This is a genomic window from Corynebacterium sp. LK28 (assembly GCF_014335105.1).
Lineage (GTDB): Bacteria > Actinomycetota > Actinomycetes > Mycobacteriales > Mycobacteriaceae > Corynebacterium > Corynebacterium macclintockiae.
In genome coordinates this window covers 230,686-288,356 of record NZ_PDGZ01000009.1, presented here as the reverse complement: position 1 = coordinate 288,356, position 57,671 = coordinate 230,686, and the positions used below count along the sequence as shown (strand labels likewise).

Annotated in this window: 47 protein-coding genes and 2 tRNA genes (1 of these 49 running past the window's edge); 22 read left to right on the top strand and 27 right to left on the bottom strand. The window is 62.8% G+C overall.

The genetic code is table 11. The features are described from left to right. Positions 1-475: 475 nt before the first annotated feature. A complete protein-coding gene (gene aceA, locus CRD15_RS04675) occupies positions 476-1,771 on the top strand; it encodes an isocitrate lyase (RefSeq protein ID WP_034980003.1) in 1,296 nt (431 codons plus the stop codon). A 157-nt stretch (positions 1,772-1,928) separates the two neighbouring features. Here the strand turns inward: aceA and CRD15_RS04670 are convergent, their stop codons facing one another. The 3 genes from CRD15_RS04670 to CRD15_RS04660 all read right to left on the bottom strand — a co-directional run bounded on the left by CRD15_RS04670 (position 1,929) and on the right by CRD15_RS04660 (position 4,931). Next, on the bottom strand, positions 1,929-3,239 hold the full coding sequence (locus tag CRD15_RS04670) for an Ig-like domain-containing protein (protein WP_034980007.1): 1,311 nt from the start codon (positions 3,237-3,239) through the stop codon (positions 1,929-1,931). A gap of 32 nt (positions 3,240-3,271) precedes the next feature. Continuing rightward, a complete protein-coding gene (locus tag CRD15_RS04665; protein WP_034980010.1) occupies positions 3,272-4,063 on the bottom strand; it encodes a hypothetical protein in 792 nt (263 codons plus the stop codon). Positions 4,064-4,133: 70 nt separating this feature from the next. Next, positions 4,134-4,931, bottom strand: a complete 798-nt coding sequence (locus tag CRD15_RS04660) for a hypothetical protein (RefSeq protein WP_034993129.1) — start codon at positions 4,929-4,931, stop codon at positions 4,134-4,136. Between the two features lie 219 nt (positions 4,932-5,150). On the opposite strand from CRD15_RS04660, the gene ramB reads away from it, so the two are divergent. Further along, entirely contained in the window at positions 5,151-6,680 is a 1,530-nt protein-coding gene (ramB, locus tag CRD15_RS04655; RefSeq protein WP_051879557.1) for an acetate metabolism transcriptional regulator RamB, read from the top strand. Between the two features lie 51 nt (positions 6,681-6,731). On the opposite strand, the gene CRD15_RS04650 is transcribed toward ramB, so the two are convergent. Together CRD15_RS04650 and lpdA are read right to left on the bottom strand one after the other, a co-directional pair. Continuing rightward, positions 6,732-7,841, bottom strand: coding sequence for a hypothetical protein (locus CRD15_RS04650; protein ID WP_230580257.1), 1,110 nt, complete (start codon positions 7,839-7,841; stop codon positions 6,732-6,734). Between the two features lie 66 nt (positions 7,842-7,907). After that, positions 7,908-9,338: a dihydrolipoyl dehydrogenase gene (gene lpdA / locus CRD15_RS04645; protein ID WP_034968854.1), complete on the bottom strand. Its 1,431-nt coding sequence runs from the start codon at positions 9,336-9,338 to the stop codon at positions 7,908-7,910. A 367-nt stretch (positions 9,339-9,705) separates the two neighbouring features. On the opposite strand from lpdA, the gene CRD15_RS04640 reads away from it, so the two are divergent. The 3 genes from CRD15_RS04640 to CRD15_RS04630 all read left to right on the top strand — a co-directional run bounded on the left by CRD15_RS04640 (position 9,706) and on the right by CRD15_RS04630 (position 13,955). Further along, positions 9,706-10,935, top strand: a complete 1,230-nt coding sequence (locus tag CRD15_RS04640) for an alpha/beta hydrolase family protein (protein ID WP_187402026.1) — start codon at positions 9,706-9,708, stop codon at positions 10,933-10,935. A gap of 114 nt (positions 10,936-11,049) precedes the next feature. Next, positions 11,050-12,630 (top strand): M1 family metallopeptidase, encoded by a 1,581-nt coding sequence (locus CRD15_RS04635; RefSeq protein ID WP_187402025.1) that lies wholly within the window; start codon positions 11,050-11,052, stop codon positions 12,628-12,630. 29 nt (positions 12,631-12,659) lie between these two features. Then, a complete protein-coding gene (locus CRD15_RS04630; protein ID WP_187402024.1) occupies positions 12,660-13,955 on the top strand; it encodes a hypothetical protein in 1,296 nt (431 codons plus the stop codon). Here CRD15_RS04630 and CRD15_RS04625 read toward each other — a convergent pair. Next, positions 13,924-15,117: an MFS transporter gene (locus tag CRD15_RS04625; protein ID WP_370546802.1), complete on the bottom strand. Its 1,194-nt coding sequence runs from the start codon at positions 15,115-15,117 to the stop codon at positions 13,924-13,926. The genes CRD15_RS04630 and CRD15_RS04625 overlap by 32 nt on opposite strands. A gap of 309 nt (positions 15,118-15,426) precedes the next feature. Here CRD15_RS04625 and CRD15_RS04620 point away from each other — a divergent pair, with 309 nt between their 5' ends. Both CRD15_RS04620 and CRD15_RS04615 read left to right on the top strand, forming a co-directional pair. Next, positions 15,427-17,592, top strand: coding sequence for an acyl-CoA dehydrogenase family protein (locus tag CRD15_RS04620; RefSeq protein ID WP_187402022.1), 2,166 nt, complete (start codon positions 15,427-15,429; stop codon positions 17,590-17,592). A 159-nt stretch (positions 17,593-17,751) separates the two neighbouring features. Then, on the top strand, positions 17,752-19,110 hold the full coding sequence (locus tag CRD15_RS04615) for an amino acid permease (RefSeq protein WP_222866437.1): 1,359 nt from the start codon (positions 17,752-17,754) through the stop codon (positions 19,108-19,110). Between the two features lie 55 nt (positions 19,111-19,165). Here CRD15_RS04615 and CRD15_RS04610 read toward each other — a convergent pair whose 3' ends face one another. The 3 genes from CRD15_RS04610 to CRD15_RS04600 form a co-directional block, all read right to left on the bottom strand. Beyond that, positions 19,166-19,453: a hypothetical protein gene (locus CRD15_RS04610; RefSeq protein WP_034968833.1), complete on the bottom strand. Its 288-nt coding sequence runs from the start codon at positions 19,451-19,453 to the stop codon at positions 19,166-19,168. 138 nt (positions 19,454-19,591) lie between these two features. Continuing rightward, positions 19,592-19,667, bottom strand: a tRNA-Thr gene (locus tag CRD15_RS04605). Positions 19,668-19,750: 83 nt separating this feature from the next. Then, complete coding sequence (locus tag CRD15_RS04600; protein WP_034968830.1) at positions 19,751-20,986, bottom strand: DNA polymerase III subunit delta'; 1,236 nt, start codon at positions 20,984-20,986, stop codon at positions 19,751-19,753. 71 nt (positions 20,987-21,057) lie between these two features. Here CRD15_RS04600 and CRD15_RS04595 point away from each other — a divergent pair, with 71 nt between their 5' ends. Continuing rightward, positions 21,058-22,590: an adenylate/guanylate cyclase domain-containing protein gene (locus CRD15_RS04595; protein WP_034968825.1), complete on the top strand. Its 1,533-nt coding sequence runs from the start codon at positions 21,058-21,060 to the stop codon at positions 22,588-22,590. A gap of 29 nt (positions 22,591-22,619) precedes the next feature. On the opposite strand, the gene CRD15_RS04590 is transcribed toward CRD15_RS04595, so the two are convergent. From CRD15_RS04590 to CRD15_RS04580, 3 genes are all read right to left on the bottom strand, one after another. Further along, complete coding sequence (locus CRD15_RS04590) at positions 22,620-23,522, bottom strand: CoA transferase (RefSeq protein ID WP_187402021.1); 903 nt, start codon at positions 23,520-23,522, stop codon at positions 22,620-22,622. Between the two features lie 41 nt (positions 23,523-23,563). Beyond that, positions 23,564-26,569, bottom strand: coding sequence for a type I DNA topoisomerase (gene topA, locus CRD15_RS04585; RefSeq protein WP_187402020.1), 3,006 nt, complete (start codon positions 26,567-26,569; stop codon positions 23,564-23,566). 214 nt (positions 26,570-26,783) lie between these two features. Beyond that, complete coding sequence (locus CRD15_RS04580; RefSeq protein WP_005292238.1) at positions 26,784-26,987, bottom strand: cold-shock protein; 204 nt, start codon at positions 26,985-26,987, stop codon at positions 26,784-26,786. 266 nt (positions 26,988-27,253) lie between these two features. Between CRD15_RS04580 and CRD15_RS04575 the strand changes: the two genes are divergently transcribed. Together CRD15_RS04575 and CRD15_RS04570 are read left to right on the top strand one after the other, a co-directional pair. After that, positions 27,254-29,623 carry a DEAD/DEAH box helicase gene (locus CRD15_RS04575; RefSeq protein ID WP_187402043.1) on the top strand — a complete coding sequence of 790 codons (2,370 nt, stop codon included), beginning with the start codon at positions 27,254-27,256 and terminating at the stop codon, positions 29,621-29,623. Between the two features lie 76 nt (positions 29,624-29,699). Beyond that, a complete protein-coding gene (locus CRD15_RS04570; protein ID WP_187402019.1) occupies positions 29,700-31,073 on the top strand; it encodes a S9 family peptidase in 1,374 nt (457 codons plus the stop codon). A 12-nt stretch (positions 31,074-31,085) separates the two neighbouring features. Here CRD15_RS04570 and CRD15_RS04565 read toward each other — a convergent pair whose 3' ends face one another. The 6 genes from CRD15_RS04565 to CRD15_RS04540 all read right to left on the bottom strand — a co-directional run bounded on the left by CRD15_RS04565 (position 31,086) and on the right by CRD15_RS04540 (position 36,005). After that, positions 31,086-31,409 (bottom strand): Rv3654c family TadE-like protein, encoded by a 324-nt coding sequence (locus tag CRD15_RS04565; protein WP_070550920.1) that lies wholly within the window; start codon positions 31,407-31,409, stop codon positions 31,086-31,088. Positions 31,410-31,445: 36 nt separating this feature from the next. Next, the gene (locus CRD15_RS04560; protein ID WP_034971924.1) at positions 31,446-31,754 is read right to left on the bottom strand and encodes a hypothetical protein; all 309 of its coding nucleotides are present in this window, start codon (positions 31,752-31,754) and stop codon (positions 31,446-31,448) included. 106 nt (positions 31,755-31,860) lie between these two features. After that, positions 31,861-32,256, bottom strand: coding sequence for a DUF4244 domain-containing protein (locus tag CRD15_RS04555; RefSeq protein WP_255463734.1), 396 nt, complete (start codon positions 32,254-32,256; stop codon positions 31,861-31,863). A 127-nt stretch (positions 32,257-32,383) separates the two neighbouring features. Beyond that, positions 32,384-33,598, bottom strand: coding sequence for a type II secretion system F family protein (locus CRD15_RS04550; protein WP_237743962.1), 1,215 nt, complete (start codon positions 33,596-33,598; stop codon positions 32,384-32,386). Continuing rightward, complete coding sequence (locus CRD15_RS04545) at positions 33,585-34,790, bottom strand: TadA family conjugal transfer-associated ATPase (RefSeq protein ID WP_370546789.1); 1,206 nt, start codon at positions 34,788-34,790, stop codon at positions 33,585-33,587. Before CRD15_RS04545 ends, CRD15_RS04550 begins: the two co-directional genes overlap by 14 nt. A gap of 27 nt (positions 34,791-34,817) precedes the next feature. Continuing rightward, positions 34,818-36,005, bottom strand: a complete 1,188-nt coding sequence (locus tag CRD15_RS04540; RefSeq protein WP_187402018.1) for a hypothetical protein — start codon at positions 36,003-36,005, stop codon at positions 34,818-34,820. A gap of 154 nt (positions 36,006-36,159) precedes the next feature. Here CRD15_RS04540 and CRD15_RS04535 point away from each other — a divergent pair, with 154 nt between their 5' ends. Continuing rightward, complete coding sequence (locus CRD15_RS04535; protein WP_187402017.1) at positions 36,160-36,987, top strand: HAD family phosphatase; 828 nt, start codon at positions 36,160-36,162, stop codon at positions 36,985-36,987. A 13-nt stretch (positions 36,988-37,000) separates the two neighbouring features. Here CRD15_RS04535 and CRD15_RS04530 read toward each other — a convergent pair whose 3' ends face one another. Next, complete coding sequence (locus CRD15_RS04530) at positions 37,001-37,786, bottom strand: hypothetical protein (protein WP_034968786.1); 786 nt, start codon at positions 37,784-37,786, stop codon at positions 37,001-37,003. A gap of 93 nt (positions 37,787-37,879) precedes the next feature. Between CRD15_RS04530 and CRD15_RS04525 the strand changes: the two genes are divergently transcribed. After that, on the top strand, positions 37,880-38,389 hold the full coding sequence (locus tag CRD15_RS04525) for a phage holin family protein (protein ID WP_034968785.1): 510 nt from the start codon (positions 37,880-37,882) through the stop codon (positions 38,387-38,389). Between the two features lie 18 nt (positions 38,390-38,407). Beyond that, on the top strand, positions 38,408-39,331 hold the full coding sequence (locus CRD15_RS04520; RefSeq protein WP_187402016.1) for an alpha/beta fold hydrolase: 924 nt from the start codon (positions 38,408-38,410) through the stop codon (positions 39,329-39,331). A 6-nt stretch (positions 39,332-39,337) separates the two neighbouring features. On the opposite strand, the gene CRD15_RS04515 is transcribed toward CRD15_RS04520, so the two are convergent. From CRD15_RS04515 to nth, 4 genes are read right to left on the bottom strand one after another with little or no spacing between them, the layout of a single operon-like run. After that, entirely contained in the window at positions 39,338-40,555 is a 1,218-nt protein-coding gene (locus CRD15_RS04515) for a MarP family serine protease (RefSeq protein ID WP_034971934.1), read from the bottom strand. Next, on the bottom strand, positions 40,552-41,433 hold the full coding sequence (locus CRD15_RS04510) for a CoA pyrophosphatase (RefSeq protein WP_187402015.1): 882 nt from the start codon (positions 41,431-41,433) through the stop codon (positions 40,552-40,554). The genes CRD15_RS04515 and CRD15_RS04510 overlap by 4 nt, the downstream gene beginning before the upstream one ends. Next, positions 41,430-42,125, bottom strand: coding sequence for a TlpA disulfide reductase family protein (locus CRD15_RS04505; protein ID WP_043012393.1), 696 nt, complete (start codon positions 42,123-42,125; stop codon positions 41,430-41,432). The genes CRD15_RS04510 and CRD15_RS04505 overlap by 4 nt, the downstream gene beginning before the upstream one ends. Before the next feature lie 9 nt (positions 42,126-42,134). Continuing rightward, positions 42,135-42,959 (bottom strand): endonuclease III, encoded by an 825-nt coding sequence (nth, locus tag CRD15_RS04500; RefSeq protein WP_034980080.1) that lies wholly within the window; start codon positions 42,957-42,959, stop codon positions 42,135-42,137. A gap of 188 nt (positions 42,960-43,147) precedes the next feature. On the opposite strand from nth, the gene glxR reads away from it, so the two are divergent. Continuing rightward, the gene (gene glxR, locus CRD15_RS04495) at positions 43,148-43,831 is read left to right on the top strand and encodes a CRP-like cAMP-activated global transcriptional regulator GlxR (protein WP_034968775.1); all 684 of its coding nucleotides are present in this window, start codon (positions 43,148-43,150) and stop codon (positions 43,829-43,831) included. A gap of 47 nt (positions 43,832-43,878) precedes the next feature. On the opposite strand, the gene CRD15_RS04490 is transcribed toward glxR, so the two are convergent. From CRD15_RS04490 to CRD15_RS04475, 4 genes are read right to left on the bottom strand one after another with little or no spacing between them, the layout of a single operon-like run. Then, a complete protein-coding gene (locus CRD15_RS04490) occupies positions 43,879-44,709 on the bottom strand; it encodes an MBL fold metallo-hydrolase (RefSeq protein WP_034968773.1) in 831 nt (276 codons plus the stop codon). A gap of 28 nt (positions 44,710-44,737) precedes the next feature. Then, positions 44,738-45,205, bottom strand: a complete 468-nt coding sequence (locus CRD15_RS04485; RefSeq protein ID WP_070550909.1) for a RidA family protein — start codon at positions 45,203-45,205, stop codon at positions 44,738-44,740. 43 nt (positions 45,206-45,248) lie between these two features. Further along, entirely contained in the window at positions 45,249-45,407 is a 159-nt protein-coding gene (locus CRD15_RS04480; RefSeq protein WP_011274258.1) for a DUF4177 domain-containing protein, read from the bottom strand. A 41-nt stretch (positions 45,408-45,448) separates the two neighbouring features. Continuing rightward, a complete protein-coding gene (locus tag CRD15_RS04475) occupies positions 45,449-45,823 on the bottom strand; it encodes a WhiB family transcriptional regulator (protein WP_034980087.1) in 375 nt (124 codons plus the stop codon). Between the two features lie 451 nt (positions 45,824-46,274). Between CRD15_RS04475 and CRD15_RS04470 the strand changes: the two genes are divergently transcribed. The 8 genes from CRD15_RS04470 to CRD15_RS04435 form a co-directional block, all read left to right on the top strand. Next, positions 46,275-48,509 carry a transglycosylase domain-containing protein gene (locus CRD15_RS04470; RefSeq protein WP_370546785.1) on the top strand — a complete coding sequence of 745 codons (2,235 nt, stop codon included), beginning with the start codon at positions 46,275-46,277 and terminating at the stop codon, positions 48,507-48,509. Positions 48,510-48,695: 186 nt separating this feature from the next. Then, complete coding sequence (locus tag CRD15_RS04465; protein WP_187402042.1) at positions 48,696-49,625, top strand: metallophosphoesterase; 930 nt, start codon at positions 48,696-48,698, stop codon at positions 49,623-49,625. Between the two features lie 123 nt (positions 49,626-49,748). After that, positions 49,749-49,825, top strand: a tRNA-Pro gene (locus tag CRD15_RS04460). A gap of 369 nt (positions 49,826-50,194) precedes the next feature. Continuing rightward, positions 50,195-51,616 carry an MATE family efflux transporter gene (locus CRD15_RS04455; RefSeq protein ID WP_284804302.1) on the top strand — a complete coding sequence of 474 codons (1,422 nt, stop codon included), beginning with the start codon at positions 50,195-50,197 and terminating at the stop codon, positions 51,614-51,616. Between the two features lie 150 nt (positions 51,617-51,766). After that, positions 51,767-52,924 carry an ABC transporter substrate-binding protein gene (locus tag CRD15_RS04450; protein WP_187402013.1) on the top strand — a complete coding sequence of 386 codons (1,158 nt, stop codon included), beginning with the start codon at positions 51,767-51,769 and terminating at the stop codon, positions 52,922-52,924. Beyond that, the gene (locus tag CRD15_RS04445) at positions 52,921-54,048 is read left to right on the top strand and encodes an iron ABC transporter permease (protein ID WP_034993171.1); all 1,128 of its coding nucleotides are present in this window, start codon (positions 52,921-52,923) and stop codon (positions 54,046-54,048) included. Before CRD15_RS04450 ends, CRD15_RS04445 begins: the two co-directional genes overlap by 4 nt. A gap of 84 nt (positions 54,049-54,132) precedes the next feature. Next, positions 54,133-54,903 carry an ABC transporter ATP-binding protein gene (locus CRD15_RS04440; RefSeq protein WP_035007757.1) on the top strand — a complete coding sequence of 257 codons (771 nt, stop codon included), beginning with the start codon at positions 54,133-54,135 and terminating at the stop codon, positions 54,901-54,903. A 216-nt stretch (positions 54,904-55,119) separates the two neighbouring features. Next, positions 55,120-57,671, top strand: the 5' portion of a protein-coding gene (locus tag CRD15_RS04435) for a DUF4040 family protein (protein WP_370546783.1). The gene runs 670 nt beyond the window's last position; 2,552 of the gene's 3,222 nt are visible here — the first part of the coding sequence; it begins with the start codon at positions 55,120-55,122; its stop codon lies off the right edge, out of view.

The window sequence follows — 57,671 nt, the reverse complement described above, 5'->3', positions numbered from 1 at the left end:
TAAAGGTCTCTGTCCTCAAAGACTAGGTGAGTTCCCTCACGATCGGTATGGAGTTGGTCATAGATCGCACTTTTCCCACCCCCACCGACGGGGATTATCGGGCAGGCTTGTTCTTCTTTTTCTTTTTGACGCCACAAGTCAGCCCGTGGCGCACCACACCTATAAGTGCAGCAAGAGAGCCAGATCACGTTCATACCTTGAGGCGTCACTAAGAAACAGTGTGGATAAGATCTTCACAAGATTTACAAAAAGAGTGACCACCCCCACACATAAATATCCCCCTGACCGGCATTGACGCGGTTATTTGGGTTGGTACTCTCGTAGGCAGAGACACGGGACGCAGACTTCACCTGAACAGTGCCGAACAGCGTTGTTAAGGATTAGTAGTGTGCGGTTCAGTGTCCCCCCGCCAGGAACCCCCGGGCAGGGACCATGACATAACTCTCCCCTTAATTAGTAAGGAAGTGACCCCTACATGTCGAACGTCGGCAAGGCACGTACCGCTGAAGAAATCCAGAAGGACTGGGACGAGAACCCCCGCTGGGCTAACGTCGAGCGCGATTACACCGCAGAGCAGGTCGCTGAGCTGCAGGGCACCGTTGTTGAAGAGCACACCCTGGCACGCCGCGGCGCTGAGATCCTGTGGGAAGCAGTCAACAAGGATGACGACTCCTACATCAACGCCCTGGGCGCCCTGACCGGTAACCAGGCCGTTCAGCAGGTCCGCGCAGGCCTGAAGGCTGTTTACCTGTCCGGTTGGCAGGTTGCAGGTGACGCTAACCTGTCCGGCCACACCTACCCCGACCAGTCCCTGTACCCGGCGAACTCCGTTCCGTCCGTCGTTCAGCGCATCAACAACGCGCTGTCCCGCGCAGACGAGATCGCTCGCGTTGAGGGCGACACCTCCGTTGACAACTGGCTGGTTCCGATCGTTGCCGACGGCGAGGCTGGCTTCGGTGGCGCACTGAACGTTTACGAGCTGCAGAAGGCCATGATCAAGGCCGGCGCTGCAGGTACCCACTGGGAGGACCAGCTGGCCTCCGAGAAGAAGTGTGGCCACCTGGGCGGCAAGGTGCTGATCCCGACCCAGCAGCACATCCGTACCCTGAACTCCGCACGTCTGGCAGCTGACGTTGCCAACACCCCGACCCTGGTTGTTGCTCGTACCGACGCTGAGGCCGCTACCCTGCTGACCTCCGACGTTGACGATCGCGACAAGCCGTTCCTGACCGGCGGCCGCACCGCTGAGGGCTTCTACAACGTGCAGAACGGCATCGAGCCCTGCATCGCCCGTGCGAAGGCATACGCTCCGTACGCTGACCTGATCTGGATGGAGACCGGCACCCCGGACCTGGAGCTGGCTAAGAAGTTCGCTGAGGCTGTTCGCTCCGAGTTCCCGGATCAGCTGCTGGCTTACAACTGCTCCCCGTCCTTCAACTGGTCTGCACACCTGGACGACGACACCATCGCCAAGTTCCAGAACGAGCTGGGCGCAATGGGCTTCAAGTTCCAGTTCATCACCCTGGCAGGCTTCCACGCTCTGAACCACTCCATGTTCGACCTGGCTTACGGCTACGCCCGCAACCAGATGACCGCTTTCGTGGAGCTGCAGAACCGCGAGTTCGCTTCCGCCAAGGAGCGCGGCTTCACCGCTGTGAAGCACCAGCGCGAGGTCGGTGCAGGCTACTTCGACAAGATCGCCACCACCGTCGACCCGAACTCCTCCACCACCGCCCTGAAGGGCTCCACCGAGGAGGGCCAGTTCCACTAAGCCGCTTGCTTTCAAGCGCTAGGAACTAGCTGCGCGGGTCATTAGACCCGCACACCGCTAGAGCCCGGTCAGCACGAATGTGCTGGCCGGGCTCTTTGCTAACTAACTCTTTACTAACTAGGCGCTAGCCACCCTGCGGCGCTAGCACCATATGGCGCTAGCTACTGGAGGAAAGAGATCCGGTAGAACCGTTGGAGCCGCCACCGAAGAGCGCGGCGAGGCGCGCACCCAGGGACTTAAAGAACTCCACGATGCGCTCCCACACGGTCAGAGTCTTGCCCTCCACATCCACCGTCACGATTGCGGCCGGGGACTTCACCCCCTCCTGGCTGGCATTCACCGTGATCTGGTGCCCCTTGCCCGCCGGCAGGTAGCCCAGTTCGCAGGCGAAGGAGCCTTCGGCGTCCGCAGTTGCCACACATCGAGTATCCGCCGGACCCGTAACCTCTACGAACTGCCCCGCCGCAGCCTTGCCGCTGACACGAGCCACGTCCGTGCTCCGCAGCGGGGTGGGCTCGACGCGCACCTCGGTCGGCGCCTTCGGCAAAGCGGTGACGACGCGCGTCTTCGCCGGTGCGGAAGTCGCGCCCAGCAGGTTATCCACCGGGGCGAAGCGGGCGACGATCGACGCCTCCCCCGTGGCCTCCGGGGTCCAGTCACAGGTAGCCACGCCGTCCTCGTTGGCCTCCGCGGTGCAGAGAACCTGGCCGTTAGAAACGAACTCGACGTTGCGACCGGCCACAGTGGCTGCCTCACCGTTTGCCGGCGGCTGCGTAATCGCCAACTTGGCCTCCAGCTTCAGCGGCGCGGCCTTCTCTACAACTTCCGGCAGCGCGCTGAGCTCCAGGGAAGTCTGCGCCTTGGCGGCCTCCTGCACCTTGACAGCAGGGCCGCCGTTGAACTTGCTCGGTGCGTAGTCCTTCGAGGACTTCCCGAGCCAGCCCCTGTAGGTGTAGGCGAAACCGGACTCCAAAGGCTTTTCCGTAGAGCACTCTTCCGAGACCTCGTAGTCCAGCGTGAAGGTGTGCGGGTTCGTGGCGCTGAACTCCCAGTACCCCTTCGCCTCGGTAGAGGTGATCGTTGTGACGCCCGGCTCAGTGCTAACCGCGCTGTTCGGCAGCGGGATCGCCCCACCATCACCGATCTGCAAGGTGGCGGAACCCGGTACGTACTTCAGGCAGGCATCGACCTTATTCTGCCAGTTGTAGATACTGTCGGTGCTTCGCTTCGTCGTAAACGTCTGCGTGTAGGTGATCTTCTGTCCCACGGAAGGCTCGGTATTGCTGACAGTTCGGGTGTAGACCGACGACGAATCGGTGTACGACTCGGAGGCTGTTGCAGCCGAAGCGCTGGGTACCACTGCGGAAGCCAACACTGTTGCCACGGCCACGCCGGTAACGCCAGCGATAGAGCCCGTGCGGGCGATGCGGACGATGCTGTGCCGCTGCACGCGGCGAGAATTATTCATTTCTTTTCTTCTTCTCTCACGTCACACTGAAACTAGCTGGAAGACAGCACGCCACGGGACGAGCCCTGCATCGCAGAGGACCCCTTAGTGGAAGCCTTAGAGGACCCCTGGGCCGAACGGGAAGGCTTGACGGTGCCCTCCTCGTAGCCTGCGAATACGTAGGCTCCCTCGTTGTTGCCATCCTTAGTGCACATAATGAACGCCGCAGCGTCGAAGTCGGTGCGCGCGCCGGAACTCGGAGCTGGCAGTGCGGCCTTAACATCCACCGTGGACTGCGGGGCAACGGTGAACTTAGCGATCTGACCAGCGTGGCCCGCTACGCGGGCAGCGCTGTACTCGCCGGAAATGTCATTGCGATCCTTGTTGGCCTTACCCAGCAGCGAGCCCAGCCCCTGCAGCAGTCCGGCGGAAGAACCAAGGTTCAAAGTGCCCAGGTTGAGCTGGCCGATGAGCGGCAGCGAAGGGGTCTTCACATCTACATTCGGAGCAACGTAGTGCAGGTTGTTGCGGTAGTACTCGACCGACTTTGCAACCAGGTCGCTGGTAGTCACGTCTCCGGCAGACGTGTCCTTGCCCTGAACACCTGCACAGGTAAAGGCCGAATCAGTGTGGTTGGTTACGGTGCCGGTAATGGCGGTAGCGGTGGCGTCCGCAGCATTAACCTTGACGCTCAGATCCTGCTTGTCCGTAAAAACAACAACGCCAGTCGTATCCGCACCGGGAACAACATTGGCTGCGCTAGCGACCGCGCCATTAGACAGCGCCGCCACCACGGTGGTCGACAGCGCTACAGCCAGCAGGGACTTCGAAAATGTCTTTGACATGGGGAATTCCTCTCGAGGACGAATGAATCGAGGAGTAATGAAACTTGGAACTTTGGGGAAGCACTAAGCGCTAGCGGGAGGAAGAACCCAGCAGGCTAGACGGTGCGGAACCGGCCGGACGGGAAGATCCAGCGGTAGCGGGAGCCGGCTTGGTACCCGGCTGGTAACCGGCGAAGATGTAAGACTGCTTCGGGTCTGCGGTGACATCGGTGCAGTAGAGCAGGGCACCAGCGGCGAATTCGGTGCGCTCCCCGTTGCCCGGCGCGTTCAGCTTGACGGTGAACTCCTGGGTAGCGAGGGGCTCCAGATCAAAAGGAGCCAATTCTGCGGTGTGACCAGCCAATCGTGCCGAATCCCACTGGCGTGCCAGAGAGGCGCGGGTGGCAATGTCCTTGCCGAACAGGCGGCCCAGGCTGCCAGCGGGAACGTACTTCAGGAAAGGAGTCGTGGGAACTACGCCCAGGATGGGGGCAGCTACACCGTCCTTTGGGGAAAATGGCTGTTCGCGGTAGTAATTCACAGCCTGGGAGACGATGTCGGAGGTGGCTACCGCATTGGGCAGCTCGGCGGGCTTGGAATCCTTCGGTGCAGCGCCCGGGGCTGCGCAGCGGAACTTGTGGTCATAGGTGTTCTTTACCGTGACCTTGACGGTGCCGCTGGCGGCATCGGCTGCTTCTACGTCAACCTTGACGCGGGGACTATCAGTAACCACGACGGTGCCGTCGGCCGACGCGCCTGGCAGCTGGCTCACCAGGGTATCTGCAGAGGCAGGGGTCAGCGCCACAGTGCCGCAGGCTGCCACGGCGGCTACGCTAGCAACGCCGATGCGGGTTACTCGGCGGGAAATGGAAAGGGGGAAACGGATCATTCGGACGGGCTCTCTTTCAAGTCAGTCTTACTGCATCACACCGACGGATACAGTCGAGGACATATTACCCACACAAGGTCAAATACGCAGTGCTCAACAGGGGGGTAAAAGCGCCGATAAAACCCCCTTTTCGATATAAAGCATAAGAAAAGACAGTTATATCGCTAAATATATCCAGCAGACTTCCCTCTGAAAGCCATGAATATACTGATGGGCACCATGGGCAAACGGATTGAACACACACAGGGAACGGAGCACGCAGCCAGCCCTGCAGGCAATACAGAACGCAATGCAGAGCGCCCCTTCGTCGGCTCCCGCTTGCGCCAACTACGCAAAGAGCGCGGAATCTCCCAGGCTCGCCTGGCCGAAATCCTGGATCTTTCCGCCAGCTACGTCAACCAGATCGAACACGACGGGCGCCCACTGACCGTCGCCGTCCTCGAGCGCATCACCGCAGCCTTCGGCATCGACCCGACCTTCTTCGCCGATCAAGATTCCACCCGCCTTCTCGCGGAAATCCAGGACGTGACCCTGGACCCGGAAATCAGCCCCACCCCGGCGGACGTTACCGAACTGGCAGCGCTTGTGAAGAACCACCCGGACCTCGCCCGCGCCTTCGTGGATCTGCACTCCCGCTACCGCAACGTTTCGGACACCCTGTCGCTGCTCACAGAAGAACGCGTGCAGGGCTCCGCCATCCTCTCCATCACGCCCAAGGGCGAACTCTTCGGTCGCGCCTCCGGCCCCGAGGCGTTCTCCATGCCCCATGAGGAAGTCCGTGACTTTTTCTACGCCAGGCAGAACTACATCGATGTTCTAGATGTGGCGGCGGAAAAGTTGGCGTCCAGAATAAACATCGGGGCGAACCAGATACACCACACAGAACAGATCCTCGCCGAGCGCCTGCAACAAGTGCACAAGGTGGAGGTGATTTACTCGCGCGACCTGGGCGATACGCAGCATAAGTTCGACCCGAAGCGAAAGACCCTGCACGTGTCGGCGAAGATGCGCCCCGGGCAGATCGCGTTCCGGCTGGCGACGGAGCTGGCGTACCTGGAAGCCGGAACGACAATCGACTCGTTGGTGGAGCTGGGACACTTCCAATCCGAAGAAACCCGCGCGCTCGCCCGGCGCGGCCTGGCCAGCTACTATGCCGCCGCACTGTTGCTGCCCTACCGGCAGTTCCACAGCTCCGCGGAGGAATCGCGCTACGACCTAGAGTTCCTCATGCGCGAATACGGCGTGGGGTACGAGACGGTCTGCCACCGCCTGTCCACCCTGCAGCGCCCCAGCCTGCGCGGCGTGCCCTGGACCTTCGTGCGCGTGGATCGCGCGGGCAACATGTCCAAACGTCAGTCTGCGACGGGGCTGCACCTATCGAACTCCGGCGGCACGTGCCCGCTGTGGAATGTGTACGAGACGTTTAGCTACCCCGGCAAGATCATGCGCCAGATCGCGCAGATGCCCGACGGGCGGACGTACCTGTGGATCGCCCGCACAGTGAACCACCACCGCGCGGCGTGGGGGCAGCCGGGGAAGATGTTCGCCATCGGACTGGGCTGCGAGCTGCGGCACGCCGACCGCACAGTGTACTCGGACGGGCTGGATCTGAAGGACACGTCCGCGGCGGTGCCGATTGGCTCTGGCTGCCGATTGTGCCCGCGCGAGAACTGCCCGCAGCGCGCCTTCCCGCCGATCAACCGCACGGTGGAAATCGACCCGCACCGTTCGAGCGTGTCGCCGTATTAGTGCTGGTTCCTGCGGCGCTGGTTCCTATGGCGCTGGTTCCTGCAGTGGGCGCTAGTCACCGTCGAAGAGCCCGACGATCTGCCTGCGCTGCAGCTCACGGCGGTTGTATGTAGCTTCGCGCACCGATTCGTCGGTATCGAAGCTCGATCCGAGCGCCCCGCCGAGGGTACCTAGGGACGCCGCGAACCACGCCAACGTCAGATAATCCACCGGCGTGATGTCCGCATTGACCCGGCTTTCGAAGAAGGGAACCGGCACGACGGCGGCACTGACCAGCAGCATCGTGAGGTAAATCAGGATATAAACCCCAGTCGCGGAGATCAGCACCGTACCGGTGGTGGCCAAGTTATCCATCCGCGCACGCCACCATGCGGCACTATCCGCGGCGGGCTGGGCAGCGCCACCAGTGGCTACATTCACCGTAGTGGGTTCCGGGTTGCGGCTATACGCCCCGTTCCACAGGCCGTTTTTGTAGATCAGCCAGAAGGTCAACAGGGTGATCGACAGGATGGTGATCATGATCTGCCGCCAGGAGCTGATCAGGTAGGACATCTCCCACACCGAACCGTAGAAGATGCCGAAGCCACCGGTGGCCACGCCCGTGGCTAGGCAGCTGGACAGCACCCTTATGAGTTGCCCGGGGCGGTTGCCGCGGATCATTCCCAGCAGCAGGCGTAGGGTTCGGCCGCGACCTTCCAGCACGCGGGTCGTATCGGCTTCCACGTCGCCGCCTTCGATGTCGTCCACGCCTTTTTCGCGCTGGCCGGCTCCGGCGGGTTTGCCGCAGACCAGGCGCGATAGCTCCTGGCGCAGGCCCTCTTTGGCCCGCAGCAGTCCGAAGGCCGGCAGGCACAGCATGGTGGCCCTGCCGTGTTCGACGGTCTGGCTAATGACCGGTCGCCGGGTGGTGAGGGGCAGGTCAGTGACGTACACCAGCCGATCCCAGCCGTAATCGCGCAGAATACCGGGGGCGGAATCGGCCAGGCGGACGTTGCCGAACTCATCCATGGGCAGCGTTCCGGTGCGGAATTCGAGGATCGGCTTGTCCCCGGAAACGTGCTTCTGTGAGACCTCGTCTAGCTCCTTGAGCAGCGCTCGCACGCGCACCGCTGGCAGGCCGCGGTCTGCCAGCAGGCCAATCTTCTCAGGCAATCGTTGCACCAATCATGGCGGTGGGATGACGACGCACGCCCGGCTCCATCGAAAGGAGCCGGGCGCTACAACCTTTTACAGGTTGATCATGTGCCCGCCGGCGATGCCGTGGGCGGCTTCCTTCATGGCCTCCGACAGGGTCGGGTGCGTGTGGACGTTGCGGGAGATCTCTTCGGCCGTCAGGTCGAAGCGCTGCGCCAGGGTCAGCTCCGGCAGCAGCTCGGACACGTCCGGGCCGACCATGTGGGCGCCCAGCAGTTCGCCGTACTCTGCGTCTGCCACCAGCTTCACAAAGCCCACTGCGTGGCCTAGGCCCTGGGCCTTGCCGTTTGCGGTGTAGGGGAAGGTGGCGACCTTCACTTCGCGACCTTCTTCCTCTGCCTTCTTCTTGGCGGCTTCCTCGGTGTAGCCGAAGGATGCAACCTGCGGGGAGCAGAAGGTGGCGCGCGGCATCATCATGTAGTCGCCCAGCAGCTCGGTCTCTTCGCCGGCGATGATCTCGGCAGCGACCACGCCCTGTGCCTCGGCAACGTGGGCCAGCTGCAGCTTGGCGGTGACGTCACCAATGGCGTAGATGTGCGGAACACTGGTGCGCATCTCGTCGTCGATATCAATGGCGCCGCGCTCGGTCAGCTTCACGCCGGTGTTCTCCAGGCCATAGCCCTCCACGCGGGGTGCGAAGCCGATGGAGACCATCACGCGGTCGGCCTTCAGGGTCTCGCTCTTGGAGCCGTCGGCGGACTCGATGTCCACCTCCACGCCCTTGCCTTCGCCCAGGTCACGGACGGCGGTGGTCTTGTGGCCGGTCTTCAGGTTTACGCCCAGCTTCTTGTACTGCTTGGCGATTTCCTTGGACACATCCTTGTCCTCGTTCGGCAGAACGCGGTCCATGAATTCAACGACGGTGATGTCCACACCGAAGTTGGACAGCACGTAGGCGAACTCCATGCCGATGGCGCCTGCGCCGATGATGACCATGGAGTCCGGCTTGTTCTCGTCCAGGATCTGCTCTTCGTAGGAGACGATGTTGCCGCCCAACTCCACGCCCGGCAGGGACCTCACAACGGAGCCGGTGGCGATGATGCAGTTATCGAAGGTGATGGTCTTGCCTGCATCGTCACCGTCGGAGACCTCGATGGTCTTGTCGTCGACGAAGTTGCCGCGTCCGTGGATTTCCTGAATCTTGTTCTTCTTCATCAGGAAGTGGACACCCTTGACGATGTTGCCGGAGACCTTGCGGGAGCGCTGGTGCGCAACCTTGAAGTCCATCGAGATGTTGTCGCCGGTAATGCCGTAGGTCTTGGCTTCCTTGGTGATGGTGTGCGCAAGTTCGGCGTTGCGGATCAGCGCCTTCGAGGGGATGCAGCCCACGTTGAGGCATACGCCGCCCCAGTACTGCTTTTCGATAACGGCGGTCTTCAGACCCAACTGAGCGGCACGAATCGCCGCCACGTATCCGCCAGGGCCTGCTCCGAGTACTACTACGTCAAAATGTTCTTTAGCCACAAGTCCCAAGGGTACTTAATGTTCTTCGCTCGTGTTTGTCGGGCTTGGCTTTGTTCTCCTCGACACTCTTTATGACGCCTCACGCCCCAACCAGCGGTCACTCCAGAAAAACTTTTAACTTTAGTAACATTAGACCCACTAGCCATATTCATAACACCCCTGTTTGGGTTCCCCGCGGAAACTTTTCCCTCCTCGGGTTCCTATAACCGCACTAAATTGGGTAAACTCCCCCTTGCCTTAGAGATTCGCTGAGAATTCCTTGAGACTCCTCGGTGAAGCCTCCCCCGTTCACAATGATCACTCACGCCTCGGGCTCTTAAAATTCTGACCTTTCCCCAGGTGTGACTCCCACAGAAGGATCAACTTTATGAAGCGAAGCATCGTCCGCACTCTGGCCGCCGTCACGGCAGCGATCGCTCCCTTTGCCACCGTTTCTGCTGTCGCGCCAGCCGCCCAGGCCGCAAGCGTTTCTGCTGCACAGAAGGCCGACGGCATCGCTCCGGCAAAGATCAGCCTGAACACCGAGACCCAGGGACTGTCGGAGGACACCACCACCTGGCGCAGCATCATCAAGAGTTGGAACGACAAGGGCTTCGACAACATCCAGGAAGTTTCTGCCTACTCTCCTTCGATGAAGCGCCACATCCCGTTGGTCGTTATCCAGCCGAAGGACAAGGAAAAGCGCGATAACGCGCCGACCCTGTACATGTTGAACGGCGCAGACGGCGGCCAGGGCATCGCTAACTGGATCCGCCAGACCGACATCGTCACCTACTACGGCGGCAACAGCGATCCTTCCAAGGGCACCGTCAGCCCGGGCATCGGTGCGAACATCGTTATCCCGATGACCGGAGCGTATTCCTACTACACCGACTGGGTCACCGAGCCGGACACTTCGGAGATCAAGGGCCCGCAGAAGTGGGAGACGTTCCTTACCCGCGAGCTGCCACAGGCCATCGAGCCGGCTCTGAAGGCTAACGACAAGCGCGCTATCGCCGGCATGTCCATGACCGGCACAACCTCTCTGCTGTACGCCCAGCACCACCCGGGCTTCTACGACTCCGTCGGCTCCTTCTCCGGCTGCGCTGCAACCACCACCGGCCTGACCCCGAAGTTCATCGACCTGGTTCTGAACCGCGGCGGCACGGACTTCACCAAGATGTGGGGCCCAGTAGACGGTGAGGTTGCCCGCAACAACGATGCTCTGATCAACGCTGAGAAGCTGCGTGGCCAGAAGAACATCTACGTTTCCACCAGCTCCGGCTTCCCGGGCGAGCACGATATGCCGTGGTCCGAGCGCGTGAATGGCCAGCTGTCCTCCGCAGCTCCAGTCATCTTCGAGGGTGCTGTCATCGAGGGCGCCACCAACGCCTGCACCCGAGACCTGGCCCGCAAGACCAACGCGCTGGGCATCCCGGTGAACTACAACTTCCGCCCGGCAGGCACGCACCAGTGGGGCTACTGGCAGGACGACCTGCGCGGCTACTGGAAGCACCTGGTTAACGGCCTGGGCACCGGTGCCGAGCGTCCGCCGCTGCAGCCGACCAAGCCGATCTCTCCGGAAGACTACTGGGCAGGCTCCACCTCGGGCTCCTAAAAGAAGTTCCGACTAGCGCCTGCGATCATTTGCAATAGCTAAAGACCACTTCCCCCGCCACAGAGAGCACCTCCGTGGCGGGGGTTGTCCTATGCAGATAGTAGTGTGCCTTACATGAAGCAATCCCAACAGCAGCCTCGTCCTTTCCGCAGCTCCCCCATCGCCGGAGCCCGGGATGCCTACACGGGCGTGGACTTCAACCTCGGGTTCCACGTGCTGAGCTACGACCTGCAACTGGACTACGACGTTGAACCCAACCACCTGCGTGGTGTGGCTCGCCTGGCGGTAGAAAACTACCGGCCGTTGAAGACGATGACGTTGGACTTGGCCAGTAACCTGGCGGTCAACCGGGTGGAGGTCTCCGGCCACGGGGTGGCAGCCACCAACGGGGCAATCAAGATCCGTCGGTTCCGCCACAACGGCAACAAGCTGACGATCACCTTCGTGGAGGAAGTCGCGGAGGACCAGTCGTTCGACCTGACCATCAAGTACGGTGGCTTCCCGCGCCCGCTGCGCTCCAAGTGGGGCGAGGTCGGCTGGGAAGAAACCGATAACGGCGCCCTGGTTGCAGGCCAGCCCAACGGCGCCCCCAGCTGGTTCCCCTGCGACGATACGCCGGACGAAAAGGCAACGTTCCGCATTGCCATCACCGCCCACCGGGACGTCACCGCCATCGCTCACGGCACCCTGGTGGAGCAATTCAACAAGGGCAACAACACCACGCGGGTATTCGAAACCAACTACCCCATGGCCACTTACCTGGCTGCGGTGTACGTGGGCCCCTACCAGCGGGTGGATTTCCGCAGCGCAGAACTGGGCCGCAAAACCGTGCCGGTTTTTGGATGGCTACCCCAGGGAACCGAACACGCCAAGCGGGTACGCGAACTGGTCAACGAGGACTTCAGCCAGCAGACGGAGATGGTCGAGGTCTACTCGGAGCTCTTCGGCACCTACCCTTTCCCGGAGTACTCCGTGGTGGTCACGGACGAGGAAATGGAGATCCCCCTCGAGGCCCAGGGAATGAGCATGTTCGGCTGCAACCACGCCGACGGCAAGCACACGTGGGAGCGCCTGATCGCCCACGAGTTGTCCCACCAGTGGTTCGGCAACTCTGTGGGCCTTGTCGAATGGCGGGATATTTGGCTGAACGAAGGCTTCGCCTGCTACTCCGAGTGGCTGTGGTTTGAAAAGTCGCAGGGCATCCCCGCCGCCCACCATGCGTGGGCGCACCACCAGGCACTCGCAGACAAGCCACAGGACATTCTGCTGATCGACCCCGGCGCCGACGACATGTTCGACGACCGGCTCTACAAGCGCGGAGCCGTCACCGTACACGCCCTGCGCGTGCTGCTGGGCGACGACGCCTTCTTCGACATGGTCAAGCGCTGGACCACCCAGCACCGCATGGGCTTGGTGGAAACCCGCGACCTGGAAAACCTGGCAAGCACCGTCGCTGAGGAAAACGGTGTGGCCCGAAGTGAGGTGCAGGGGCTTTTCGACCGCTGGTTGCGTCATGAAGAACTGCCCGACTTCCCCGGCGGCGAGGGCACCGAGCTCAGCAGCGAACAGCTCCGTGCCCTCCCCGCAGGCCCGGCGGCGGAGATGGTCGATGCTTCCGGACCCGCGCGCGCAGTGGATGCATTGAAGCGCGTTGGACAGAAGCTCGGCGAGCTCGGCGACAGGCTGCAGGACTAACCCCGGGTCTCACCCAAGAAGGTTCACCGATGCGCGCCATTTCGCTCGCCACCGTCTTCGTGGCAATAGCCGGCTACCTGGTCATTTGGGTGGCCAACAAGGGGCTCAGCACGGCCGGGTACGAAGACTTCATGGTCTACTGGTCGCTGTTCTTCGCGATGACGGGCGTGCTGGACGGGTTGATGCAGGAAACCACTCGCGCGGTTTCCACCCGGCGTGCACAGCCGACGGCACCTCGGACGGCGACCCGAAAGGCAACTCGAACGGCGAAGCGAAATCCGACGGAGCAGACTCCCCGCCCCTTCGCCCTCACGGGCTACATCGCCGTGGCCGTGGGTGTGCTTGCTCTGGCCACCGGACCGCTATGGATCGGGGAACTCGTGCCTAGCCAGACAGGGTGGGGCCTACTCCTTTTGGCGGTCGGTCTGGCTTGCTATACCTTCCAGGCGACGGTCTGCGGATTACTGTCCGCCAACCACTCGTGGCCTAGTTTCGCCTGGTTGATGGCCATCGATTCGGGCGTGCGGCTGGCGCTGGCCGTCGTCGCGTGGGCCCTGGGGTGGCAGCTGCTGGCCTACCTGTTTGTCACTGTCATCGGCGCGGCCACGTGGTTGCTGATCCTGGCGTGCTCGCGCTCTGCGCGGGCTACTCTGCGCGATCGGGCGGATGTGGCTGCGCGTCCATTCCTCTCGCGCACGCTCAAGGCAATGGTCGCCTCGGGAGCAAACGCGGTGATGATCACCGGCTTCAGCGTGCTGCTGCGCTACACCTCCGGGGAGGAGGTTGGCCCCGGCGCGCTTGCTGCCACTATCACGGCCATTACGCTCACGCGCGCGCCGATCCTGGTGCCTCTCCAGCGTTTCCAACCCGCGCTGATCGTGCATTTCACGAAGCATCGCGAGCGAGTTCTGCGCGCCGCTGCCCTTCCCATCACCGCGGTGGGTGCCGTCGCAGCCATCGGAGGTGTTGCCGCCTTCTTCCTCGCCGCGCCACTGATGGGGCTATTTTTTGACGCCGCCGTGATCTCCTCCCCTTCCACCCTCAGGTGGCTCACACTGGTCTCCGGGGCGACGGCCATCCTGATGATCAGTGGGTCGGCTGCACTCGCCGCGGATCGCCACAACCTCTACACCGCCGGGTGGCTGATCGCGATTGCACTGTCGACAGCGGTGCTGATGCTGGACTTCTCCCCCGATACGCGCGCGATCTTGGCGCTGGCGATCGGCCCGAGTGTCGGTGCTGCGGTGCAGCTCGGCGTGCTTGCGCTTGCAGCTGCAGAAGGGAAACCGAAAGCTAGTTCCCCGGCTCCTGCGGGACTGGAATGAACTTCTTGGAAGTCAGCGTCACCACGATAAGACCAATGAGGGCAACCACCGCACCGAAGCCCAACATCTCGGTGTAGGTGAACCAGTCCTTCAAACGCGACAGGATCATCGGGAAGAAGAAACCGATGTAGGTGATCGTGTAGAAGAAGGCGGTCAAGCCACCCAGATCGTCGGCGCTAGCGATGCGCTGAACCTCCGTGAGGCCAGAGATCAGGCACACACCGTAGCCGGTGCCAAGGATGAGGCCGACGACGACCGTGCCAACCAGCGATCCCACGTGGGCAGTCCAGGCGGCCACCACCATGCCGATGATCACCAGTACCAGGCCGATCTGCTGGGCCTGAGAGTTATTCGGGTTGATGTACTTACTGGAGACCTGCTGAATACCGAAGCCACAGGCCAGGGCGACAGCAGTAATACCGGCAGAGAAGGCGATGGGATAAGAGACCTCGTCCTGCGCCAGGCTAGGCATAATCGCGTAGGCAACACCAGCGCAGCCGAAGACCCACGGGGCGATCGGGATCACGGCAGTCAGGAAACGCGGGTGCCGGAGGGAGGGGACGTTGAGGTCCGACCAGAAAGAGCCCTTGACCTTGAGGTGCGCGTTCTGGCGGGTCTCTGGGACTCCGAGGATGCCGACCATCGACAGGGCACACAGCAAGATACTGAGGATATAAGGGGTCTGGCCCGGGGCAGGCCCCCACTCCGCAAGCACGCCCGCAAACGCCGCACCCACGGCAAAGCCCAAGGTCAGGGACATCGTCGCACGGCGGGCACCGGCGCCCTCTTGAGCGTTGGGATCGAACGACGGTGTGGACAGCTCCTTGATCCAAGCTCCACCGGCGGTCATCACCATGCCAACGGCGAAGCCGCTGAGGAGTCGGCCGGTAAAGATCAGCGGTTCATTCATCTCGCCCGCTGCGATGAGGACACTGCCGACCAAGCTGATGATCGGGGCGGGCAGCATGACGATGCGGCGGCCGTAGCGGTCCGAAAGCGGGCCACACAGCAAAAGACCCGCGGCAATACCTGCTGCATAACAAGCCAGGAGGGCATCGACAAAGACGGAACCAAAGACGTTCTCGCCCCGGTAAAACACCATCATCGGGGTGAACTCGTTGCCCGCGTAGGCCACCGCCAACACGGCGAAAGCCACCAGCATCCAGTACTTCTTCTCCGCGCGGCTTGCAGCCCCGCGCGTGGAGGGGGCAACCCTGCGACTGCGCAACTCGCGATCCTGTACAGCGCCGTCTTGCAGGGCGCCACTCTTCGCTGCGCTGTTCTGCACAGCGCCGTTCACGCCCCGGTGATTCTCGTCAATTGTGCCCTCAGTCATAGGGGCAAGCCTAGTCACCTGCTCGACGGCCACAAATGCAACACCGAGGTCGGAGCGTTGGTCGCGACAATTTAGACATGAAATTATTAGTAAATCTTAGAGATACAGGTCACACACTTGCGTATCCTTAACTTCATGTCACCAAACAACCCGGAAAACAGCACCGAAAGCACCACGCAGACTGATAAGTCGGTCACACCGGACTCAGGCAATGGAATTGCTGACAAGTCGGAGGCCACGCTTCGCCGTTCCACAGGAGCACCCCAAACCTTGTCCACGACGGTGGACGCTGAGCAGCGGGCGTCGATAGCACGAGAACTACAGACCGCGCTCGACGGCGACTTCCCAGAAGCGCGCGAGGCAACCCGCAAAATCCTGGCTAACCCCGACATCCTGCCGCGCGCGGACCTCGACCTCGAGCAATCCCGCGCCCGCACGACCGAACAGCTGCAACAGGTGCGGGAATCCGGAATGCCTTATGACGCCTTCCGCGCAGACCAGGGCGGCACGGGAGAGACCGGCCGCTGCCTGACCTCTATCGAAATGCTGGGGCATGCCGACCTGTCGCTCATGGTGAAATCCGGAGTGCAGTGGGGCCTATTCGGCGGTGCCGTCGGCAACCTGGGCACGGAGCGGCACCAGGAGATGGTGAAGAAGCTGATGGATCTTGACGCCCTCGGCTGCTTCGCCATGACGGAGCGCGGACACGGCTCCGACGTTCAGCAGCTGGAAACCACCGCCACCTACGACGCGGAAACACAGGAGTTCATCATTAACTCCCCCACCGCATCCGCCGAGAAGTGGTTCATCGGCAATGCCGCCCGCGACGGACGGTGGGCCGCCGTGTTCGCGCAGCTCATCGTGCCCGGATCCCACAACAGCACGAATGACCAGTCCAGCGAATCGCAGGGCGTGCACTGCCTGCTGGTGCGCATCCGCGAGGACGACGGTTCCGCGATCGACGGCGTGCGCGTCGGCGACCACGGCCACAAGGGCGGACTGAAGGGCGTGGACAACGGCACCATCAGCTTCGATAACCACCGCGTACCCCGCGAGGCCCTGCTGAACCGCTTCGCCGATGTCGACGAGGCCGGCAACTACACCTCCCCTATCGAAAACCCGAACCGGCGCTTCTTCACGATGCTCGGAGCCCTGGTGCGCGGGCGCGTGACCGTGGGAGCCGCCGCCGGCGCTGCCGCCCGCACCGCGCTAGACATCGGCGTGACGTACGCGAACCTGCGGCGTCAATTCGCTCCCGACGACTCGCTACCCGAAAAGCGCCTGATAGAGCACCGCTGGCACCGCCTGCGCCTCATCCCGCGCCTGGCCCGCACCTACGGCCTACAGTTTGCGACGAACAAGCTGATCGCGCGCGTGCACGAACTGGATCAGCTCGGGTTGGATCCCACACAGCACACCAAGGAACAGCAGGCGGATCAGCGAGAAGTCGAGGCACACGCCGCTGCACTGAAGGCCGCCAACACCGCGCACGCAACCGACACGATCCAGGAAGTCCGCGAGGCCTGCGGAGGTGCCGGCTACATGGCGGAGAACCTGCTAACCACGCTGAAGGCGGACTCGGATGTGTTCACTACTTTCGAGGGCGACAACGTGGTGATGATGCAGCTGGCCGCGAAGGAACTGATGACAGGCTTCGCCCGGGAGCTCGGCGGATTGAAGCCCATGGAGATGGTGCGCTTCGGCCTGGATAGCTTCGGCACCCTGCTACGGCGGCGCACCGCCGCGGATGCGCTGATCCAGAACCTAGTGGATACCTTTAGCGACTCCGAGGAGACCTCTCTATTCGACCCTGCCTACCAGATCAACCTGCTGAGCGAGCGGGAAGATCGCCTCATGCGCTCCCTCGCCCGCCGCCTGCGCCCCGCGCGCAAAATGGACGTAGACGAAGCTGCGAAGGTCGTGGACAGCGCGCAGGATCACCTGCTGGCCGTCGGCTGGGCGCACGTGGATCGCATCGTATTCGAGGCCTTCGTGGAGGCCGAATCGGAGTTGAAATCCGACGATGCCCGGCGCGTATTGGAGCAGGTCCGCGACGTGTATTTCCTCAGCTGCATCGTGGATAACGCCAGCTGGTACCTGGAACAGAACCTGCTGACCGGCACCCGCACCAAGGCCGCCCGCGCCGCACTGAACGACCTGGTGGATTCGCTGGGTCCCTGGTCGCAGACGCTGGTGGACGCCTTCGGCATCCCGGACAACATCACGAACCTGAAGTTGATGGAAGACTACGAGGCGATGGTGCCGAAGTATGAGTCGGATCCGGCAGCCGGGTTGGGCTAGGCACTACCGCGCCCTGGGTGCTCCACGTCAAACCACACATCGTATTCTTAGAGAATGAGTTCAACCCCTTCCACCTCCTCAGATAACCCCAGTTCGCACGTCGACTCGAACGCTGGCGATGCCAAGCTGGGAAGTGGACTGAAGGTTCGCCACCTCACAATGATGGGCCTGGGCTCCACAATCGGCGCCGGGCTATTCCTGGGCACTGGCGTGGGTATCGAGGCCGCCGGTCCTGCCGTCCTTTTGGCTTACATCGTCGCGGGACTCATCGCCATCCTCGTGATGCAGATGCTGGGCGAGATGGGCACCGTCATCCCTGCCTCCGGATCGTTCTCCGAATATGCGGAACACGGCATCGGACGCTGGGCTGGCTTCACTCAGGGTTGGATTTACTGGCTAGCCACGGTGGCGGTGCTCGGCGCCGAAATTACTGGTGCGGCGAGTTTTATGGGGGCATGGTTCGGTATTGACGCCTGGATCCCCGCCGCCGTATGCGTGCTTTTCTTCGGAATCGTGAACCTCCTACAGATCCGCGCCTTCGGCGAATTCGAGTTCTGGTTCGCCTTCATCAAGGTGGCCGTGCTGGTGACTTTCCTGGTCATCGGATTCCTGCTAGTCTTCGGTCTCCTGCCAGGACACACTTTTATTGGCACGGAGGTCTTCACCGCCGACGGCTTCATGCCCAACGGCGTGGGCGGTGTGGCCACGGCGATTCTGGCTGTGGCATTCGCCTTCGGCGGCATCGAGGTCGTGGCCATCGCCTCTGCAGAATCCGAGAATCCCCAGCGCTCGCTGATCAACGCGGTGCGCTCCACCATCACCCGCATCTCGCTGTTCTACCTGGGTTCGGTGCTAGTGATTACGTTCCTGCTCCCCCACTCTTCCCTGGGGCAGGCGGAAAGCGCAGCCGATAGTCCCTTCACTCGGGTGCTGAACCTCGCTGGCATTCCGGGCGTGGTCGGCTTCATGGAAGCCATTATTGTTCTGGCGCTACTGTCTGCCTTCAATGCGCAGATCTATGCCTCCAGCCGCATGATGTTCTCCCTAGCTAATCGTCATGAGGCACCCCAAATTTTCACCCGCGTCGACGGTCGAGGTGTGCCCGTCGCCGCGATTGTTCTCTCGGTGTGTTTGTCCATCGTGATGGTGGTTCTGAACTACCTGGATACGGGCTGGTTGCTGACATTCATGCTGAACTCCGCGGGAGCTTCGCTGCTGATCGTCTGGACGTTCATCGCCGTGTCTGAGCTGCGCCTGCGCCGCCGTCTGGAGCAGCATGCGGGCGAAGCGTTGCCGATCCGCATGTGGGGTTTCCCCTTGTTAACCATCGCCACGCTGGTTGTCCTGGCGGGGCTGGCTTTGCTGATGCTGACGGATCCGGGTTCCCGAGTGCAGCTGTTCTCTGCGGCGACGATGTTCGCGATCCTGGTGGTGGCCAGCTTCGCCAACTCCGCTATCCGTGGGCTGAGCCCCTTCGAGAAGCTGCCCCTGCCGGAAGTTTCCCCACAGTTTCGCTAACCCGGTCTCTCCGTCAGCCTCCTGCCCCCAGCTTTAGGAGAGCCATGCTGTCGCCTTAGGAAGAAAGACTGCCGTAGTATGGCGCGTCGGAGTTCTGAGCGCCAACTAGGTTGTAAATAACGGCCCAGATGATTCCCAGCGGTGCAAAGAGGGGGAAGCGCAGCCAAGCCGGGGTGTTTTCCCAGATGGTGTTCACTGAGCCGAGCGGGGACTTGGTGTTCGGAGTTTCTGCAGCCTGTACTTGAGTGGTGGGGGTGTGGGTCTCGGCCTGGGCAGGTGTGGCGAGACACGCGGTGACGGTTGCGGCGGTAACACCAGCGATGAGCGACTTGCGAATCTTCATTGGGGAAGAATCCTTTCTGAAGGGGTTTGGTTGGAAGTGCTTTGTCTAGCCAAACGCTTATGGGTAGCGAAACGTTAGCAGTCGCTAGCAATCAAAATGTCCCACAGCAAACTTGCAAGAATGCTGTGGGACATCACATGGAGCCGCTTGCGAGAATCGAACTCGCGACCTTTTCATTACGAGTGAAACGCTCTGCCGACTGAGCTAAAGCGGCGCGTACATTAAGTACGAAGCGTAATCCTAGCCGACGCTAACCCCGAGCACCAAAACGCCACCTGGGGTTCGCCAGGAAACTCGCTAGGCCACCCCGCAGCACTGTTGTAGGCGCCCGGCCATCGCATCCAGCGCCACCTCGGGGCGCACGTTGTAGCCCAGCACCTCGCGGCATTCCATCACCGCATCGATGCAGCTCATCAGCGCAGACGCACTGTTGCGGCGCGCCAGTTCCTTCGACGTGGAGGCCATATCCGGGTGCTGGTGGCCACCCATCGGCACGCCATCGCCATCCACCGCGCCCGCGGCTTGCAGCATCGCGTCGCGGTACAGCCCGGCGATGTCGATCAGCGCCAGATCTAGCGAGTCGCGGGTTCTTCTGGTGCGCCTGTTCTTCTGTTCTTTCTCTAGCTCTTTCATTCTTCCGGACGCCCCCCGCTGGGCCTTCGCAGCACCCTTACCCTTCGCACCCACGCCGAGGCTGCTCTCCAGCTCCTCGCGCTCCCGCTGATCCAGCTTTTCCAGCTCGCTGGCGGCCTCTTCCTCCGCCTTTTTCACCAGCTCGGCGGTGAAACGGTAGAGCGCATTGGGCTCGTACACCAGCTGTGGCAGCTTCAGCGCGGTGGCCCGCTTCACTCGCGCGGCCTCGTCGCTGGCCAAATGGCGCGCCCTTCCAATGTGTCCGGCCGAGACGTCGGCGGCCCATTGGGCTTGGGTTTCGTTGAGGCCTAGGGTGGCGTCACTAAGCAAAACACCCTTGACCGCCGCCGGAGAGGGAGTGGGCACGTACACGTGACGGCAGCGCGACCGCAGCGTGATGGCGATATCCGACGGGTCGGTTGACGGCGCGCAGAGCAGGAAGACGGTGCGGGCGGGTGGCTCCTCGACAGACTTCAGCAGGGCGTTGGCGGCAGCATCGTTCAGACGGTCGGCATCCTCCACGACCACGACGCGCCACCGGGCGACGGTAGGCATGTTCGCGGCTTCGTGGATGGCACCGCGGATCTCATCGACCGTCAGCACCACGCCCGTCGTGGACACCCACAGGATGTCCGGATGCGTGCCCGCGGCGGCGCTACGGCACTGGTCGCACTCCCCACAGCCGCCATGCGGGCAGACCAACGCGGTGGCAAAAACCTTCGCCGCGATCGAACGACCCGACCCGGGCGGGCCAGTGAACAGCCACGAATGGGTCATCGCCTGCGGATCCTCCACGGCCCGCTGCAGGGGACGACGGACAGACTCTGCAGTGATGCGCCCAAAGACCCCCGGTGCGTTTTCAGGGGCGGCTGCAGCGCCTGCCATGGTGGTTTCCGTCATGGTTACTCAGTGTAGCTACCCACCCGGACAGAGCGCGCCACAGCGAGACGCGGTGCGATAGTCTGAAGGGCATGAAACAACTGCTGCGATACCTTTCCTGGGCCTGGGGAACCTCTTGGCCCTTGTACGCAGCAACTGTCCTGGCCACGAACGTTATTGGCGCCACCGCTGTGGCAACGTTCCTGCGCTTTTTGATCCCCCTGCCTTCCGCCCGCGAACTGACGAGCCTGAACACCACCACCGCCACGCTGTACCTGAGCTACTTCGGGGTGGCCGTGGTCGCCGGCATCGCGATGACGTTGTACTTTTTTGCGCCCGTGCTGCGCTGGCAACGCAACCCGCAAGCCTATGACCCGAACATGGTGCGCGACCTGGTGCTGCGCATTCCGCTGCTGCAGACCATCACGGGCATCGTCTTGTGGGGCATCGGTGTTGTGCTGTTTACCGTTGTGGCCTGGCGGTATAGCACCGAATGGGGTGTGACCGTCGCCGTGACGGCCACGTTGGGCGGCATGATGGTGAGCCTGATGACGTACATGGAAGCCGAGCGTTTGGTGCGCCCCGTCGCCGCCAAGGCCTTGGCTAAGGGCGCACCGGATCATTCGCGACTATCGCCTCTGTCGCACCGGTTGATGACGACGTGGGCGCTGACCTCCGCCGTGCCAGTGCTGGGAATGGTGCTGCTGCTATTCGCCGTCGCGACTGACTTCTACCCCGAAGTTTCCCGCGGCATCATTCCGGCGTTGTTGGCGTTGGCGATCACCACCCTGCTGACCGGTTTCATGGGCACCACCTTGTTCTCTATGGCGGTGGCCGACCCAATCCGGGAGCTGCAGTACGCCATCAACCGCGTACGCCGCGGCCAGGTGAACACAGACGTGCGGATCTACGACTCTTCGGAAATCGGCGTGCTGCAGGCAGGCTTCAACGAGATGATGCGTGGCCTACAGGAGCGACAGCGGGTCTCGGATCTTTTCGGGCGCTACGTCGGCACCGAGGTTGCCCGCCGCGCGCTGGAGGAAAAGCCGGAACTCGGCGGCGAAACCCGGCACGTGGCCGTGCTCTTCGTGGACGTGATCGGCTCCACCGGCTTCGCCACGGAGAAGGAACCGCAGCACGTGGTGAAAGCCCTCAACGAGTTCTTCGACCGCGTGGTGGAGGTCGTGCACGCCAACAAGGGCATCATCAACAAGTTCGAGGGCGATGCCGCGCTGGCCGTATTCGGAGCTCCCCTGCCCCTGGACGATGTGGCTGGCCACGCCCTGGCCGCCGCGCGAGAGCTGAAGGCGAAGCTGCAGGGGCTGGAGTTCGTTGCGGGTATCGGCGTGGCCGCCGGATCCGTCGTGGCCGGGCACATCGGTGCAAAGGATCGCTTTGAGTACACCGTCATCGGCGATGCCGTGAACCAGGCCGCGCGCCTGACGGATCTGGCTAAGAAGACCCCCGGCCAGGTGTTGACCAGCGCTGCGACCCTGCGTGCAGCCAACGAGGCCGAGCAGGCCCGCTGGACCATGATGAAATCCGTGGAGCTGCGTGGCCGACGCGAGATGACGCAGATCGCCCGCCCCATCCGCCCCACCCTCGCCGACCGCGCCAGCACTTAGGCGCAGGCTCTCAGGCGCAGCGCTGTTGCTTAAGCCCCGCGCCGTACCGAGGCAATGGGCAGGTTTCTTTTTGACGCCACCTCGTCCCACCACGCCGCCGTTTTCTGCTCTACTGCCACGGCCAGCTGCTCTGCGGTAATTCCCGCGGACTGCAGCTGGTCGGACGTGGTGCCCTCCGGCAGCAGGTCTTCGGCGTGCAATGCCTCGATGAGGCCAACAAAGAAGTGCGGTTCCAGCGCGGCGATAGCCACCCAGCCCCCGCACTCGGCCTGGTAAAGGCCGTAGCCAGGTAGCAGGCCGCCCAGCAAGGTATCGGGTCCCGTGAGTCGGAAGCGCGCTGGCGTGGCGAATTCCTCGGCCATATCTGCCAACCCGACTTCGTGGTAACTGCCCTCGCCAGTGGCGCTAGCCTGCCACAGGGCGGCCAGCGCTTGGGATACGGCGCGTTCCGCGCCTGCCAGGTCCGCAATGGGAACCACCGGCATCGCGGGGGTATCCCCGTGGAAGGACAGGGTGCCGGCGTGTGCCTCGTAGGTGAGGTCATGGCCCGCCACGTCGACATGCTCGCCGGAGTGGCCGACGATCGCCACCTGCGATAGCGCGGGGAAGCGCGCGTGCAGGTCCTCCCACCCCAGTCCCAGGCGCTGAAGCGAAGCTGGGCGGGAGCTCGTGAGCAGCAGGTCGGCCTTCTCCAGCAACTCGTGCAGTTCCCGCAGGCCGGCCTCTTCCTTCAGGTCTATGCTGAGCACCTGCTGCCCCTCCACCAGGTGCTGGTAGTAAGGCTCGCAGTACAGGCGCATAGGGTCGGCGGCTTTGCCGGAGCCTTCCACCTTGATGACGGTGCCACCCAGTTCCTGCAGACGCTTCGCGGCGACGGGGCCGGGGAGGTTCGGAGCGAGGGAGACGACGGTGAAATTCGGGAGCTGATTCATGCTCCCGAACGTATCAGTTCATACCCAAAAGTATGGGGGAATTAGCGAGACTTCTTCACCGTGCGCTTCGTCAGTGTCGGGGGCTTCTTGGTGCTCTTCTTGGCCGACTTCTTCGAGGCTTTCTTCGTCGCCTTCTTCGCAGCCTTCTTGGTCGACTTCTTGGTGGCCTTGCGGCTCGACTTCGCAGGTGCCGTGCCTTCCGCGGCTTGCTTGGCGCGACGCTCCGACAGCAGCTCATTCGCACGGGCGTCGGTCATCGTCTCCGGGGTATCGCCCTTGCGCAGGGACGCATTGGTGGTGCCGTCCGTGACATAGGCGCCGAAGCGGCCCTCCTTGACGGACATCGGCTTTCCGGAGACGTCGTTATCACCCAGCTGCTTCAGCGGTGGCTGCGCAGCGGCGCGTCCGCGACGCTTCGGCTCGGCGTAAATACGGCGCGCCTCGTCCAGAGTGATGGTGAAGATCTGCTCCTCGTTCGCCAGCGAGCGAGAATCGTTGCCCTTCTTAAGGTAGGGGCCGTAGCGACCGTTCTGGGCGGTGATCACCTCGTTGTCGCTGGGGTCGACGCCGACCTCACGCGGCAGGCTCATCAGCTTCAGAGCCTCTTCCAGGGTCACGCTGGCCGGCTCCATGCCGCTGAACAGGCTGGCGGTCTTGGGCTTCAGAGTCTCCTCGACGATCTGCTTAACGCGCTTTTCCTTCTGTGCCTGCGCGGTCTTCGTCTCGCGGCTCAGCGGCTTCTTGCCCTCGGCCTCGCGTTCGCGATCCTGCTCGTCGCGCTCGGCCTCCCAGACCTTCACCGCTTCCTCGGCCACGCGGGATTCCTCGTCCTCGCCGAGCACCTCGGTGACGTACGGGCCATAACGGCCTTCCCGGGCGACGATGGGGCGCCCGTTGGCGGGGTTGGTTCCTAGCTCCCGACCACCCTGCGGCGTGGCGAAGAGCTTCTCCGCCACCTCCAACGTCAGCCCGTCGGGGGTCATGGATTCCGGCAGATTGGCGCGCTGTACCTCGGGCTCAGCGCCTTCCGGGGCACCCCCCGGCAGCGGCTTGATTCGCTCCAGGTAGGGACCGTAGCGGCCCACGCGGACCACAATCGGCACACCGTTCTCATCGTCGAAAATGTGCAGCGAGTTCACGCGGCGGGCGTCGATCTGCTCCAGGTTGTCGCCAACAATGTGCTTCAGTCCGCCCAGTCGGGGCACGACCGCGCCCGGCGCCTCCGGCCGGGAGCTATCACCGAAGTAGAAGCCCTTCAGCCAGTTCACGCGATCTTCGTCGCCGGAGGCAATGGCATCCAGCTCATCCTCCATTGCAGAGGTGAAGTCGTAGTCCACCAACGCGCCGAAGCTCTGCTCCATCAGGCCGATCACGGCGAAAGCTACCCACGACGGAACCAGCGCGTTTCCGCGGGGCAGCACGTAGCCACGGTCCTGGATGGTGCGGATGATGGAGGCATAGGTCGACGGGCGACCAATGCCCATCTCCTCCATCTTCTTCACCAGCGAGGCTTCCGTGTAGCGAGCCGGCGGGTTCGTGGAGTGCCCATCGGCCTCCACGTCGCGGGCATTCAGCTCATCACCCTCCGTCAGCTGCGGCAGTCGCTTCTCCGCATTGTCAGCAACATCGCGACCGTCGGCGGTACGGCTGACCTCCACGTAGGCCTTCAGGAAGCCCGGGAAGGTCAGGGTGCGTCCCGTGGCACTGAACTCACAGGTTTCGCCGGACTTCGCGTCACCGGCAACGGTGACCTTCATCGACTGGCCCTTCGCATCGGCCATCTGGGAGGCCACGGTGCGCTGCCAGATCAGCTCATATAGCTTGAATTCCTCGGCATCCAGCTGGTTGCTTAGCTGACCGGGGGTCTGGAAAGTCTCGCCCGCGGGGCGGATGGCCTCGTGGGCCTCCTGCGAGTTCTTGACCTTACGGGAGTACTGGCGCGGTCCGTCAGCCACGAACTTCGCACCGTAAAGCTCCTTGGCCTGCTTACGGGCGGCCTCGATACCGGCGGTCGACAGGGTGGTTGAGTCGGTACGCATATAGGTGATGTGGCCGTTTTCGTACAGACGCTGCGCAATGCGCATCGTGCGCTCCGAGGTAAAGCGAAGCTTCCGGCCAGCCTCCTGCTGCAAGGTGGAGGTCATAAACGGCGGGTACGGGCGGCGGGTGTAAGGCTTTTCCTCCACCGCGGTCACGGCGAACTCCTGGCCCTGCAGCCCCTCTGCCAGAGACTTCGCCTTCGCCCCATCCAGCACGAACGTGTCCTTCGCGCTGGCCTTCAGCTTGCCATCATCACCAAAGTCACGTCCCTGAGCCACGCGCTTGCCAGCGACCGTTGCCAGCCGTGCTTCAAAGGAGTCCGGGGCGGCGTCATCAAGAGAAGAAGAAACAGCATCAACTACGCCAAACGTGGCGCTCAAGTCCCAGTACTCGGCGGCGATGAACTTCATGCGTTCGCGCTCGCGCTCGACGATCACGCGGGTGGCGACGGATTGCACGCGACCGGCGGACAGGCGCGGCATGACCTTCTTCCACAGCACTGGCGAGACCTCGTAGCCGTACAGGCGGTCCAGCACGCGGCGGGATTCCTGCGCATCGACCAGGTCGTAATCGAGCTCGCGAGTGTTCTGCGCGGCTTCGAGGATGGCGTTCTTCGTGATCTCGTGGAACACCATACGGCGCACCGGCACCTTCGGCTTCAGCACCTCAAGCAGGTGCCACGCGATGGCCTCACCCTCACGGTCGGGGTCTGTCGCGAGGTAGAGCTCGTCAACCTGCTTGAGCTTAGCCTTGAGGTCGGAGACCTTCTTTTTCTTGTCCGGGCTGACGACGTAGAGCGCTTCGAAGTCCTTATCGACGTTGACGCCCAGACGCGCCCACGGTTCCTTCTTGTACTTGGCCGGAACGTCTGCGGCGCCCCGGGGGAGATCACGGATGTGCCCGACGGAAGCCTCGACGATGTAGTTCGGCCCCAGGATCGGGGCGATCTTCTTCGCCTTCGTCGCCGACTCAACGATCACTAGACGTTTGACGTCATCGTTTGCCATCGGTTGAACTCACACATCCTTCAAAAATCTAAAGCTTGCCGGGTGCCATTGTTATACAGATTTCCCACAACAGTTGCCCACTTACGCATTTCTAAGCGACACTACGCGGTCTTCGCAATTTATTTGCAACCGGGGTGGGCACCGGCATAATCGGCAAAGCCCCCGCCGGGCGCGAGGTGCACCGGGGGCGGGGGCCTGCTAAAACCCTGCGGGTTTAAAGAGCCGTGACGTTCTGAGCCTGCGGGCCCTTGGCGCCCTCGCCGATCTCGAACTCGACCTTCTGGTTCTCCTCGAGAGTGCGGAAGCCGCTGCCCTGGATCTCAGAGTAGTGGACGAAGACGTCGGAAGATCCGTCGTCCGGGGCGATGAAGCCAAAGCCCTTTTCCGCGTTGAACCACTTAACGGTTCCCTGTGCCATGAATTTACTACCTATCTTGTTGAAACTGACCGGCGCCAGTCTGCTTCGACCATCGAACGCCGAGGTCGGAACGTACGTCGTTTCCAACCCAATCGGCCCAAAACCCAGCGAAACCCGCCCTCACGCACGAGGCGAGCGGAAAAGTGCCGAGGATTTCAATAACCATTCGACAGTCTGCCACGTCACGGGATAAACGATCAGCCGAGAATGAAATATCCCAGACAATAACTTGTATCCACCCCCTAATGGGTCTAGAACAGACGGTGATGTCCGACCCCACGCCCCCTACTCCAGATTCTGCGCCAGGCTCTTCTGCGCGGTCTTTCGGCGAGGAACTCTTGGCCGACCTGACGCCAGAGTTTCCGCGTTCCACCGTCACCCACACACGCACCATTCCCGCCCGCCCGTCGCAGACGGCGCAGTGGCCGGAGTGGGTCGACGAGACTCTGGTGGAATACCTGCATGAACAGGGAATAAGCGCCCCGTGGTCGCACCAGGTAGAGACCGCCAACCACGCACATGCGGGGCGGGATGTGGTGGTTTCGACTGGTACGGCGTCCGGAAAGAGCCTCGGCTACCAACTAGCGGCCTTGAGCGACCTGGCTACGGCGAGCACCGCGACGGCACTTTATATCGCGCCGACGAAGGCGCTGGCGCAGGATCAGCGGGCAGCACTGGCGCGGATGTGCGCGGGCGCGGCGAACCTGCGCGACATCATGGTGGCCACCTACGACGGTGATACCCCGCCCGAGACGCGGCGGGTGATCCGCGACCAGGCGCGGGTGATCGTGACGAACCCGGACATGCTGCACGCCTCGATCCTGGGGAATCCGCAGTCGTGGAGCCGCCTGCTACGCACGCTGCGCTACGTGGTGATCGACGAATGCCACGTTTACCGCGGAGTTTTCGGCGCGCACGTGGCGATGGTGCTGCGGCGACTGCTGCGGCTGTGCGGGACGGCACCGACGATCGTGTTAGCCTCTGCGACCAGCGTGGACCCGGCGGCACACGCGCGCCGACTGACGGGGCGACCGAACGTGGTGGCGGTGACGCAGGACGGCGCCCCTGCGGGCGAGCGGACCGTGGCGTTATGGGAGCCGGGGTTCCTGCCCGAGGCGGAAGGCGAGAACGGCGCGCCGGTGCGACGGGCGGCGAACTCCGAAGCCGCGGATGTGATGGGGCTGGCGATTGCGCAGGGAGCGCGGACGCTGACCTTCGTGCGCTCCCGACGCGGCGCGGAAGTCGTGTCCGTCGCCGCTGCGGAGAAGCTGGCGGCCATGGGGCGTAGCGCGGACGCGGTGCGGGTGGCGGCCTATCGCGCGGGCTACACCCCGGAGGATCGCCGCGAGCTGGAGCGTCGCTTCGATAACGGCGAGCTGCTGGGAATCGCCTCGACGAACGCCCTGGAGTTAGGCATCGACGTCGGCGGGCTGGACGTGGTTGTGACCAGCGGTTTCCCCGGCACGATCGCGAGCTTCCGGCAGCAGGCAGGGCGCGCGGGAAGGCGCGGCCAGGGCGCCCTGGTAGTGCTGGTCGGGGCGGATGATCCGATGGACACGTACCTATTGCATCACCCGGAGGCCCTGCTGGACCAGCCCGTGGAGAACACCGTTTTCGACCCGACGAACCCCTATGTGTTGGCCGACCACGTGGTGTGTGCGGCGGCGGAAAAGCCGCTGTCCGAGGCAGAGGTGGCGCACTGGGGCGCGGAGCGTGTGGTGGAACACCTGCTGCGCCAGGGAGCGCTGAAGCGCAGGCCGCGGGGCATTTTCGCGGATCTGCAGGTGGCGCAGAAGGTACATGCGCAGGTATCGATCCGCGGCGGGGCGGCGGCTCAGGTGGCGATCGTGGAGGTCGATTCCGGCCGCCTTCTGGGCACCGTGGACCAGTCGCGTGCAACGTCAGACGTGCACACCGGGGCGGTGTACATGCACCAGGGCGAAACGTTTGTGGTGCAGTTGCTGGACCTGGAGGAATCCGTGGCGTGGGTGCGGCCTGAGTTCCCGGAGTACACCACCCAGGTGATCCGCGATACCGACATTGCGGTGCGGCGCACGCGGGGGACACGCAAGGTCTGCGACGGGGTGTGGTTGGCGGATGTGGACGTGGAGGTTTCGCATACCGTCAGCGGCTATCGGAAGCGTTTGCCTGGCGGCGAGATCCTGGAGACCGTCCCGCTGGAGGTGCCGCCGGAATCGCTGCGCACCCGCGCGGTGGCGTACACCGTGGATCCCGATGTGTTGCTGGATCTGGGCTTGCCGGAGCCGACGTGGCCGGGTACGTTGCATGCCGCGGAGCATGCGGCGATTGGCCTGTTGCCGCTGATCGCGACGTGCGACCGTTGGGATATCGGTGGCGTGTCCACCGCCTTGCATGCCGATACGGGTCTGCCGACGGTGTTTGTGTACGACGGTTACGCAGGTGGTGCGGGCTTTGCGGAGCAAGGCTTCGCCCGCTTTGCCGAGTGGATGGCCGCCACCGCCGAGACCGTGGAGACCTGCGAGTGCGACTCTGGCTGCCCGTCCTGCGTGCAGTCCCCGAAGTGCGGCAACGGCAACGATCCGCTGTTCAAGGCGGGTGCGGTGTTGTTGTTGCGGGCGCTGGCCGATGCGGCGGCGGACACTGGTTCCGACTAACCCGGTCGGTGGGGCTCGCTGTTTTTCTTTTCATGACGCCTCCCGCCACAACCGGTGAAGGCATATACTTCCCCACATGAGGTCGTTTGTTGGAGAAAAGTATTTTGCTCGCCGGAGAGTCATAGCGGCAACCGCAGCTGCCTCCCTGTCGCTGGCAACACTGTCCGGCGTGGCTGGCGTGACTGACGGGGCCGGCGTGGCCGGCGTGGCCGGCGTGGCCGCCGCGCAGTCCAGCGCCCCGAGCCTGCAGTCCAGCGCCCCGAGCGTGGTGAACCGGGGTGTGCCGATGCGCACCCCGGCCCCCTACGCGGGAAAGCCGGTGGATAGTGGGTTGAAGATTGGCGCTACTCCTGCCACGGCGGGCGTCCTGATGAACTCGGTTCCGCTGGATCCGTCGGTGGGATTGTCCGCAGCGGGGCAGCAGTTCCGTTTTAGCTACTCCACCACCAATCAACATGGAACCGTGTCCCCATCGACGGGCGCGATGTTCTTCCCAAAGGGCAAGCCACCAGTCGGTGGTTGGCCTGTTTTGGCGTGGGCGCATGGAACGGTGGGGTTGGCTGATCAGTGCACTCCGTCGATGAACCCCCGTTCGCCGCGCGATGCGGATTACCTGAATCACTGGCTGAAACAGGGTTATGCAATTGTGGCTAGCGACTATGCGGGCATGGGCACGGAAGGGCTGATGAGTTACCTCAACGGCAAGTCCACCGCCGCGAATGTGGTTGATTCCGTTATCGCAGCTCAGAGCCTTCCAGCCGTAAAACAGGGCGGGCAGGCGCTGTCCAAGAAGTGGGCCGTCATCGGCCAGTCGCAAGGCGGTGGCGCTGCCTTGCACGTGGCGCTACGGGCAACGCAGCGCAGCAAGCAGGCTGGACTCAACTTCCTGGGCACGGTGGCGACCGGCGCTCCTGCCTATGTGGAGGAGATTGTTTTGGCCGGAAGCCCCTCTTTCCCACCCGTCCCTCTCCCCGCCGGGTTGAACACCTATGCGTTGTACATACTGGCCGGGTTCCGCGAGGCTAACCCGAACGTGGATGTGGATTCCGCCCTCACCCCGGAGGGCAAGCGCATGGTGAAGGCCGCCGAGGAGTCCTGCCTCCCCGAGCTTTCGGAAAGCCTGAAAGGCACCAACGTAGCCCGGGCTTTCTCCAAGCCGTTGCGCACGGTTCCTGGCCTGGAGCCCGCTTTGCGCGCCTACTTGCAAACCCCGGCCACGGGCTATGACAAGCCCGTGTTCCTGGGGCACGGTCTGCTAGATAAGGATGTTCCCACTCCCATCGGCATCATTTTGAATTCGGACATGTGGATTCACCAGTTCATCGGCGACATGCAGAAGCGAAACAAGCGGGTCGAGGTTCACTGGTACCCCACCGACCATGGCGGTACGGTGCCAGCATCCCAGCGGGATTCAACACCTTTCCTGGCTACCCTTTTCCGCCAGGGATAACCTCGTCCTGAGCTACTCCGCAGGCCCCGCCGTGGCCTGCGCCTTCTGCGGAAGGATGCGCGAGTTCGAACCCATGCGAGTTATGACGTTTACCGTCACAAACTCGCCCTTGACCTCGCAGTTCTCCACATCAGCACCGTTGGCAGCGGCGATACTTCGGGCCGTGCCGCAAGGCTCTCCTTCACCGGTTTGCAATACCATCGCCGCCGATAGTGCGGCCAGATCCGCGGCCGTGCTGGCCTGCTCTTTGTGCCCCAACATCGCGCTCCCCAGCGCCAGCAGAGACACCACCGACAGGATGCCGAGCGTGATCATCGCCCCGTAGACGGTGCTCATTAGCCAACCTCCACCTTCCCCATCCCTCTACTGTCTCTATTCCCCGTCCGGCTCCACCATCGTCACGGCCTCGCCGTGAACGTCAAAAAGAGCCCCGTCCTTGGTAACTTTCACCCGCACAAGAGGTGCATCCGCACCGCCTTCGTGGGAGGTAGAGACGGCGGCGGTGGCGTCAATTTCCCTGGCTAGCGCCACCCCATCGCCACCGCGCGCTTCGGCTCGGGCGACGGTCCGCGCCAGCGACTGCGCTGCGGCGGCCTGTGACATGGTGATCAATCCCGTGGCGGCTCCGCCGGCGACGAGGGTCATGGCGGTGAGGACGATGGCACCTTCGACTGTGTTCATGTTCGTTCCTGATTGCTGTCTTTTATTGACGCCCCCACGCGCCCGAACCGGGAAAGGTCAGGCGCGCGGTGTGCAGTGGGCGTGGGACGTCCTGAGTCCCGGCCAGTTACTTGGTGTTCAGTGCCTTTTCGAAGATTCCACTGAGCGCCTGCTCTACGGTGTCCGAGGTGACGACCGTGTACAACAGTGCGCCGAGGGCCGCTGCCGCGACGCACCCTAGTGCATATTCGATAGTGGACATTCCCCTATCGTCTGCGTAACGACTGTAAATCGCTCCAATAATCTGGTTCCACCAACGAGCAATTGGATGCTGGTCGGTATATGTTTCTTCCGCTACACCGGAGGCCGGATCCGTCTCTATCGGGGCCGCCTTGAGTTGAATGTTTGCCATGGTCTGTGCGCAGGGCTCGTAGCTAGGATGCGGGCTAACCGGCGCAAGTATGGTCGGCGCAGTCGTAGTCGGTGCAGCCGTGGTCGGTGCGGTCATGGTTGAAGTGGTCATGGTCAGAGTCCTTCCCGGGGCGCGAAGAGCGCGCCGCCGTGTCGTGTGAGTGATGAATAGATGTCGTGCGAAACTGCTCCGCCGCTGCTTCCCCTACCGTGTTCCGCGTGCCTTTTACAGTGGTGCCCTACAGCGAGGCCATACCAATGGCCAGCGGAATCAAACCCACGAATACGAAGGCTGGGAGGAAGCAGAGGGTCAGCGGTGCAGCCAAAGCGATGAGAACCTTTTCGGCTCCCGCGGTTGCCTTATCAGCAGCGACCCGGCGCAGGTGCTCAGCTTGCTGGCGCATCCCATCGGCGAGCGATGTTCCGGCGCGGGTTTGCTGAGCTGCCTGGCGGGCGATGGGACCAAACAGTGGATGATCGGCTAATGCGAGCCAGGCCTGCTCTCCCCCACCTAAATGCAGAAGAGCGAGCGAGTGTTGAAGCAGATCCTGACCTTCGCAGACTTCACTCCGATTACCCCGTGCCAACTGCCCTACCCCCAGTTCCCATGCAGGTAGCAGTGCCTTTCCGGCGTGCAGGGCTGCAGCAGTGACGTCGAGGGCACGGGCTGCGTCCAGAGGCCCCATGGGCGTGGGTGTGGCCGGACCGGCCCGCACGCCCACTCCTCCTAGCGGAGACGTAGTTAAAGACTCGCTGAGGTACTCCGTCCACAGAGTGCCCGCGCACACGAGGCCAACCCCGGCGAGGAAGAGCAGCACCCCGAGCACGTTGGTTATCAGAAAGTTCAGTGTCCCCAACCCGCTTGCCTGCCCCAGCACCACCGCGCCGACAGGTAGCGCCAGCAAAACCGTCACCGTCAGGCGTGCTCCCGCCGTCGCGGAGGTGGATTTCGAAATATGCGCCAGCTGCGCATCAATGTCCGTCACATGCGCCCGCGCCAACCCAGCTAACCCCACGCCGTGACGGTGGGAAATGCCCCAGATCTGGAATAGGTGGGACAGGAGGCTAGGGGCGTCGCTGTTTACCGCGTTTACAGGGCCAGCAGCCCCCGCACCAGCGCCAGCGCCAGCCCCCGCACCTGCGCCGGCGCCGACAGCCTCTGCACCCGGCGCGGCGCCGAGGCGCACTCTTGCACACTCCACGTCCAGGGCACGGCGCAGCGCCTCAGTTTTCAGCCCCTCAGACGCACGCTCGACGGCGTCCAGAGAACGCCCACCGGCCATCACCTCGCGGGCAATGGCATCCACCACATCGCGCACCTCGCCCAGGGACTTCATCCGGCGACGAGTTTTCAGCACCCGACCAACCACGATCTTCAGGGTGAAAGTGACCATCAGAGCGGCAGCAGCGACCGCCAGTACGGAAATCATCAGCTCCCCATCAGCCCAGTTCATCACAGAACTCCTCGAACGCTTCGGCGCCCTCGGCAACCTCGCCACCCCCGCCGTCAGCATCGCCGCGCCACTGCCACAGCACTTCGATGCGAGCCCGCTCGTCGCCGACCAAGCGCCCGATGTGGGTTAACCGTCGCCCCTGGTCTGTGCGCGAAACGTGCAACACCACGTCGATGCCGTCGATCACCAGGCGCGCCAGCGCCATCCGATCCAGGCCAGCCATTGCTCCGAGCGCTTCCAACCTCCCCGGCACACTCGCCGGATCGTTCGCGTGGATCGTCCCTGCACTGCCCGCATGCCCGGTGTTGAGCGCAACCAGCAGATCGGCCACCTCTGGCCCGCGGATCTCCCCCACCACGATGCGGTCCGGCCGCATGCGCAGACTCTGCTTCACCAGCGTTGTCATGGTGATTGCGCCTGCGCCCTCCGCATTGCCTTCGCGGGTCGCCATCGAAACGACGTGAGGGTGGCCGATCAACAGCTCCGGGGTATCCTCCACCACAATCAACCGCTGGTCGCGGGCCACTTCCGCCAGCAACGCAGCCAGCAGCGTTGTCTTACCCGCGCCCGTCCCACCGCTAATCAAAATGTTTCGCCGCGCCCGCACTATTCGCCGCAGCACTTCGGCCATCTCCCTACTAGCCAGCCCGCCGGCCACCAGTGCGTCCAAAGAGTTCCTCTGACCGGTAATCGCCCGCAGGCTTATGCAACTGCCGCCTGCCGCCGGGGGCGCCAGCAGCGTGTGCACACGAATCGCCTGCGCTGCTACGTCCGGAGGCAAATCGCGTAACACTCCGTCTGCGAAAGGCCGGGCCTCGTCCAATCTCTCGCCGCACATCGTCGCCATGCGCACCGCCAGATCCCGCGCGCTCTCGGCGCTGATCTTCACGCTATCCACGCGCTGCATCCCCGCACCCCGGTCCGCCCACACGTCGCCATCACCGTTGAGCACCACATCTGTCACCTGCGGATCCAGCAGCGGCCCGGCTAGCGGCCCCAGCCCGCTGAATTCCCTCTGCAGCGTGCGCACATTCTCCACGCTCGCCTCCCCAAGGAGGTGCAGGCTGCGCGAAAGATCGTGCTCATCCGGCCGACTGATTCCCTGTTCTGCCAGGTCGTCGCGCACAAGAGCCAGCAGCCCACGCTCCGGTTCCGGTTGGCTGCGCTCGGCCTTTTTCCTTCTTGACGCCACCACGGTCTCCCCCCTACTCCCAATTCCCTAGCTCGCCAACGGAAGCGCGCAGTTGCCGATGATCCCCTGGATCTTCTCCCACACCTCACGCACCGGTTCGCGAGCGCGGTCATGTTTCAGCGAACTTTCGATCCAATACTCGGCTTCACCCCGGTCTAAGGCGGACGCGCACTGGGCATCGTGGCGGATCACTGTCACTGGAGCCTCGTCCAGCATCAACGCCGCGACAGCCACGGACGTTGATGCCCCGGGGGTTTCCCGCAGCACGATCAGTGGTTTTGCACGGTCGTTTTCCAGCATTCGATTACGCAATGCGCTGGCGGCCGTCACCCCTTGGATGGTTAAGGGCGCGACCAGGATGTGCACGTCTGGTTCCGCCTCGCCCCACTGTTCCGTCCACCCGGCGCTGGCGCTATCGGCCACCGGCAGGCTGCGCCCGCAATCCACCACCATGTCGTCCGCGTGCATCAGGTGGGCGAGCTGCCCCACGTCCAAGCCTCTGCCGCCGCTGTGTGCGCCGAACGTCGGATAGCGGTCGGCGTAAATCACGGGCACGGCCCCTCCATCGGCGCCGATTTTCTTGCCGCCCGCGCTATCGAAGCCCAACATCAGCAGGTGGCTGCGCAGCTGCTCGAAGTCGCAGTCAGCGGGGATCTGGTTTCGGGTTAGTCCGGGCCGCCTTTCCTTGCCCAGTACAAGATCCAGGCCACAGGAATGCGGGTCGGCGTCCACAAGAACCGCGGGCCTTCCCTCGCAGGACATGTAATAGGCCAGTTGGGCTGCAAACAGGCTGGACCCGGCGCCGCCCACCGCGGAGCTCACCGCGATGCGTACCACGTCGTTCGCCCCGATCATCTCCGCCAGCACCATCGCCCCGCCCGCGTCCAGGGAGGGCTCCAGTTGGTCCACGCGGATCGTGCGCACCAGGCGGTGGCGAGTAAGTTCGCTATCCCTATCACTCAGTACGATGGCGGAGTTTTGGCACGTAAATCCGTCTTTCCGATCCAGGTCACGCAGCAGCTCTGCGGTGGATTCCTCCGCCCCGTCGTGCACCACCATGGGGCGCCTGGTCACGGCCGCCACCATGCGTGCCTCGTTATTCCACAGCGGGTCGGCGATGTCGATAATCACCGGCCTCAGCTTCCCCGCTGGGGCTGTCGCTGCTGCCTTCTTTGCTGCTGTCTTGTTCCGCTTACCTGACTTCCCTGCTCCCATGAAACAAAGGCTGTCAGTTGAGCGGTCGTAAAAGTACCCCTGATTTTTTGGCTGTGGAAAAGTCGGGTTGGCGTCACAAAAAAGGGTCTAGAGCCTGTGGATAACCAGAAACAGGAAAAGATAAGAGTGACATAAGGGACGGAATGTAATTAGAATGACGAATGTGAATCAGCACCAGGAGCCAGCACGCGCATCGGGCGATGGGCGGATTTTGGCTATTTTCGACCTCGATAAGACGATTATCGATACGTCGGCGTCCCTGGCCTACCGCCGCCCTATGGCCGAACGCGGCCTGCTGAACACCAGTGAGGTGCTGAAGATGATGGCGATGCTGGGCAACTACATGCTCTCCACCCATTCCGAGGACAACCTGGAATCCACCAAAGACGCGCTGACCAGCATCATTAAGGATCGCGAATCCGAACCGCTGCGCCAAGTCGCCCAAGACGCGCTGCAGGAAGTCATCACCCCGTTCATCTATACCGAAGCGCGCGAGCTCATCGAATGGCACCGCAAAATGGGTCATCGCATCGCCATCGTGACGGCCTCGGCCTCCATCATGGTGCAGCCGATCGCCAAAGAACTCGGCGTTGACCACCTGTTTGCCACAGAACTAGAAGAAAAGGACGGGCGCTTCACCGGCGCCGTCACGCACTTCAACAAGGGCCACGCCAAGGTCGAACGGATCCTGCAGCTCGTCGCGGAACACGGCTACGACCTGGACGAAAGCTACGCTTATTCCGACGCCGCCACCGACATCCCCATGCTGGAGCTGGTGGGCAACCCGGTTGCCGTGAACCCGGACCGTCCCCTCAAAAAGCGGGCGACCGAATCCGACTGGCCGATCCGGCAGTTCAGCCGCCCCGAACCGCTATTCCCCCAGGCAGCGGTGCTGGCCGGGGCGGGCGCCACACTCGCACTGCTCGGCATCGCCGCTACTGGGCTGGCGATGTGGCTGCGCGGGCGCGACGAAGGGGTCTAGCCCCGCGCCCGCACTACTTCGCGTCCGCGATCGACTTGCCTTCCAGCGACCCCTCCGACAGACCCGTGGCGTGGAAAATAATCCACTCGGCCACGCCCTCCGGGGTGCCGCTGGCGAAAGCCTCTGCCTTCGCCATGTAATCCTCGCGCTTGCGGTTCCACCACACCTCCGGCACACCCAAACCGCGCGGATCCAGGCCAGTGGCAATGGTCGCCAGACGGGAGCACGCGCGGGCGGTCACGCCGGTGGCGTCCGCAAAAGGCTGCAAAGCCAACAGTTCGCCGTGGATCACCGCAGACAGCACCGTCGCATTCACCTTCGTCCCACCAGCGATGAACTTGCCCAGCAGCTGCAGGCGCGCATCCGTCGAACGGCGCGGGCGGCCCGGCACCAGGAACTCTGCGTCGCCCGCGGCCTTCTGGCGAAACGCTGGGTCGGACATCTGCGGGCTAGCCACCGCATTAATACGGGCGATGATCTGCAACGGGGCGCGGCGCCACGTGGTTACCGTGTCCGTGATCCCGTCCGGCGCCAGCAGCTCGGCGGCACGCAGCGCACCGGCCAGGATCGGATCTTCCACCTGGCCGTCCTCGGGCAGCCGCGGACTACCGCCGTCCAGCTGTGCCGAAGCCCGCGCCCCGCGCAGCACAGCCTCCGCGCCCGTGACATCCCATCCACGCAGGTTCGCGGGGTGACGGTGCAGGCGCGCGAGGTGATCGTTGGCTTGGGCCACAGCCTCCGGCACGCCGGGCAGATCGGCCAGTCCGGCGAGCGGATCGTGCACAGAATTGTCAGACATATTTAAGACAATAATGCACCCGCCCGCGCAAACTTCCCCGTGGTCTGGCAAACTAGGGGAAGTCAATTAGGTGTAACCCCCAGGAGTTTTACAGTGAGCAACAAAGATCGCGCAGGCATGTTCACCGACCGCGATAGCTTTAACCCGCAGGTCAACGCTATTCCACTGTCGGATGTGGATACCCACGCCAAGGGCCAGGCCAGCATCAGCGATCTGGTGAAGGACGCTTCCGCACAGGTCTCCTCCCTCGTCCGTTCTGAGGTCGAGCTGGCGAAGACCGAGATCGCTACCTCCGCCAAGAAGGCCGGCATCGGTGTGGGCCTGTTCGGCGCCGCCGCCATCATCCTGGCCTACAGCTCCTTCTTCCTCTTCTTCACCATCGCCGAGGCTCTGGATACCTTCCTGCCGCGCTGGCTGGCATTCCTGATCGTCTTCCTGTTCATGCTGCTGCTGGTCATCATCCTGGCTCTGGTTGGTGTGAAGCAGGTCAAGGGCGTGAAGAAGCCGGAAAAGACCATCGAGTCCGTCAGCGAGCTAAAGACCGTCATCCCGCAGGGTGGCAAGAACTCTGCGTCTGGCCGCAAGTCGGGAATGTACACCTAAATTCCTTAAGCTCTTTACATGACGTCCGAAGACCCCCACGCTTCAGATCCGCACACCCCGCATGCCACTTTTGTGCATTCGCGGGGTGTGCGCCTTCGTGTAGACGTACAAGGCCCCCGCTACGCACCGTTGGTGTTGTTCATCCACGGCTTCGGCGGTGGCGCCTTCGACTGGCACCCGCTAATGCAGCAGCTGGCTGGCGAGGATCTGCGCCTGGCCGCCGTCGACCTTCGCGGCTATGGGCGCTCGGACAAAACGCCACGCGGCTACGACCTGACCACCGCAGCCAGCGACATGGCCGGGGTGATCCGGGGTCTGGGCTACACGACCGCCACGGTTGTCGGTCACGGCTACGGCGGCATGGTTGCCTGGACGTTGGTGGCGCACCACCCGGATCGCGTCCGCCGCTTCATCACTTTGTCTTCAATTAACCCGCCGTTGCGCTTCCGCGGCATTCTGGCGCAGCCTTTTTCCCAGCCGCACTTCGCCCGTCGCATTCTTTCCGCCCAGCTGCCGCGCCTTCCGGAGCGCAAGTTGCTGGCGGACAACGCTGCGGTCGCCGAAAAGATCTTTAGGGCTGGTGTGGCCCCAGGTTTTAGGGATACGGACGCCTACTTCCGCAACGCCGCACTTCGCCGCGAAGCTATGCAGGTGGATAAGGTCGCACATCTTTCCTGCGAATACCTACGTTGGCCCTTCCGCAGCCGCTTCCGCCCGGAGGGCACTAGGTTCGAGCGGACTTTCCCCGACCACGTTGAGGTGCCGCTGCTAGCCATCGACGGCAACATGGATCCCGTTTTCGACGAAGCCTTGGCGGAGAAGTCCGCTCGGCGCGCCGCAACGGCCGACCGGCGGGTGCTGTTCGGCGTGGGGCACTATCCGCACGTCGAAGATCCCCACTGCATTGCAGAGATCATCCGCGAACAGGCGAACGCACGCTAGGCGGCACTACTCCGCCACGCAGGCCCCGGTGTCGGCACTGTCGTGGTGCTTGTTCACGTCCCCGACATGGCTGAGGACTTCCTGCTTCGTCAAAGCGTAGCCCGTGTCCTTCTCATTCACGTCCGCACCGAAGACCAACCCCAGCACGTGCCCGTTCGTGTCAATCAGCGGACCGCCGGAGTTCCCCTGCACCACGGATCCGCGCAGCGAGTAGCTTTCGCGCTCCACGCGGGCGTTGGCATAGATATTCGGGCCGCTGACCACGAACTTCTCGCGGATACGCGCGGGCGATGCCTGGAACGGCCCGCCGTGCGGGTACCCCATGACGATTGCGTCCTGCCCTTGCTTACCCTCGTCCTCGGCCCACTTCATCGGCACGAAGGGCAGGTCGGCGCTGTGCAGCAGCGCGATATCCTGCTGCGGGTTGTAGTAGACAACCTTGGCCTCGTGTGGCCCGTCCTTGGTGGCCAGCGTGACCTTGTCGGTACCGGCAACGACGTGGGCGTTCGTCATCACCATATCCTTGTCGATCACCCATCCACTGCCCTGCAGGATGCGGCTGCATTGTTCCGCCTCTCCCACAACGCGCACCACGCTTTCGCGTGTGTTCTTGACCGCCGGGGATCGCATTAAGGCGTTGTCAGGCGGGTCGACTTCCGTGGTCGGGAGGTTCTCCATCGGATCCGCGATCATCGGGAAGCCCGAGTCGTTGATCAGCTGGGATGTCTGCGCCGGTAGCTGCTTAAACCAGGCTGGGGCGGAATTGCCGACCGCGCCGAGGATCTTGCTGCCCTTGATCGCTTTGCCGAACCCGCCGACGTTCCCGGTGGCAATTGGCACCAGCACTAGCCACACGATCAGCAGCGTCGTAAAAACCTGCACGATCGCGCCGACGACCGATTCCAATCGCAGCAGCTCGCGGGTGCGGATCTTATCCCGCAGGTTCGCGCCGATGCTGGAGCCAATGGCGTAGCCCACGACCACGACCACCGTCACCGTGATCAGCGCCGCAAAGAAGCGGGCACTGTGGTTATCGCTGAAGTTTTCCTCCGCCACTCGCACCGCGATCGGCACCAGTTTCACACCGAAGAAGCCGCCGAGGATCACGCCCACAAAGCTCAGCGCAGCGCTAAACCCGCCCTGGCGGTACCCGGAGGTCAGCGCGCCGAGGCACACGAACACCAGCACGATGTCGAGGATCGTTGCTCCCGTCATCCCGGTCATGGTGCGCCTCCGTTTCTGCCTTGTTCTTCTGCTCTGTCGAACCCTTCTCTCATCTCCCCTAGCGCCTCGCCGTTGGCGGAGCTGGCCAGGGTTGTAAAGAGGTTATGCGGCTCTTCGGCACCATCTTCGCCTCCGCCGCTGGACCAGGGTTCCTCCCAGCCTGCGCGGCGTAAGAGCGCGTTTATCACACCTCCGGTGAAGCCCCATAGCACCAGCGGTTTCTCCTCACCGATGGGCAGCGTCCAGGCCGGCCCGCGCCAGCCGTACACCCCAACCTCGAAGCGTTGCTGGGGGTTCACCAACTCGGGCAGCGGGTATGGCTCTACCCAATCGTTTTCGGTCGTGGGGCACTCTACCCGATGGGGATGACGCCACCACGCCACCACCGGCACCACCGCGAAGTTCGTGCGATCAATGTAGATCGGCTGCAGCACTGCAAACGGCTCCACCGTGTCCGGGTTCAGCCCTGTTTCCTCTTCGGCCTCCCGCAGGGCAGTGTCGATCGGCCCAGCGTCGGCTTCCTCCACGCCTCCTCCAGGGAAGGCCACTTGTCCGCTGTGGTTGCGCATCGTCGGCGCGCGGTGGGTCAGCAGCATGGTTGCGTCGGCGGGGATGGCCTGCCTTCCTGTGGCACCGGCGGGGCGGATGAAGGTGGCGTCACCAGAAAGAAGAATCAGCACCGCAGAGTAGCGCGGCGGCCGGCCGTGCTCGTCGGTCTCCGGGACGATGCGGGCGGAGTCGTTGAGGTATTGGTGGATGCCCACTTCGCGGCAGTCGCGGGCGAAGTCGCGCAGCCATTCGGGCAGGTCGACGGGTAGTTCCGGCTGGGCCTGCGCATGGGCAAGCCACTGGGCTAGGTGCGAACTCGGGCGGGTCATAGGGCTTCCTTCACCGCCTTTTCCATCTCCTCTGCACTGCGGAAGGTCTGCGCGTACAGGCGCGCCCGGGTGCCGTCGGGGCGGTAGACCACGGTCAGCGGCACGACCTTCGGCAGCTTCGCCGCGGAGTCGAAGGCGTGGTTGGAATCCTGGAAGCTCGGCAGGCCATCCACGCCCAGATCCCGCAGCATGTCGGCACCGGCCTGGCCCTTCGCATCCAGGTGCACGCCCACGACGTTCCACTCGGGGTGGTCGGCGGCGAGCTGCTGAATCATCGGCAGTTCCTTGCGGCACGGCGCGCACCACCAGGCCCACACGTTCACGACGGCGGGCTTGCCGGCCAGGCGCTCGGCCAGGGAGGTACTCGCCTTCGCGTCGGCGCTGCTCTTACCGTCCGTGCTGCCCTCCGTCAGGCACGGCAGGCGCACGTCCTGCAGCTCAGCGTGAGGGCTCACGGAGGCCTCCCCCGCGCCTTCCGGGCAGCGGACCTTGTGCGTGACCTCGACAGGACCTTCGGCGGCGGAGGCCGAGGGGGCGTCCTCCACCGAAGAACTAGCCCCACCCGCGTTGTCCGCAGAATCCCCGCGCAACGCCATGACCAGCGGCACGCAAGCAATCGCAATACCGACGACCAGCGTGACGGCGATGATGATCGCGCGCGTGCGAGCGGAGTGTTCGACAGGTGCAGACATAACAGGAAATCAGTCTACCTGGCCACTCGGCCCGAACCCCGCCATATCCAGGAGGTGCTCGCGGTCGTCCGACTTAATCATTGTTGACGCCACCTCGGGGTCAGCCGGCCCCGCGACCCCGAAGCTAGGGCACTGGTGTGCCAGGAAGCAGGCTCCACAGGCTGCCCGGCGGGAGTGGCAAATACGGCGGCCGTGGAAGATCGCCCGGTGGGAAAAGAGGGTCCATTCTTTTCGCTCGATGAGCTCCATGAGGTCGCGTTCGACCTGCACGGGGTCTTCGTGCTCCGTCAGCTTCCAGCGACGAGCCAAGCGCCCCAGGTGCGTATCGACGGTGATGCCCGGGGTGTCGAAAGCGTTGCCGAGCACCACGTTGGCGGTTTTGCGCCCCACACCGGGGAGCTTCACCAGTTGCTCTAGCGTGTCCGGGACTTCGCCTTCGTAGTTGTCCTCGATGGCCTGGCCGAGGCCAACAATGCTCTTAGCCTTGGAGCGATAAAAGCCAGTGGACTTGATGATCTGTTCAACCTCCTCGAGGTTGGCCTCCGCATAGTCGGCCGCGGTGCGATAGCGACGGAACAGCGCCGGGGTCACAGCATTCACGCGCTTGTCCGTGCACTGGGCGGACAGAACGGTGGCTACCAGCAGCTCCAGAGGATTGCTAAAGTCCAGCTCACAGAATGCATTCGGGTAGGCCACGGCGAGGGTGCGGTTGATTTTCCGGGCGCGACGCTTGCGCCCAAGAGGGGTTTCCTTTCCCTTCGCCGCGATGTGCGAGCCGATGCGGGGTAGCGTCGGGGGCGTGGGCTGAGCAGACATGGAACCTTCAGCGGACATGGAACCTGTGGAACCTTCAGAATCGGCAGAACTGATCGATAATATTCCTAATGTACCCGGGCTCGGATTAGGTCTGTGACATAGTTGGGTATGGTTTAACAAAAGAGACGAACCCTACATTCGAGCGCGACATAGACCAGGTGGTCAACCCAGCCACCGCGACGCCAGAAACGGAAGTGAAACTTAGGATGGCAGAAGTATCCGAGATACTATCAAGGGCAGGCATCTTCCAAGGTGTTGAACCCACCGCGGTGCGTACCCTTATTGACCAGCTGGATACCGTCAAGTTCCCGCGTGGCACCACCATTTTCGAAGAAGGCGAGCCCGGCGACCGTCTGTACATCATCATCAGCGGCAAGGTGAAGCTCGCCCGTCATTCGGTCGATGGGCGCGAAAACCTACTGACGGTCATGGGGCCATCCGACATGTTCGGCGAGCTGTCTATCTTCGATCCGGGTCCGCGCACCTCATCTGCCGTCTGCGTGACGGAGCTCCACGCAGCGACGATGGATTCCGTCATGCTGCACAACTGGATCAGCGAGCACCCGGAGATCGCCGAGCAGCTGCTGCGCGTGCTGGCTCGCCGCCTGCGCCGCACCAACAACTCCCTGGCGGACCTGATTTTCACGGACGTTCCCGGCCGCGTGGCCAAGGCTCTGCTGCAGCTGGCCAACCGCTTCGGCACGCAGGAAGGCACGGCGCTGCGCGTGCACCACGACCTGACGCAGGAAGAGATCGCCCAGCTGGTGGGCGCTTCGCGCGAGACGGTGAACAAGGCGCTGGCAGAGTTTGCCCACCGCGGTTGGATCCGCCTGGAGGGCAAGTCGGTGCTGATCTCCGACACTGAGCGTCTGGCTAAGCGCGCTCGCTAAGCAGCGCCAGCGCTAAACCGGGGATTAAGCGCTGGGGGTAGCGCGCGCTAGTTTTCGTCGCCGCGCAGGAAGCGCAGCGTCACGCGAGTGGACTGTGCGGCAGCGTTGCGCAGAACCGGGTCGACATCCGTGTAGATCTCATCCACAATGTCGTTCACCGAGGCATCGTCGCCCAGCTTCTTCAGAGCTTCCTTGACCTGCTCCAGGCGCTGCTCGCGACGGTCGATGTACTTCTGAGCCACCTCGGCCAGGTTCGGCTGATCTGGACCGTGACCCGGCAGCAGTGGCTTGTCCTGCCCGCGTTCGCGCAGCTTAGCCAGGGTCTCCAGGTAAGCCCCCAGGTCGCCGTCGGTCTCGGAGATCATGGTGGTGTGGCGGCCGGCCAGGGTGTCGCCGGTGATGATGCCCTCCACGTCGGAATCATCGGTGCCGCCGTTGGAGTGGATGAAGAAGGCCACGCAGTCGGAGGTGTGACCAGGGCAGTGCACAACCTCAATGGTCGGGGTCAGGCCTTCGAAGGAGATGATCTCCCCGTCCTTAAGCTCGTCAGCGGCAATGCAGTACTGCTTGTCGAAGGCGCGGATCGGCGCACCGGAGATCTGACGGAAGCGCTGGGCACCATTGGCGTGATCCGCATGGCGGTGCGTCAGCAGCACAACTCCGATGTTTGCGCCCCCTTCGGTGGCCTTGGTGTTCAGCACGTTCAGGTGACCTTCGTCTTGCGGACCCGGATCCACCACAACGGATACTGTGTCGTTTTCCCCTCGAATCACCCAGGAGTTCGTACCTTCCAGGGCAGCGTAGCTGGGGTTCGGCGCGAGTACGACGCCGACGTTCGGGGTTACTGGGCGTAGTTGGCTATAAGCAGGGTGCTCCATGCCTCCCAGTGTAGATCGAACGGCCAAATTATGCGCTGATCTGCGCGATGATTTCTACTTCTACGGGGGCATTCAGTGGCAGTGCGGCCACGCCGACTGCGGCGCGGGCGTGCACACCAGCCTCGCCGAAAATCTGGCCTAACAGTTCCGAAGCCCCGTTAATCACTCCCGGCTGGCCACCGAAGTCGGCCGTAGAGGCTACGAATCCGTTGACCTTCACGATCCGCTCGATGTTTTCGATACCCACCAGGTCGTCGATGGCGGCAATGGCGTTCAGTGCGGCGGTACGGGCGGCGTCATAAGCCTGCTCCTCTGTCACATCGGCGCCTACCAGACCCGTGACGGGCAATGCACCGTCGACGAAGGGCAGCTGGCCGGAAGTGTAGACGATATTGCCGCTGCGCACGGCGGGAACATAGGCGGCCACTGGTGCGGCCACCGGCGGTAGTTGCAGACCCAGTTCCTCGAGCTTTGCGTGGAAATTGTTCTGTGCCATGTGTTTTCGTGTGCTTGAGCTTGTGGTTTCTAGCTTTTAGTTTTTACTGCTCCAGCGGGCGCTTCATGTATGCCACGTGCTGCTCGCCGGTCGGGCCAGGCAGGACGGATACGAGCTCCCAGCCATCCTGACCCCAGTTGTCCAGGATCTGCTTAGTGGCGTGAGTGAGCAGCGGTACGGTTACGTATTCCCAGTTAGTCATGGCCACCACTGTAGCGCGTGCGGAAGTTCTTACTGCGGCAATTACTGCTTTGCTGCCTGGGTAGCCTCCAGCTGGCCTGCGAAGAAGTCCGCCCAGCTGTTGATTTCGGGGTGCTTGCGCAGAAGTGCACGACGCTGGCGCTCGGTCATGCCACCCCACACGCCGAATTCCACCTTGTTATCCAGAGCATCGGCACGGCACTGCAGCACCACTGGGCAGTGGCGGCAGATCGCTACAGCCTTGCGCTGCGCTGCACCCTTGACAAATAGCTCGTCCGGATCCACGTTGCGGCAGTGCGCCTGCGTAATCCACTCGCCGCGGTTGTTAAAGGACTCGCGGGTCGTGATTTGTTCAGCTGGCTGGCAGGTCGGCTTGGCGCCACTGTTGGCCGTCGTGCGGGCAAGCGATGCAGTCATTCTCTTCCTCCGAAACGTGCCCCTGACAGTGTGGCTGTGGCGCCTTGTGCGCCGGCTGGTTTCTGTTGCCGCCAACTGCCTTGGAGGCTTGCTCTACTGGTAATTTTATTCACAAGTTTTTAGAAGTGTCGAATGCGTCACATTTTGGGGGTAATTGATATCCACATGACATTTCGCTGTAAGCATTCAGCGAGCCACCTTCAGCCATACGCCTAACTTCCTGCGTTTTCGCTCTTCTTTTTGACGCCCTCACAATCCCGCTGGTCACACCACCAAACAAAGTGGCGTAAATCACATGGCTGGTTGGATCCAGCCCTGTAGCTCGAACAGACGTTGCCTACTTATATGCGCATACCCCGTCGGGGGGACGCAGCACCCCCAGCGGTGGGGAAGGAGGGCGTCCTAAAGAAAGGGCAAAGGGTTGTCCGGGGCGTGGGTTAAGGTGTTACGCGTGGACGCACCGAAGCCATTTCTTAAACTCTTCCTCGCCATCCTGGCCGGTGGCGTGCTGCTCGCTGCCGCAATCCTGCCTTTCGCGGGCGCAAGCGGATGGGTGGTAAACGCCAGCACGGACACCATGAACTCCAACGTTCAGGACATCTCGGAGAACAACACTGTGCCGCTGCGCTCGCGGATCACCGACCGGGATGGCCAGACGATTGCCTGGATATACAACCAAAACAGGACGGAGGTGCCGTCGAAGAAGATCTCTCGGGCCATGAAGGACAGCATCGTGGCCATCGAGGATCGACGGTTCTACGACCACAAGGGCGTGGATATCCGTGGCACCATGCGTGCGGCTCTGGCGAACCTTTCCAGCGGCGGGGTCTCGGAGGGCGCCTCGACGATTAACCAGCAGTATGTGAAGAACTACCTGTGGTTGATTGATGCGGAGAACGAGGACGAGGCAGCGCAGGCCATCGAGACCTCCCTGCCCCGCAAGCTGCGCGAGATGAAGATGGCGAGAGACCTGGACAGGGAGCTATCTAAGGATGAAATCCTAACCCGGTACCTCAACCTGGTCTCTTTCGGCAATAGCGCGTTCGGTGTGCAGGCGGCTGCGCAGACATATTTCGGTGTCAACGCAGAGGACCTGGATGATAACCAGTCGGCCTTCCTGGCCGGCATTGTGCAATCGACCAGCGCGCTAGACCCGTACACCAACCCGGAAGGCGCCAAGAAACGCCGCAACGCCGTTCTGCAGGCGCGCGTGACGGCGAAGACGTTGCCCCAGAGCAAGGCCGATGAGCTAGCCGCCAAGCCTTTGGGCGTGTTGGAAGAGCCAGCGATACCAACCAACGGCTGCATCGGCGCTGGCCGTTCCGGATTCTTCTGCGACTACGTCCTGCAGTACCTGGAAGGAAAGGGAATCTCCAAGGACGAGATCACGAAGGGCGGATACACCATCCGCACCACCCTCGATTCGAAGGCGCAGAGGAGCGCGGAGAACGCTGCCCGCGGTAAGGTCGCCCCCGATCAGGACGGTGTAGCGGCCGCGACCGACTATCTGGCCCCGATCGATGGAAAACACCAGGTGTTGGCCATGGCATCGTCGCGCACGTACGGGCTGAACCAGAAGAAGCGGGAATCCGTGCTGCCGCTGACGCACTCCCTGCAGGGCCACGGCGCGGGCTCCGTGTTCAAGATTTTCGCCGCGGCCGCCGCGATGGAAGAAGGAATGGGTCTGAACACCAACCTTGCCGTGCCCGCCCGCGCCGAAGTTGAGGGCATGGGCGCCGGCGGTGCGCGAGGTTGCCCCGCAAACAAGTACTGCGTGGAAAACGCGGGAGCTTACAAGCCGAATATGACATTGAAGGAGGCTCTGGCTACCAGCCCGAACACTCCCTTCGTCGAGATGGCTGAAAAGATCGGCATGAAGCGCATCGTGGATATCGCCATCAAGCTGGGTCTGCGCTCCTACAAGGACAAGGGCAGCTTCGACGGTGAAAACTCCGTGGAAAGCTATGTGAAAGACAACAACCTGGGATCCTTCGTGCTGGGACCGACCGCCGTCGACCCGCTGGAACTATCCAACGTGGCAGCCAGCCTGGCCGACCACGGGCGCTGGTGCGAACCCCTGCCCGTTCTGTCCATTAAGGATCGCAACGGCGAGGCCGTTGAGCTGAAGGAGGCCGACTGCGAGCAAGCCATCGACAAGTCCATCGCCGACGCGCTGGCCAACGGCATGGGCAGCGATGCACAAAGCGGCACGGCCGCAGCCGCCGCGCGGGCGGAAGGCTGGAGTGCCTCGGTATCTGCCAAAACCGGTACGACGGAGACCAGCTTCTCCGCCGCATTCCTGGGCTTCACGCCTGGCTGGGCTGGCTCCACCTACATCTTCAACGATGGTGGAACTCCCCAGAACCTGTGTACCTCCCCGGTGCGCCAGTGTGGCTCTGGCAACCTCTACGGCGGTAACGAGCCCGCCCGGATCTTCTTCGAAGCCTCCAAGCCGATGATCGACAAGTACGGTGGCGGGAAGCTACCTAGCTACGACAAGAAGTACGACGCGGGCACGGATCCCGGCAAGTGGGGCTCGTCATCCAATTCGGGAAATGGCTCCGGTGGAGGGGAGGGCACAACCCGCCCACAGCCAGCGGATAGCCCGCCGCCGGAACTTAACCTGCCGCCGGAAGTCCAGCGGGGACTGGAAGACCTCGACGATTTCCTGCGCCAGTTCCAGTAGCCGCCGCCCGGCACTGAGCCTCCGGCACTGAGCCTCCGACACTGAGCCACCCAGCCGGCGCCACCCAGCCGGCGCCACCCGGCGCACACTTCCCGCCGGCGCAGGAAGCGATACGCTGGGGGCGTGAAGAATCAACGCCGAACCTCCCAACCCCAGTCCCGCACACGCCTGCTCACCCCCGCCAACGTGCTGAAATGCGCGCTCGGAATTGGGGCGGCCGGCGCCGCGGTCGCTGCGGCGTCATATAGAGAAACCCTCAAGTTCCAGCTACACGAGGTAACGGTGCCACTGCTAGAACCCGGCACGCTACCCGACGATTGGGACAGCTTCCGGGTGCTGCACGTCAGCGACCTGCACATGCTGGACAGCCAGCGACAAAAGCAGGAGTGGGTCGCTGCGCTGGATCGCCTGGACCCGGACCTGGTGGTCAACACGGGCGACAACCTCGGCGAGAAGGAAGGCGTGCCGGGGGTACTGCGCGCGCTCGGGCCACTGCTGGAGCGCCCCGGCGTATTCGTCTTCGGCAGCAACGACTACTTCGCGCCGCGGCCGGTGAATCCGTTCATCTACCTGCTCGGAAAGAAGCGCAAGCCCTCCAAGGAGGAGCTGCCATGGAAGGGCATGCGCGCGGCCTTCATCGAACGGGGCTGGCGTGATGCCTCGAACGCCACCGTCGAGTTCGCCATCGACCCCGCCGCCACGGGTTCCCTCGCCAGCCCGGCCAAGATCAAGCTGGCCATCGCGGGCGTGGACGACCCTCACCACGATCTGGACGATTACTCGCGGATCGCTGGTCGCCCTAATAATGACGCCAACCTGGCCATCGGGCTAAGCCACTCCCCGGAACCGCGCGTTCTGGATAGCTTTGCCGCCGATGGATACCAGCTGGTGCTGAGCGGTCACACGCACGGCGGGCAGCTATGCCTGCCGGGTGGGCGCGCCATTGTGACGAATTGCGGCATCGACAGGAGTCGGGTGCGCGGGCTTTCCCGCTGGACCGAGCGCATGTGGCTGCACGTGACCAACGGGTTGGGCAGCTCTAAGTACGTGCCCTTCCGCGTTTTCTGCCGCCCGTCGGCGACGTTGATCCACATCGTGGAGAAGCCGGCGGAGTAGCTGGGTAGCCGAAAAGGTGCGATACGCTGCCATTTTGAAAAATACACCTCGTGCGGGCTATAGTAATTCGAGTTGCAGCCGTTGGCTTTGCACAGTTTGCAAAACTAGCGTGCCGCTCCAGACCGGGATATGGCGCAGCTTGGTAGCGCACCTCGTTCGGGACGAGGGGGTCGCAGGTTCAAATCCTGTTATCCCGACCAGATTTTGCCCCAGTCAGTGGCCCACACGGGTCACAGGCTGGGGATTTTTCGCATCCTTGCGCTCCCTATTGCCCACCGTGTAAGAAGTTAATAGCCCCCGCGTTAGTAGCCTAGCCTTACCTAACCTTTCCAAAAATTTGTTTCCGCAAGGCTCACTACCACTGTGGCCACCGGGATTGCATCGCAGGCAGCCCGGGACAATTAGAAACTTCCCCTCACGAGACAAGGCTCAACAAGCGCAACCATGGAACACCTAGCCAATTCCGGCCCATCGCTACGTGTCCTCACCCGTAATGCCCCGCATCTCCTGGGCGGGAAGAAAGCGACCGGTTCCGGCTTGCTGCGCGCCTACCGCGATTCGCACTCCTTGTGCGCCGACTGCCAGGCGCCACGATGCAGCGCGGTGCGGAGATGAGGGTGGCTGCGGGGTTGAACTCCATTCAGAAGTACCGCGAAGTCCTTGGAATTTCTCTTCCCATCGCCGGAGTGCAGCTCGCCGGGGTGGCGCTGACCACCACGGACGTTCTGATGCTGCAATCCGTGGGGGTGCTGGCGATCGCTGGCGGTGGCTTGGCCATGCAGCTATACAACCAGATCCGCACGATGTGCGTGGGCATGGTGACGGCCAGCTCAAATCTCGTGGCCGAGGCTGCGGCAGAGATGGAACGGGAAGAAGCCTCTGGTCAGCCCTCGGAGGAAGGCGCGGAGCGGATCCGGCGAGCCGTGCGATCCTCCTTCGCCGTGGGCACAGGCACTGCGGTCCTCGGCGCGCTACTGGTCATCACCTTCGGCGCACTGGTTCTTGCTCTGCCTATCGACGAGCAGGTCGCCCATCTCACCTTCGCCATGACCCTCACATTGGCGCCGGGACTCATCCCCATGTTGTGGCTCAACGTCTTGCGCCAGTTCGCGGTGGGCATGCGCAAGCCTGGCTCCCTGCTTGCCATCACGCTGGTATCAATCTTCGTCAACATCGCCCTGAACTGGTCGTTTATGGCTTGGGCAACGTCGGACACATGGAAGGTGGCGGGCATCGGGCTATCCACGACCACCGTCCAACTATTCACGTTGCTAGCCTTCCACATGGCCGTGCTGCGTATACCCGAGCTGCAACCCTACTTTCAGGTCCTGCCCCGCGCCGGCGACGGGGAGACTATACGCCACCTCGTGCGCCTCGGAGTACCAGTTAGCCTGACCTATGGCTCGGAGGCAGCGATTACGACAATCGCCGGGTTGGTGATGGGAACCCTCAGCCCACAGATGTTGGCAGCGCATAACGTTGTCAACCAGCTGGCGTACATCGTCTACCAGGTTTGCATCGGCTTCTCCCACGGCGGGTCGGTGCTCATCACGAGGGCACGAGCCGAAGGTGCCAACGCGGTGCGCGCGGTAACCCGGCGCGTACTACTCGTCGTGGTCGTGTACCTGGGGGTTATGGGCGCACTGTGGCTTCTGCTGGGTCGCTGGATACTGCGCCCGTTCCTGGGAAGTGCAGACGCCACCACCTTTCATATCGCCGTCCTGCTTCTGTGCCTCGCCGTGCTTCAGCAGTTCTCTAAGGGGATTCAGAACGTGACAGTGGGCTTGTTGAGGGGTCTCAAGGACACCACTTCTGGGCTGCGCTGCACTCTCATTGGATATTGGCTAGTCGGCGTACCCGGAATTCTGGTGATGGGCAAGCTCCTGAGGTGGGAGGGCTACGGCGTGTGGTGGGGACTGATCGCGGGCTTCGCAACCACTGCCGTGCTGCTATTGCGGACCTATTCTCGACGCCTCGCTTCAATTTCCTAATGGGGCGTAAGACAGCTTTTACCTCCAAGCATTGCCATTGCTCTAAGGTGTGGCTAACCTAAGTAAGCCAACCAAAAGAAAGGAACATAGTTGTCCCTCACGACACTTAGGGCTCGCAGCCCCCGAACCCCCATGCGCCCTCATCTTCGCATGGCTCGCGCAGTTGTCTCGGCCGTCGCCGCCGCCGGCCTCTTCATGACCGCCGCCTGCAGCGCCAGCGACGGACCACACTCCGCAATCAGCGGAGAAAAACAGCAGATCACCGACATCCTCGGGCGCAATGTTGAGGTTCCGAAGAAGGTCGAGCGGATCCTCATGGGCGGGCAGAGAATGCTCTACACCACCGCTATCCTCAACAAGGAAAACCCGCTCCAGGGCGTCGTCGCCTGGCCCGATGACCTGCAGCAGAACGATCCCGGCACGTACAAAAAGTACCAACAGAAATTCTCGAAGATCGGGGATATCAAGCAGACCGGCGAGGTTTACGACGGCTCGATGTCCGTCGAACAGGCCCTGGAGTCCCGCCCAGATGTCTTCATTGTCTCTGCGAACAGTTTTGAGGCAGCCCAAGACGCTGGCATCGTCGACGGCCTTGAAAAGGCCGGAATCCCCACCGTCACCGTCGACTACTTCACCGACCCGGTGAAAAACACCGCACCGAGCGTGCGATTGCTCGGCAAAGTGCTCGGGCACGAAAAGGAGGCGGAGAAGTACGCCCGATTCTACGAATCCAAGGTGGACATGGTTCACGACCGGTTGGAAAAAGCCAAGGCCACTCCCACCCCGACCTTCCTCTGGCGGGCTCCCGGCTACTTCGACTGCTGCTCCACTTTCGCCAAGTCCAACCTGGCTCAATTGGTCACCGCAGCGGGTGGCAAGAACCTGGGAGACGACATGATCGAAGGTAAGCAAGGCCAAGTCTCCCCCGAAGCGCTGGCTGGAAAAGACCCGGACGTCATCATCGCCACCGGCGCTGACTGGACTAATGCCAAGCAGCAGCCAAAAAGGACTGGCTTTATCCCCCTCGGCTACGACGAGTCCGCCGATCAGGCAGCCCAGGATTTTCAGCGCGTCGTTAACGGGCAACCTGTCCTCAAGGAAATGCGAGCCGTCAAGGACAAGCGAGCCTACGCCGCGTGGCATCACTTCTACGACTCTCCGTACAACTACCTGGCCATCGAGTGGTTCGCCAAGGCCATGCACCCCGACCTGTTTGCCGACATTGACCCGCAGGCTGACATGAAGGAACTGCACGAAAAATTCCTCCCCGTGGAGGCGAGCGGCACCTTCTGGACTGGTTTGCCATGAGCCACGTCGCCCCGACACGGTCAATCCCTGCCGTAAACGGGAAGGATCACAAAGACAGCATCCCGCGACGTCAACGTCCCGGCGTGAGCTGGTACCGAGCAGCCAGCAGGCGCAAGGTGGCAATCATCGCCGGGCTCGCGGCTCTGCTATGTGCAGTCACCGCCACAGATTTCCTCATCGGCAGCAGTATGCCTGCTAATGAGGCGATATATGTGCTATTTCACCCCAGCGATTCCCGCCCTGTTGACCGACAGATCATCTTTGATATTCGCCTGCCAATGACCATCACGGCAGTCCTCATCGGCGCTGCCCTCGCTGCCGCTGGTGCAGAGATGCAAACCATCCTGGGCAACCCCCTCGCAGAGCCCTATACACTGGGCATTTCCGCTGCCTCCAGCTTCGGCGCCGCCTTCGCCACCGTCTCCGGATTCACCGCGGCAGGAATTGGTGCAACGCTGGGAATGGCCGGCAGCGCGTGGGTGTTCGGCATCGCGGCCTGCGCGGTGATTGTCCTCTTCTCCCGGTCAAAGAGCGCCGGCACGGAGGGAATGATCTTGCTAGGCATTGCAATCGTGTTCCTTTTCGACGCTCTCCTGGCACTGATGCAGTACCTCGCCTCGCAGACCCAGCTAGAGCAGGTGGTGTTCTGGACGATGGGCAGTCTCACGCGCGCCAAGTGGCCCCAGATCGGCCTCCTTGCACTCGTCTCGCTGATCGTCATTGCATTCTTCTACCGCAACGCGTGGACACTGACGGCGTTTCGAATGGGAGACGACCGCGCCAGGTCCATGGGAATCAACGTCAACAGGCTGCGCACGCTCACACTGGTGGGCGTCTCCCTCATGGCTGCGACTGCCGTTTCGATGGCCGGGACGATTGGCTTTATCGGCCTCGTCGGCCCGCACATCGCCAGGATGCTCGTCGGCGAGGATCAGCGCTTTTTCCTCACTACATCCATCTTCTCCGGGGCGCTCTTGCTTACCTCAGCCTCCGTGGTCTCCAAGCTGATCCAGCCCGGCGCGATCCTGCCCGTCGGCATCATCACGGCGATTGTGGGCGTGCCAGCATTCGTCGTCCTCATCGTTCTGCGCCGCCGGCCCCGAACCGTCTCCTCTCCCACCTAAAACTCCGTCGCCGCGCCTCACTTCTTCTCACTCCAGCCCCACCCTCGCTCCAGCCCCCTCCCTCACCCCAGAAAGGACAACCTCGTGGAACAGCCCGCCACGGTTCCGTCAGCCACCGCGCTGCAGGTCACCGACCTCAGTTTTTCCCACGGAGCAGCGCAGATCCTGAATGGCGTGTCTCTTCCGGGGATCGACGCCGGAACCGTCACCGCACTTGTAGGCCCCAATGGCGCTGGTAAATCCACCCTGCTGCGCTGCATGGCTCAGCTGTGCCGATTCAGCGGCAGTGTCACCGGACCCGACGCGGTGTATTTGCCACAGGATCCCCCGCCGGAAAGCACCCTTACAGTGTTTGAATCGGTGCTACTGGCGCTCCAGCACTCACGCACGGGATTCAGTGGGCTGCGCGTGGCCACATCCACCCAGGATAGAGTCAGCGCGGTACTCACACGACTGGGTCTGAAAGAATTCGAGTCTCGCACGATGTCCCAGCTCTCCGGCGGCCAGCGCCAGCTGGTGAGCTTCGCACAGGCGATCGTGCGCCGTCCCCGAGCTCTTCTGTTGGACGAGCCAACCAGCGCCCTCGACCTGCGCAATCAACTGACCCTCATGGAGCACATTTGCACCTACGCCGTTGAAGCACCCGCGGCAGTGGTGGTCACGATGCACGACCTCTCGCACGCGGCACGCTTCGCCGATCGCATCGCAGTGCTCCACAACGGCACCGTTTACGCGCATGGAGCCGTGGAAGATGTGCTCACCGAAGAAATGTTGCGCGAGGTCTACCGAGTCGATGGAACGATTACGCCCACCGGCGATGGAAATGTAGCGATCACCACGTCAAGGGCAATATGAGGGTCTGCTAAACTTTGGCGAGTCGCATAAATATTTCCGTTCATGTTCCGACGTGACGGACCGCCCAATTTTTTCTAGCCCTCCGAGGTCACCCTCCCGCGCATCTTGGAGACACTAGGAGCGATCGATCGGCTCCGCAGTTCGGGACGTTGAAGGCGATTGTGCGTTTGCCTAAGATATCGTCGTCGAACTCATTGGTTAGGGTGTTTTAGACACGTGGCAGTGCTGGCCATCCCCGTCACCATAGCGGTGGCGCTCATCCTCGTCCCCTTGCTGGTCAAAACGCTCGATCGAAACGCCGGCTGGCCCCTAGGCCTGGCCTTCCTCGGGCTCGCAGGTTATGTGATCAAGCATGCGGATCCGATACTCAACGGCAAGACTGCCACGTGGTCCGTGACTTGGATCCAAGGCTTCCTCACGGGCGCGGGCGGCACAGCGGGCACAGCGGGCGCGGGCGGTGCGGGCAACGCAAACTCAGGCGCCCTCGACCTGGCCCTGAAGATGGATTCCCTGGGGCTGTACTTCACCCTCCTGGCGCTGCTCATCGGCGCGGTTGTTTTCATCTACTCCGCCGCCTACCTGCACAAGGGCGACAAGATCATGAGCTTCTACGTACTCATGACCTCCTTCATGCTCGCAGTCCTCCTGCTGGTCCTGGCCGACGACGTGGCCCTGCTGTTCATCGGCTGGGAGCTAGTCTCCCTGGCCTCGTTCTTCCTCATCGCCCGCTCGGGCTCGGGCGGCGAGGCCGGCTCGATCCGCACCCTCCTCCTCACCTTCGTCGGCGGCCTGTTCCTGCTGGCCGCCCTGGGTATTGGCGTGATCACCACGAGCACGACGAACCTCACGGCCATGCTGCACTCCCCCGCCTGGGAGGGGCAGGATGTCCGCCTGGCTATCGTTGCCGTCCTCATCGCCCTGGCGGCGTTCTCCAAGGCCGCACAGATTCCCTTTCACTTCTGGCTGCCGGAGGCAATGGCCGCGGACACTCCGGTCTCCGCCTTCCTGCACGCCGCCGCTGTGGTCAAGGCGGGTGTTTACCTGCTGCTTCGCTTCTCCGGCCTGTTTGAGGGCGTGATGGCCTGGCACACGCTGTTGATTGTCATCGGCATGACGACCGCCATCATGGCCGCCGTGTTCGCCGTACAGAAGACGGACTTGAAGAAGCTCACAGCGTATTCCACGGTCTCCCAGCTGGGTTGGATCGTCGCCACCATCGGCGTGGGCACTCCCTTCGCCATCAGTGCTGCGCTGGTCCACACGGCTGCCCACGCGCTGTTCAAGTCCTCCCTGTTCATGATCGCGGGCGTGGTTGACCACCAAGCCGGGTCGCGAGACATTCGTCGCCTCGGCCCGCTGTGGCGCCAGATGCCTTTTACTTTTGTTTCCGCTGTGATCGCGGCGGCGTCAATGGCTGCGATTCCCCCGACCTTCGGCTTCGTGTCGAAGGAAGGCATGCTCACCGCGTTCGAAGAGGCGCCGTTTAGCAACGCCGGCGTAGTTACCCTGCTGGTCGCGGCGGGTATCGGCGCGCTGGCGACGTTCGTGTACTCCGCCCGCTATGTATTCGGCGCGTTTATCGACGGCCCGAAGGATATGTCGCACGTCAAGGAGGCGCCGGTGAGCCTGTGGCTGCCCGCGGTTCTGCCTGGCGTGCTGTCGCTGCCGGTTGTCGCTTTCATGGGTATCTTCGACGAGACGATTGATCACGTGGTTGATGCCACGGATCTTGGCCACGCGCACACGCACTTGGCGCTGTGGCACGGCCTGACGGTGCCGTTGGGTATTTCTGTCGCAGTGCTGGTCGCGGGCGTAATTGTTGTTATTTATCGACGCCCTCTGCTCCAGCCGCTGGAGGGCAAGCGACTCGGGGTGGCAACCGGCGCGGAGATCATCACCGCGTTCATCGCGCGGTCGACGAAAATCGGCCGCATGTTTGGCCGCCTGGCGAATTCTGTGAACCCCAACCGGCACGTGGTGTGGATCTTCGCCATGCTGATTCTGCTGGCGGGATTCTCCCTGATGGGGCCGGGGCGCCTGGAGGGCGTGGCAGACCTGAACCCGCGGGTCGAGGGTATCGACAGCATCGTGGATCTGGTGGGCCTTGTGATTGTCGGCCTGGGTGTGCTGGTGATGATCGGCACCCGCTCGCGACTGGCCTCCGTGGTGCTGGTCGGTGTGGTCGGCGTGGGCGTTTCCTGGGTCATGCTGACCTTGGGCGCACCCGATGTGGCGACAACTCAGCTGCTGGTCGAGTTCTGCGTGGTGGTCATCATGATGCTGGTGATCCGCCACCAGCCTCGCCTGTACCTCCGCGAGGGGGCGAACCGCTCCCGCTTTGCCACAGTGCTGGCGGTGCTGGTCGGTCTGATCACGTTCCTGGGCGTGTGGCTGCTCATCGGCCGCCACGACAAGCCCGCGATCTCGCAGTGGTACCTGGAAAACACCCCGGAGATCTCCGGCGGCAACAACGTGGTCGCCGTGATCCTGGTGGAGTTCCGTGCATTCGATACCTTGGGCGAGCTGTCGGTTCTGGGCATGGCGGGCATCGTGATCGCCGCGCTGATCAAGTCCATCCCCCGCTCGCCGGTGCCGGGTTACGGCCCGGGGTCCACCGCGGAGCTGTTCCGCGCGCCCGGCTCCACCCGCTTCCCGGATGTCCACAAGGTGCCGGAGCTGGCGCCGTTCTACTCCAAGTACCTGCGTTCCACGCACTTGAACTCGATTAACTCGCGGATGACGATGTATCCGGTGATCCCGATTCTGGC

Excerpts from the sequence above, each read along its gene's own strand:
- aceA (WP_034980003.1), top strand. The coding sequence starts at position 476 with ATGTCGAACGTCGGCAAGGCACGTACCGCTGAAGAAATCCAGAAGGAC.
- CRD15_RS04670 (WP_034980007.1), bottom strand. The coding sequence starts at position 3,239 with ATGAATAATTCTCGCCGCGTGCAGCGGCACAGCATCGTCCGCATCGCC.
- CRD15_RS04665 (WP_034980010.1), bottom strand. The coding sequence starts at position 4,063 with ATGTCAAAGACATTTTCGAAGTCCCTGCTGGCTGTAGCGCTGTCGACC.
- CRD15_RS04660 (WP_034993129.1), bottom strand. The coding sequence starts at position 4,931 with ATGATCCGTTTCCCCCTTTCCATTTCCCGCCGAGTAACCCGCATCGGC.
- ramB (WP_051879557.1), top strand. The coding sequence starts at position 5,151 with ATGGGCAAACGGATTGAACACACACAGGGAACGGAGCACGCAGCCAGC.
- CRD15_RS04640 (WP_187402026.1), top strand. The coding sequence starts at position 9,706 with ATGAAGCGAAGCATCGTCCGCACTCTGGCCGCCGTCACGGCAGCGATC.
- CRD15_RS04635 (WP_187402025.1), top strand. The coding sequence starts at position 11,050 with ATGAAGCAATCCCAACAGCAGCCTCGTCCTTTCCGCAGCTCCCCCATC.
- CRD15_RS04630 (WP_187402024.1), top strand. The coding sequence starts at position 12,660 with ATGCGCGCCATTTCGCTCGCCACCGTCTTCGTGGCAATAGCCGGCTAC.
- CRD15_RS04625 (WP_370546802.1), bottom strand. The coding sequence starts at position 15,117 with ATGCTGGTGGCTTTCGCCGTGTTGGCGGTGGCCTACGCGGGCAACGAG.
- CRD15_RS04620 (WP_187402022.1), top strand. The coding sequence starts at position 15,427 with ATGTCACCAAACAACCCGGAAAACAGCACCGAAAGCACCACGCAGACT.
- CRD15_RS04615 (WP_222866437.1), top strand. The coding sequence starts at position 17,752 with ATGATGGGCCTGGGCTCCACAATCGGCGCCGGGCTATTCCTGGGCACT.
- CRD15_RS04610 (WP_034968833.1), bottom strand. The coding sequence starts at position 19,453 with ATGAAGATTCGCAAGTCGCTCATCGCTGGTGTTACCGCCGCAACCGTC.
- CRD15_RS04600 (WP_034968830.1), bottom strand. The coding sequence starts at position 20,986 with ATGACGGAAACCACCATGGCAGGCGCTGCAGCCGCCCCTGAAAACGCA.
- CRD15_RS04595 (WP_034968825.1), top strand. The coding sequence starts at position 21,058 with ATGAAACAACTGCTGCGATACCTTTCCTGGGCCTGGGGAACCTCTTGG.
- CRD15_RS04590 (WP_187402021.1), bottom strand. The coding sequence starts at position 23,522 with ATGAATCAGCTCCCGAATTTCACCGTCGTCTCCCTCGCTCCGAACCTC.
- topA (WP_187402020.1), bottom strand. The coding sequence starts at position 26,569 with ATGGCAAACGATGACGTCAAACGTCTAGTGATCGTTGAGTCGGCGACG.
- CRD15_RS04580 (WP_005292238.1), bottom strand. The coding sequence starts at position 26,987 with ATGGCACAGGGAACCGTTAAGTGGTTCAACGCGGAAAAGGGCTTTGGC.
- CRD15_RS04575 (WP_187402043.1), top strand. The coding sequence starts at position 27,254 with ATGTCCGACCCCACGCCCCCTACTCCAGATTCTGCGCCAGGCTCTTCT.
- CRD15_RS04570 (WP_187402019.1), top strand. The coding sequence starts at position 29,700 with ATGAGGTCGTTTGTTGGAGAAAAGTATTTTGCTCGCCGGAGAGTCATA.
- CRD15_RS04565 (WP_070550920.1), bottom strand. The coding sequence starts at position 31,409 with ATGAGCACCGTCTACGGGGCGATGATCACGCTCGGCATCCTGTCGGTG.
- CRD15_RS04560 (WP_034971924.1), bottom strand. The coding sequence starts at position 31,754 with ATGAACACAGTCGAAGGTGCCATCGTCCTCACCGCCATGACCCTCGTC.
- CRD15_RS04555 (WP_255463734.1), bottom strand. The coding sequence starts at position 32,256 with ATGACCACTTCAACCATGACCGCACCGACCACGGCTGCACCGACTACG.
- CRD15_RS04550 (WP_237743962.1), bottom strand. The coding sequence starts at position 33,598 with ATGAACTGGGCTGATGGGGAGCTGATGATTTCCGTACTGGCGGTCGCT.
- CRD15_RS04540 (WP_187402018.1), bottom strand. The coding sequence starts at position 36,005 with ATGGGAGCAGGGAAGTCAGGTAAGCGGAACAAGACAGCAGCAAAGAAG.
- CRD15_RS04535 (WP_187402017.1), top strand. The coding sequence starts at position 36,160 with ATGACGAATGTGAATCAGCACCAGGAGCCAGCACGCGCATCGGGCGAT.
- CRD15_RS04530 (WP_034968786.1), bottom strand. The coding sequence starts at position 37,786 with ATGTCTGACAATTCTGTGCACGATCCGCTCGCCGGACTGGCCGATCTG.
- CRD15_RS04520 (WP_187402016.1), top strand. The coding sequence starts at position 38,408 with ATGACGTCCGAAGACCCCCACGCTTCAGATCCGCACACCCCGCATGCC.
- CRD15_RS04515 (WP_034971934.1), bottom strand. The coding sequence starts at position 40,555 with ATGACCGGGATGACGGGAGCAACGATCCTCGACATCGTGCTGGTGTTC.
- CRD15_RS04510 (WP_187402015.1), bottom strand. The coding sequence starts at position 41,433 with ATGACCCGCCCGAGTTCGCACCTAGCCCAGTGGCTTGCCCATGCGCAG.
- CRD15_RS04505 (WP_043012393.1), bottom strand. The coding sequence starts at position 42,125 with ATGTCTGCACCTGTCGAACACTCCGCTCGCACGCGCGCGATCATCATC.
- nth (WP_034980080.1), bottom strand. The coding sequence starts at position 42,959 with ATGTCCGCTGAAGGTTCCATGTCTGCTCAGCCCACGCCCCCGACGCTA.
- glxR (WP_034968775.1), top strand. The coding sequence starts at position 43,148 with ATGGCAGAAGTATCCGAGATACTATCAAGGGCAGGCATCTTCCAAGGT.
- CRD15_RS04490 (WP_034968773.1), bottom strand. The coding sequence starts at position 44,709 with ATGGAGCACCCTGCTTATAGCCAACTACGCCCAGTAACCCCGAACGTC.
- CRD15_RS04485 (WP_070550909.1), bottom strand. The coding sequence starts at position 45,205 with ATGGCACAGAACAATTTCCACGCAAAGCTCGAGGAACTGGGTCTGCAA.
- CRD15_RS04480 (WP_011274258.1), bottom strand. The coding sequence starts at position 45,407 with ATGACTAACTGGGAATACGTAACCGTACCGCTGCTCACTCACGCCACT.
- CRD15_RS04475 (WP_034980087.1), bottom strand. The coding sequence starts at position 45,823 with ATGACTGCATCGCTTGCCCGCACGACGGCCAACAGTGGCGCCAAGCCG.
- CRD15_RS04450 (WP_187402013.1), top strand. The coding sequence starts at position 51,767 with ATGGCTCGCGCAGTTGTCTCGGCCGTCGCCGCCGCCGGCCTCTTCATG.
- CRD15_RS04445 (WP_034993171.1), top strand. The coding sequence starts at position 52,921 with ATGAGCCACGTCGCCCCGACACGGTCAATCCCTGCCGTAAACGGGAAG.